At 58.0% G+C, this 57,304-nt stretch carries 52 protein-coding genes (2 of these 52 cut by a window edge); 23 read left to right on the forward strand and 29 right to left on the reverse strand.

The window, feature by feature from the left end:
• Positions 1-129 carry the 3' end of a putative RNA methyltransferase gene (locus tag Q674_RS26140; protein ID WP_023008265.1) on the forward strand. Its footprint begins 723 nt before the window's first position, so the window shows 129 of its 852 coding nt (coding positions 724-852); the start codon falls outside the window, past its left edge; it ends in the stop codon at positions 127-129.
• Here the strand turns inward: Q674_RS26140 and Q674_RS26145 are convergent.
• From Q674_RS26145 to Q674_RS26155, 3 genes are all read right to left on the reverse strand, one after another.
• On the reverse strand, positions 111-857 hold the full coding sequence (locus Q674_RS26145; RefSeq protein ID WP_023008266.1) for a DUF3581 family protein: 747 nt from the start codon (positions 855-857) through the stop codon (positions 111-113). The genes Q674_RS26140 and Q674_RS26145 overlap by 19 nt on opposite strands.
• A 193-nt stretch (positions 858-1,050) precedes the next feature.
• Positions 1,051-1,257, reverse strand: a complete 207-nt coding sequence (locus Q674_RS26150) for a cold-shock protein (RefSeq protein ID WP_011784828.1) — start codon at positions 1,255-1,257, stop codon at positions 1,051-1,053.
• 246 nt (positions 1,258-1,503) lie between these two features.
• The gene (locus tag Q674_RS26155) at positions 1,504-2,376 is read right to left on the reverse strand and encodes a LysR family transcriptional regulator ArgP (protein ID WP_023008267.1); all 873 of its coding nucleotides are present in this window, start codon (positions 2,374-2,376) and stop codon (positions 1,504-1,506) included.
• Positions 2,377-2,465: 89 nt separating this feature from the next.
• Between Q674_RS26155 and Q674_RS26160 the strand changes: the two genes are divergently transcribed.
• From Q674_RS26160 to Q674_RS26175, 4 genes are all read left to right on the forward strand, one after another.
• Positions 2,466-3,071: a LysE/ArgO family amino acid transporter gene (locus Q674_RS26160; RefSeq protein ID WP_023008268.1), complete on the forward strand. Its 606-nt coding sequence runs from the start codon at positions 2,466-2,468 to the stop codon at positions 3,069-3,071.
• A gap of 122 nt (positions 3,072-3,193) precedes the next feature.
• A complete protein-coding gene (locus Q674_RS26165) occupies positions 3,194-4,348 on the forward strand; it encodes an efflux RND transporter periplasmic adaptor subunit (protein WP_023008269.1) in 1,155 nt (384 codons plus the stop codon).
• Positions 4,345-6,279, forward strand: coding sequence for a MacB family efflux pump subunit (locus Q674_RS26170; RefSeq protein ID WP_023008270.1), 1,935 nt, complete (start codon positions 4,345-4,347; stop codon positions 6,277-6,279). Before Q674_RS26165 ends, Q674_RS26170 begins: the two co-directional genes overlap by 4 nt.
• 4 nt (positions 6,280-6,283) lie before the next feature.
• Complete coding sequence (locus Q674_RS26175) at positions 6,284-7,729, forward strand: efflux transporter outer membrane subunit (protein WP_023008271.1); 1,446 nt, start codon at positions 6,284-6,286, stop codon at positions 7,727-7,729.
• On the opposite strand, the gene Q674_RS26180 is transcribed toward Q674_RS26175, so the two are convergent.
• The 7 genes from Q674_RS26180 to Q674_RS26210 form a co-directional block, all read right to left on the reverse strand.
• Positions 7,677-8,471: an RES family NAD+ phosphorylase gene (locus Q674_RS26180; RefSeq protein WP_023008272.1), complete on the reverse strand. Its 795-nt coding sequence runs from the start codon at positions 8,469-8,471 to the stop codon at positions 7,677-7,679. The two genes, Q674_RS26175 and Q674_RS26180, sit on opposite strands and share 53 nt — an antisense overlap.
• A complete protein-coding gene (locus Q674_RS26185; RefSeq protein ID WP_023008273.1) occupies positions 8,468-8,833 on the reverse strand; it encodes an MbcA/ParS/Xre antitoxin family protein in 366 nt (121 codons plus the stop codon). Before Q674_RS26185 ends, Q674_RS26180 begins: the two co-directional genes overlap by 4 nt.
• A gap of 66 nt (positions 8,834-8,899) precedes the next feature.
• Complete coding sequence (locus Q674_RS26190) at positions 8,900-10,459, reverse strand: FGGY-family carbohydrate kinase (protein ID WP_023008274.1); 1,560 nt, start codon at positions 10,457-10,459, stop codon at positions 8,900-8,902.
• Entirely contained in the window at positions 10,452-12,050 is a 1,599-nt protein-coding gene (locus Q674_RS26195) for a glycerol-3-phosphate dehydrogenase/oxidase (RefSeq protein WP_023008275.1), read from the reverse strand. The genes Q674_RS26190 and Q674_RS26195 overlap by 8 nt, the downstream gene beginning before the upstream one ends.
• A gap of 7 nt (positions 12,051-12,057) precedes the next feature.
• Entirely contained in the window at positions 12,058-13,662 is a 1,605-nt protein-coding gene (locus Q674_RS26200) for an FAD-binding oxidoreductase (RefSeq protein WP_023008276.1), read from the reverse strand.
• Positions 13,663-13,785: 123 nt separating this feature from the next.
• Entirely contained in the window at positions 13,786-14,445 is a 660-nt protein-coding gene (locus Q674_RS26205; protein WP_023008277.1) for a transglutaminase-like cysteine peptidase, read from the reverse strand.
• Positions 14,446-14,453: 8 nt separating this feature from the next.
• Positions 14,454-15,110 carry a type II secretion system protein N gene (locus Q674_RS26210; protein ID WP_023008278.1) on the reverse strand — a complete coding sequence of 219 codons (657 nt, stop codon included), beginning with the start codon at positions 15,108-15,110 and terminating at the stop codon, positions 14,454-14,456.
• Positions 15,111-15,316: 206 nt separating this feature from the next.
• Here Q674_RS26210 and gspE point away from each other — a divergent pair, with 206 nt between their 5' ends.
• The 11 genes from gspE (at position 15,317) to gorA (ending at position 25,176) form a co-directional block, all read left to right on the forward strand.
• Positions 15,317-16,825, forward strand: a complete 1,509-nt coding sequence (gene gspE, locus Q674_RS26215; protein WP_023008279.1) for a type II secretion system ATPase GspE — start codon at positions 15,317-15,319, stop codon at positions 16,823-16,825.
• A gap of 3 nt (positions 16,826-16,828) precedes the next feature.
• The gene (gene gspF / locus Q674_RS26220) at positions 16,829-18,040 is read left to right on the forward strand and encodes a type II secretion system inner membrane protein GspF (protein WP_023008280.1); all 1,212 of its coding nucleotides are present in this window, start codon (positions 16,829-16,831) and stop codon (positions 18,038-18,040) included.
• Positions 18,041-18,122: 82 nt separating this feature from the next.
• Positions 18,123-18,575 carry a type II secretion system major pseudopilin GspG gene (gspG, locus tag Q674_RS26225; protein ID WP_031209851.1) on the forward strand — a complete coding sequence of 151 codons (453 nt, stop codon included), beginning with the start codon at positions 18,123-18,125 and terminating at the stop codon, positions 18,573-18,575.
• Between the two features lie 6 nt (positions 18,576-18,581).
• Complete coding sequence (gspH, locus tag Q674_RS26230) at positions 18,582-19,109, forward strand: type II secretion system minor pseudopilin GspH (protein WP_031209852.1); 528 nt, start codon at positions 18,582-18,584, stop codon at positions 19,107-19,109.
• Complete coding sequence (gene gspI, locus Q674_RS26235) at positions 19,106-19,483, forward strand: type II secretion system minor pseudopilin GspI (protein WP_023008283.1); 378 nt, start codon at positions 19,106-19,108, stop codon at positions 19,481-19,483. The genes gspH and gspI overlap by 4 nt, the downstream gene beginning before the upstream one ends.
• A complete protein-coding gene (gspJ, locus tag Q674_RS26240; RefSeq protein ID WP_023008284.1) occupies positions 19,483-20,247 on the forward strand; it encodes a type II secretion system minor pseudopilin GspJ in 765 nt (254 codons plus the stop codon). The genes gspI and gspJ overlap by 1 nt, the downstream gene beginning before the upstream one ends.
• Positions 20,240-21,238, forward strand: a complete 999-nt coding sequence (gspK, locus tag Q674_RS26245) for a type II secretion system minor pseudopilin GspK (RefSeq protein ID WP_023008285.1) — start codon at positions 20,240-20,242, stop codon at positions 21,236-21,238. The genes gspJ and gspK overlap by 8 nt, the downstream gene beginning before the upstream one ends.
• A 2-nt stretch (positions 21,239-21,240) precedes the next feature.
• On the forward strand, positions 21,241-22,548 hold the full coding sequence (gspL, locus tag Q674_RS26250; RefSeq protein ID WP_023008286.1) for a type II secretion system protein GspL: 1,308 nt from the start codon (positions 21,241-21,243) through the stop codon (positions 22,546-22,548).
• Positions 22,549-22,552: 4 nt separating this feature from the next.
• Positions 22,553-23,086, forward strand: coding sequence for a type II secretion system protein GspM (gspM, locus tag Q674_RS26255; protein ID WP_023008287.1), 534 nt, complete (start codon positions 22,553-22,555; stop codon positions 23,084-23,086).
• Between the two features lie 39 nt (positions 23,087-23,125).
• Complete coding sequence (locus tag Q674_RS26260; RefSeq protein WP_023008288.1) at positions 23,126-23,797, forward strand: GNAT family N-acetyltransferase; 672 nt, start codon at positions 23,126-23,128, stop codon at positions 23,795-23,797.
• A gap of 17 nt (positions 23,798-23,814) precedes the next feature.
• Positions 23,815-25,176 carry a glutathione-disulfide reductase gene (gorA, locus tag Q674_RS26265; protein ID WP_023008289.1) on the forward strand — a complete coding sequence of 454 codons (1,362 nt, stop codon included), beginning with the start codon at positions 23,815-23,817 and terminating at the stop codon, positions 25,174-25,176.
• Between the two features lie 49 nt (positions 25,177-25,225).
• Here gorA and Q674_RS26270 read toward each other — a convergent pair whose 3' ends face one another.
• From Q674_RS26270 to Q674_RS26280, 3 genes are read right to left on the reverse strand one after another with little or no spacing between them, the layout of a single operon-like run.
• Positions 25,226-27,160, reverse strand: a complete 1,935-nt coding sequence (locus Q674_RS26270) for an ATP-binding protein (RefSeq protein ID WP_023008290.1) — start codon at positions 27,158-27,160, stop codon at positions 25,226-25,228.
• Positions 27,157-28,158, reverse strand: a complete 1,002-nt coding sequence (locus Q674_RS26275; RefSeq protein WP_023008291.1) for an ABC transporter substrate-binding protein — start codon at positions 28,156-28,158, stop codon at positions 27,157-27,159. The genes Q674_RS26270 and Q674_RS26275 overlap by 4 nt, the downstream gene beginning before the upstream one ends.
• A gap of 30 nt (positions 28,159-28,188) precedes the next feature.
• On the reverse strand, positions 28,189-30,402 hold the full coding sequence (locus Q674_RS26280; protein WP_031209856.1) for a TonB-dependent receptor plug domain-containing protein: 2,214 nt from the start codon (positions 30,400-30,402) through the stop codon (positions 28,189-28,191).
• A gap of 123 nt (positions 30,403-30,525) precedes the next feature.
• Between Q674_RS26280 and Q674_RS26285 the strand changes: the two genes are divergently transcribed.
• Positions 30,526-31,218: a J domain-containing protein gene (locus Q674_RS26285; RefSeq protein WP_023008293.1), complete on the forward strand. Its 693-nt coding sequence runs from the start codon at positions 30,526-30,528 to the stop codon at positions 31,216-31,218.
• On the opposite strand, the gene Q674_RS26290 is transcribed toward Q674_RS26285, so the two are convergent.
• From Q674_RS26290 to Q674_RS26305, 4 genes are all read right to left on the reverse strand, one after another.
• A complete protein-coding gene (locus Q674_RS26290; protein WP_023008294.1) occupies positions 31,174-32,196 on the reverse strand; it encodes a bile acid:sodium symporter family protein in 1,023 nt (340 codons plus the stop codon). The genes Q674_RS26285 and Q674_RS26290 overlap by 45 nt on opposite strands.
• A gap of 3 nt (positions 32,197-32,199) precedes the next feature.
• Positions 32,200-32,874 carry a FadR/GntR family transcriptional regulator gene (locus Q674_RS26295; protein ID WP_023008295.1) on the reverse strand — a complete coding sequence of 225 codons (675 nt, stop codon included), beginning with the start codon at positions 32,872-32,874 and terminating at the stop codon, positions 32,200-32,202.
• A 115-nt stretch (positions 32,875-32,989) separates the two neighbouring features.
• Positions 32,990-34,471 (reverse strand): flavin-containing monooxygenase, encoded by a 1,482-nt coding sequence (locus Q674_RS26300; protein WP_023008296.1) that lies wholly within the window; start codon positions 34,469-34,471, stop codon positions 32,990-32,992.
• Between the two features lie 67 nt (positions 34,472-34,538).
• Positions 34,539-35,447 carry a LysR family transcriptional regulator gene (locus Q674_RS26305; RefSeq protein ID WP_023008297.1) on the reverse strand — a complete coding sequence of 303 codons (909 nt, stop codon included), beginning with the start codon at positions 35,445-35,447 and terminating at the stop codon, positions 34,539-34,541.
• A 107-nt stretch (positions 35,448-35,554) separates the two neighbouring features.
• Here Q674_RS26305 and Q674_RS26310 point away from each other — a divergent pair, with 107 nt between their 5' ends.
• Both Q674_RS26310 and Q674_RS26315 read left to right on the forward strand, forming a co-directional pair.
• On the forward strand, positions 35,555-37,168 hold the full coding sequence (locus Q674_RS26310; protein WP_023008298.1) for an NADH-quinone oxidoreductase subunit L: 1,614 nt from the start codon (positions 35,555-35,557) through the stop codon (positions 37,166-37,168).
• A complete protein-coding gene (locus tag Q674_RS26315) occupies positions 37,165-39,570 on the forward strand; it encodes a YbcC family protein (protein ID WP_023008299.1) in 2,406 nt (801 codons plus the stop codon). The genes Q674_RS26310 and Q674_RS26315 overlap by 4 nt, the downstream gene beginning before the upstream one ends.
• 7 nt (positions 39,571-39,577) lie before the next feature.
• On the opposite strand, the gene Q674_RS26320 is transcribed toward Q674_RS26315, so the two are convergent.
• From Q674_RS26320 to Q674_RS26345, 6 genes are all read right to left on the reverse strand, one after another.
• A complete protein-coding gene (locus tag Q674_RS26320) occupies positions 39,578-40,699 on the reverse strand; it encodes a sulfate/molybdate ABC transporter ATP-binding protein (RefSeq protein ID WP_023008300.1) in 1,122 nt (373 codons plus the stop codon).
• 1 nt (position 40,700) lies between these two features.
• The gene (gene cysW / locus Q674_RS26325; RefSeq protein ID WP_023008301.1) at positions 40,701-41,558 is read right to left on the reverse strand and encodes a sulfate ABC transporter permease subunit CysW; all 858 of its coding nucleotides are present in this window, start codon (positions 41,556-41,558) and stop codon (positions 40,701-40,703) included.
• On the reverse strand, positions 41,559-42,431 hold the full coding sequence (gene cysT / locus Q674_RS26330) for a sulfate/thiosulfate ABC transporter permease CysT (RefSeq protein ID WP_011784864.1): 873 nt from the start codon (positions 42,429-42,431) through the stop codon (positions 41,559-41,561).
• Positions 42,432-42,440: 9 nt separating this feature from the next.
• Positions 42,441-43,445 (reverse strand): thiosulfate ABC transporter substrate-binding protein CysP, encoded by a 1,005-nt coding sequence (gene cysP / locus Q674_RS26335; RefSeq protein ID WP_023008302.1) that lies wholly within the window; start codon positions 43,443-43,445, stop codon positions 42,441-42,443.
• A 117-nt stretch (positions 43,446-43,562) separates the two neighbouring features.
• Complete coding sequence (locus tag Q674_RS26340) at positions 43,563-44,531, reverse strand: beta-ketoacyl-ACP synthase III (protein WP_023008303.1); 969 nt, start codon at positions 44,529-44,531, stop codon at positions 43,563-43,565.
• A gap of 128 nt (positions 44,532-44,659) precedes the next feature.
• A complete protein-coding gene (locus Q674_RS26345; RefSeq protein WP_023008304.1) occupies positions 44,660-45,715 on the reverse strand; it encodes an NAD(P)-dependent alcohol dehydrogenase in 1,056 nt (351 codons plus the stop codon).
• 123 nt (positions 45,716-45,838) lie between these two features.
• On the opposite strand from Q674_RS26345, the gene Q674_RS26350 reads away from it, so the two are divergent.
• Entirely contained in the window at positions 45,839-46,420 is a 582-nt protein-coding gene (locus Q674_RS26350) for a hypothetical protein (RefSeq protein ID WP_023008305.1), read from the forward strand.
• Between the two features lie 17 nt (positions 46,421-46,437).
• Here Q674_RS26350 and Q674_RS26355 read toward each other — a convergent pair whose 3' ends face one another.
• On the reverse strand, positions 46,438-47,394 hold the full coding sequence (locus tag Q674_RS26355; RefSeq protein WP_023008306.1) for a peptidoglycan-binding domain-containing protein: 957 nt from the start codon (positions 47,392-47,394) through the stop codon (positions 46,438-46,440).
• Positions 47,395-47,603: 209 nt separating this feature from the next.
• Between Q674_RS26355 and Q674_RS26360 the strand changes: the two genes are divergently transcribed.
• Positions 47,604-48,593 (forward strand): XdhC family protein, encoded by a 990-nt coding sequence (locus tag Q674_RS26360; RefSeq protein ID WP_023008307.1) that lies wholly within the window; start codon positions 47,604-47,606, stop codon positions 48,591-48,593.
• Between the two features lie 18 nt (positions 48,594-48,611).
• Here Q674_RS26360 and Q674_RS26365 read toward each other — a convergent pair whose 3' ends face one another.
• Genes Q674_RS26365 through Q674_RS26380 form a run of 4 tightly spaced genes read right to left on the reverse strand, consistent with a single transcriptional unit; the run spans position 48,612 to position 54,227 of the window.
• Positions 48,612-50,441: a protein kinase domain-containing protein gene (locus tag Q674_RS26365; protein WP_023008308.1), complete on the reverse strand. Its 1,830-nt coding sequence runs from the start codon at positions 50,439-50,441 to the stop codon at positions 48,612-48,614.
• A gap of 9 nt (positions 50,442-50,450) precedes the next feature.
• Positions 50,451-52,037, reverse strand: a complete 1,587-nt coding sequence (locus tag Q674_RS26370) for a dihydrolipoyllysine-residue acetyltransferase (RefSeq protein ID WP_023008309.1) — start codon at positions 52,035-52,037, stop codon at positions 50,451-50,453.
• 26 nt (positions 52,038-52,063) lie between these two features.
• The gene (locus Q674_RS26375; protein ID WP_023008310.1) at positions 52,064-53,041 is read right to left on the reverse strand and encodes an alpha-ketoacid dehydrogenase subunit beta; all 978 of its coding nucleotides are present in this window, start codon (positions 53,039-53,041) and stop codon (positions 52,064-52,066) included.
• A 1-nt stretch (position 53,042) separates the two neighbouring features.
• The gene (locus Q674_RS26380) at positions 53,043-54,227 is read right to left on the reverse strand and encodes a thiamine pyrophosphate-dependent dehydrogenase E1 component subunit alpha (RefSeq protein ID WP_023008311.1); all 1,185 of its coding nucleotides are present in this window, start codon (positions 54,225-54,227) and stop codon (positions 53,043-53,045) included.
• A gap of 276 nt (positions 54,228-54,503) precedes the next feature.
• Between Q674_RS26380 and Q674_RS26385 the strand changes: the two genes are divergently transcribed.
• A complete protein-coding gene (locus Q674_RS26385) occupies positions 54,504-55,967 on the forward strand; it encodes a malate:quinone oxidoreductase (protein WP_031209861.1) in 1,464 nt (487 codons plus the stop codon).
• Between the two features lie 29 nt (positions 55,968-55,996).
• Positions 55,997-56,458: a methyltransferase family protein gene (locus Q674_RS26390; protein ID WP_023008313.1), complete on the forward strand. Its 462-nt coding sequence runs from the start codon at positions 55,997-55,999 to the stop codon at positions 56,456-56,458.
• On the opposite strand, the gene Q674_RS26395 is transcribed toward Q674_RS26390, so the two are convergent.
• Positions 56,455-57,304, reverse strand: partial view of a pirin family protein gene (locus Q674_RS26395; protein WP_031209862.1) — the 3' portion only. It continues 65 nt past the right edge of the window; 850 of the gene's 915 nt are visible here — the last part of the coding sequence; its start codon lies beyond the right edge, outside the window; its stop codon occupies positions 56,455-56,457. The genes Q674_RS26390 and Q674_RS26395 overlap by 4 nt on opposite strands.

A 57,304-nucleotide genomic window follows, 5' to 3' on the forward strand; every position in this document is an offset into this window, starting at 1 on the left:
TTGGCAATGACTCCACACCTCTACCGGGCGAGTGCGGAAGGCAGGGCACGGGCTGCGGCGCTGAAAACGTTATCGGTAACTGTGGATGTCTGCCTGCAAACGTTTGAGCGTTATAATCCTGCCGGCTGATCAGCGCTTTCCATCCCCCAGCGGGTGCCTCTCGCCTTGAGCCGGTAAAATTCCTTGATGATGCCGGCCATGGCCTCAGGGCAGTACTCCCGAAGGCCGCCCAGTACCAGCCGCTTGGCAACCTCGCCTACGGTTTTGCCGGAAGACTGCAGGTTGTATTCAAGCGTTACGTTGCCGCGTTTACCCGCAACTTCCAGATCCGCGTTGTTCAGTTCGAGGTCTGGGTGAGGATTCTCCAGCTGTGTGAGAGCCAGGCTCATGCTCTCATACATCACCATTGGCCGGTCGGGATTGAACATCACCCCGTGTGATTCCATCAAGGGCTTGAGCGTGTGCGGAAAGTTTTTCCCGGACGCCGCAACATAGCACCGACTGAACTCTTCAATCACTTTTTCATCCCGGGTTACCGCGCCTTTACGGGTAACTTCCAGGTAGACCTTACCGGCTTCGTCGACAACTTGGATGGCTTCGCCATTGTCGCTTTCGCGGAACTCAAGAGGAACCTCGGCACCAAGCAGGTTACGGAACTTGAAGGTCATATTTTCTGAGAGCCCGAAACGGGACACCACAATGGTGAACAGCAGGTCGCCGGGCACGCAAAAACGACGGGCGTCCGGATCGTGGATCGGATTGAAGTCCCCGGCGATCTCTTTGGCAAAGTAGCTGGCCTGGGGTGCGGAAATCACAATACGTCCGTCCTGGACGGAATAGAACTGTTCAGAAAACATGGTGGGCCTTTTCTGGTTTGCTGAGCCTCGAGGGCCTGGGGAGTGAATTCACCCGAGCGGGCATTATAGGCCTTAGCGTGGCTCAAGGTGAGCCCGACCATGGTACTAATAAGGATGAATACGGACTAACACGGAAATTCAGGCAACAAAAAAGGCAGCCGAAGCTGCCTTTTTGATCGTACTGGGCTGTTATTTACAGACCAACTACGTTTTCCGCCTGAGGACCTTTCTGGCCCTGAGTCACGGTGAATTCAACCTGCTGGCCTTCTGCCAGAGTCTTGAAGCCGCCGCCCTGAATGGCGCTGTAGTGAACGAAAACGTCCGGGCCGCCTTCACGAGTGATAAAGCCGAAGCCTTTGGATTCGTTGAAGAACTTAACAGTACCGGTAACAGTAGACATATTTTACTATCCTGAATTCAATCATTTAATGTGCTGCCTGGTCTCGTTGTGAGGGCAGGTCAGCGGTGTGCGGAAACATAAAAACTGGCGTGATCAAAAACAGGACGAACACTACTTATAACAACAGGGATGCGTCTTATTGATGAATGCTTTGCTAAATCTTTCCAACGACGGCCACTGTACTCCTGTCTCGATGGTTTGCATAGCTATTTTTTCTAGGCAGATACCCTGATCACCGGAAACCACTCAAACCAACTCGCTCGAATCCTGCAGTTTGCGCGTTAACCGGGACATCAGCTCCCCACCGTGACGCCAGAAGTGCCAGTAAAGAGGAACTTCCAGGCCGCTGCCCGGGGAGATACTAACCAGTCGATTTGCCTCGATATGCTCCCGGGCCTGAATTTCTGGAATCATTCCATAACCCATGCCGGTCAGCGCAAGCTTTACGAAGCCCTCGGATGAAGGGCACAGGTGGTGCGGAAATTTGCCCTGATAGCCCACCTGGGCCAGGAACCGATGCTGGAGTTGATCGTTGGGCCCAAACACAATGGCGGGCGCGGATTGCAGGCTCGCGTTGTTCAGCCCGTCCGGAAAAAAGCGGCGGCTATAGTCCGGTGTGGCCAATGGCTGATACGTCATCACTCCCAGCGGTATGCACCGGGCGCCGGCAACCGGCTGAGGGCTGCTGCAAAGGCAGGCGGCTACATCGCCCTCGCGCATGCGCCGCAATCCGACGTCCTGGTCTTCTACCACCATGTCCAGAAGTATTCCCTCTTCGGTACAGAAGTCGCCGACGGCAGAGGCCCACCAGGTTGCGAGGCTGTCCGCATTGAGCGCGACGCGGAATCGAGTGGCTGGTTCGGCCAGGGAGGGAATGGAACTGGTCAGGTCGCGTTCCAGCAGGCGCACCTGATGAACATGATTGAGTAATCTCTGGCCTGCGGGCGTTGCTCTTGGGTTTTGGCTTCGCACCAGCACAGGCTGGCCAAGCCTGACTTCAAGTGTACGAATTCGCTGAGAAATGGCGGACTGGCTGATGCCCAGCATGTCGCCGGCTTTGTCAAAACCGCCGGCGTCGACCACGGCCGCAAGGGCTTCCAGCAATTTGTAGTCAAGCATAAGAAAAACTTATCAGGTATTAACAGGATGAATTTCAAGTATAGCGGTAACGGGGTAGGCTTTCGCCATTAATCATAAGGAGTGCCGTGGTGTTTGAGAGTTATCTGACAGGCCTGGTTGTGTGTGGCGGCATCATCGTGGCTATTGGTGCCCAGAATGCCTACGTTCTCAGTCAGGCCATTCGTCGCGAACACCATTGGTGGTCGGCCGGTTTGTGTATGACCTCGGATATCCTGCTGTTCACTCTGGGCATGTTTGGTGTGAGTGCGGCACTGATGGCCATGCCCGAGGCGCTGGACGTGCTCAGATGGCTGGGCGTTGGGTTCCTCGGTTTGCTGGCAGGACAGGCGTTCTATCGGGTTCTGAAGGGGAGGGCGTCACTGGCGGCAGGGGAAGCTCGGCGCAGCACCGTCAAAGGCGTGATCCTGACAACCTTGGCTGTCACCTTGCTGAATCCCCAGGTTTACCTGGATACGTTACTGTTAATTCCAGCAGTGGGAGCCCAGCAATCGGATCCGGCCACGTTTGTGGCGGGTGCCAGCAGCGCGTCGGTGCTCTGGTTCGGCGCGCTGGCCTGGGCCGGTTCCCGGCTGGCGCCCTGGTTGGCCAGGCCTGCGGCGTGGCGTGTGATTGACGGTGTTATCGGCCTGATGATGGCTGCGATTGCTATTCAGCTCGCTGCAGGAGGGCTGTAATATATCCTCTTTGCGCCTGAGATCGTTCGTGTAAAGGTTTCGCAAAACCCTGGTCCCCGGCTTCTTTTTCCCGTATCAGTTCTCTATGGTTCGGTCTGATTTGAACTCGTGGAGATATCTGAATGGCCTCTGCTACCCGTGCCGGGCATCGCTGGCTGAAGTGGGTTGGATTTCTGGTTGTACTGTGCGCTTTGGCTTTCGCTGCCTATTGGTATGCCCGCAACGGTAACGGCAATGAGCCGGCGTTGAATACCGTGGCGGTGAGCCGAGGGGACATCCAGAATCTGGTTTCGGCCACCGGCGTGCTTGAACCGAGTAATTATGTGGATGTGGGTGCACAGGTTTCCGGTCAGCTGGAGCTGATTCACGTAAGAGTGGGCCAACCCGTTAGCACTGGCGATCTGCTGGCGGAAATCGACCCTACCGTGTATGTGGCGAAAGTGGATGCCACCCGCGCCCTGCTGAAGAACCAGCAGGCCCAGTTAGCCGATCGCAAGGCCCAGCTGCGGCTGGCGGAGATCCAGTTCCAGCGCCAGCAGAACCTCTCGCGCGAAGACGCGACCACACGGGAATCCCTGCAGACTGCCGAAGCATCGTTAGCGTCCGCCCGGGCGCAGTTGGCCATGCTTGAAGCCCAGATTGAACAGACCTCCTCTACACTGCGGGCCGAAGAAGCCAATCTGGGTTATGCACGAATCTATGCGCCGATGGACGGGGCCGTGGTGTCCATTGAAGCCCGCCAGGGACAAACCCTGAACGCCAGTCAGACCGCGCCGTTGCTTATGCGCATTGCCAACCTGAGCACCATGCGGGTGCGTGCCCAGGTGTCCGAGGCCGACGTGGGCAAGCTGCAACCGGGCATGCGGGTGTACTTCACCACACTCGGCGATGCCGAGCATAAGCTCTACGGAGAGTTGCAGTACATTGAGCCAACTCCCGAAGTAACCAACAACGTGGTGCTCTACAACGCCCTGTTTACGGTCGATAACCAGGAGGGACGGTTGCTGCCCCAGATGACCGCCCAGGTGTTCTTTATTCAGGACGAAGCGCTGGACGTATTGCGGGTGCCAGTCAGTGCGGTGGCGAGAAACCAGGTCAAGGTCCTGGATGCAAAGGGGCAGCCACAGATTCGGGACATCGAAACCGGCATCAGCAACCGGGTATACGTGGAGGTGCGGTCCGGGGTGAGCGAGGGCGATCAGGTGGTGCTCGCAAACCGTGATCCACGGGCCGCTCAGGGTGAGGGCAGATCTGCCTTTCGGGGTATGCTGAGATGAGCCCCCGGCCGTTGATTGAGCTTCAAGGCATTACCCGATCCTTTGGTGAGGGTGAACTGGCGGTTCCGGTACTCAAGGGCATTGACCTGAAGATCTGGCCCGGTGAGTTTGTGGCCATTATGGGGCCATCGGGCTCCGGCAAGTCTACCCTGATGAACATCCTTGGCTGTCTGGATCAGCCAAGCGCTGGCCAGTACCGATTCAATGGCAGGGACGTATCCGCCCTGGACCGGGACGAACTGGCACTGCTTCGGCGTGACGCCTTTGGTTTTGTATTCCAGAGTTACAACCTGCTGCCCGGGATGACTGCCCGTGAGAATGTGGAGATCCCCGCCATTTACGCCGGAATGGCGCCGGCCGAGCGGCACGCAAGGGCAGAACGGTTACTCACCGGGCTTGGGCTGGGCGAGCGTCTGTCGCACAGGCCGGCACAGTTGTCGGGTGGTCAGCAACAGCGAGTGTCTATTGCTCGGGCCCTGATGAACGGCGGCCAGTTGATCTTCGCAGACGAACCGACCGGTGCTCTGGACAGCAAGAGCAGCCAGGAGGTGATCCGGCTGTTAACCGATCTTTCTGAGCAGGGCCACACCATTATCCTGATCACCCACGACCCCGATGTGGCAACCGTGGCTCGTCGGCAAATTCGCATTGCCGATGGTGAGATTGTTGAGGACACCGGCGCAGAAGTACCCTCGGTCCCGATGCCAGCAACCGACCAGAATGGCCGTCGCCGTTCCCGCCTTGGCGACTGGCAGGAAGCGCTGAAAAGCGCGGTGCGTTCCCTGCACAGTAACCTGTTTCGGACGGCGTTGACCCTGCTTGGCATCGTAATCGGGGTTGCCTCAGTGATCACCATGCTGGCGATCGGGGAGGGGGCCCGAAAGGATGTGGTCGACCGAATCAGCACCATGGGCAGTGATCTGCTGCTGGTGCGCCCCGGTGGGCCCGATCAGCGGGGTGGGCGCTGGAGCGTGACCACGCTGGTACCATCTGACTTCAAAGCAATCAATGAGATAGAGGGTGTTCTTGCAGCAATACCTGAACTGACTGGCGGCCAGACGCTGCGCTATTCCAACCGGGATCACTCGGCCGAGATCAATGCCACCTCCTTCCGCTTCCCGGTTGCCCGCCAGTGGCCTGTCGTTGAAGGCACCTTCTTCAGCGCCGAGGATGAAGCCAGCTATGCAGCTGTGGCGGTACTCGGCAAAACCACCGCCAACGCCCTGTTTCCCGACGAAAGCTCCCTCGGCAAACACCTGATGGTTAACAACGTGCTGTTTCAGGTGATCGGGGTTATGGATGAAAAGGGCGCGTCGCCCATGGGGCAGGATCAGGACGATGTGGTGTTTGTTCCCTACACCACGGGTAGCCTGCGCATCTTCGGGCAGACGCACCTGCGCAACATCACCGTGGCTGTGGCCGATATCGATCGTATGGATGAGATCGAAGCCCTCATCCACGACACTCTGATGGCCCGACACGGTATTGAGGACTTCACCATCCGCAACATGGCCTCACTGATTGAAACCATTTCGGAAACCCAGAATACGCTCACCTGGCTGCTGGGTTCCATTGCGGCTATTTCCCTGCTTGTGGGTGGCATCGGGGTGATGAATATCATGTTGGTAAGTGTCACCGAGCGTACTCGTGAGATTGGTATTCGCATGGCCACCGGTGCCCGGGCGTGGAATATCCTGCAGCAATTTCTGACTGAGGCCTGGCTGGTATCTGCCATTGGCGGGTTGATTGGCGTTGTCATCGGAATTGCCGCAACCCAGGTTATCGGCTCCCTGGGAACACCCATACATATGACGCTGCTACCCATGGCTCTGGCCTTCGGTTGCGCTTTCGCCACTGGCCTGCTGTTCGGGTTTCTGCCCGCCCGCAAGGCCGCCCATCTGGACCCGGTTCATGCCCTGGCCTCGGAGTAATGTTATGAGCGTTCGCCATATTGCACTGTTGTCGGTGTTGTTGACTGGGTGCGCGAGCTTTCAGCCGCAACCTATTGAGCAGCCGTTGAATCCGCCAGCCCAATGGCACACCGGGACTGACTCCAGCGAAGCTGTCAGCGACCGCTGGTGGAATACCTTCGATGATGAAGAGCTGAACCGTTTGGTAGACCGGGCACTCTTGAATAATCCGGACCTGGCAGCCACCGCACAGGCAGTGATTCAGGCAGACTTGCAGTTGCGCAATGCCGGAGCTGCCTTGTTGCCGTCTCTGGGTACCTCTGGAAGTACGGGAAAGCAGGCAAGCGAGGTCTCCGGTCAGGACCGTGTCACCAGTGGTTCGACCAGCCTGGGGCTGTCGTTTGACTACGAGCTGGATCTCTGGGGGCGCTTGTCTACCGCGGAAGCCGGGGCTCTTGCCGATTTCCAGGCTACAGGGTATGACTACGATACCGCGCGAATGACGCTGGTGGCCTCGGTAGCCACCACCTGGTTTGAGTGGCAGGAGTTGCAGCAGCGCGTGGATATTGCGCGCCGGAATCTGGAACTGGGGGAAAAGACACTGGCCCTGGTCGAGGCCCGGTATCGCAACGGTGTGGCCGATCGTTCGGAACTGTCCCGCCAGCAAACCTCGGTTCTGAACCTGAAGAATGCGGTGCCGCCACTGGAGTATCAGGCCCGGCAACGGTTAGCGGCCTTGCGGCTACTGACCGGGGATTATCCGTTTACGGAAGAGATTCCGGAGGCTGGGCTACTGGGGCTTCAAGTGCCGGAGATTAACCCGGAAACCCCGGCCAGCCTGGTGACCCGAAGACCCGACCTGGCGGCAGAGGAAGCGCGTCTGATGGCCGCCAGTGCTGACGTCGAGCAGGCCAGGGCGGCCTTGATGCCATCGGTGTCGCTCAGTGGCGCGGTTCGCCTCTCTACCAATAGCTTTGTAAGCCTGGCGGACCCACTGCAAACCGCCAATGGCCTGATTGCCCTCAGCCAGACTCTGTTTGATGGAGGCCAGCGTCGCAACAATGTTGCCATTTCGGAATCCCGGCGGGTGGCGTTGTTGGAGAATTACCGTGCCAGCCTGCTCTCGGCATTCCAGGAAGTCGGGGATGCACTCGACAGAGAAGCGCTGTACCTGGACCAGGAGCAGCGGTTACAGAGTATTTTGACTCAGGCGGAAGAGACTTTGCGGTTGACCGAAGTGCGTTACCGGGAAGGGGCAGATGACTTGCTCACCTTGCTGGAAAGCCAGCGAACCGTGTTTGACGCCCGCCAGCAGCTGAGCCGGGTGCGGTTGAATCGGCTGATTGCAGCGGTGGATCTGTACAAGGCGCTGGGAGGCGGCTGGCAGGCCGATCATCAGGAGAGAGAAACGGCAGAAGCTACGGCGCCGGCTGAGGCAGTTCCCCTTCGATCAGAAACTGGTTCAGGCTGAATTCGTAAACCTGTTTGCTGCCATCCGGTTCCGACAGGCTCATGGACACCTGGTTGGGCGACGTCACGGCAATCAGTTTTTGATAACTTCTGGGTGCGGCGTCCCGGAACACGCTGGCATTAAACAAGGCCACATTGACGCCCTCAACGCCGTTGTCCGAATGGAATGGAAGCTCATAGAGGCCTGCCTGCAGAGCGCGGGCTGAGAGAAACTGGAAGGCGCCGACTTGCAGGCTACGCATGTCGGTACCCATGGCCTGGCTTTCCCGGTAGCTGACTGGATCTGCCAGCGTAAGGTGCAGATCCTGCCAGTGTTCAGACTGTAGCCGGACACCTCGTTCCGTGCGGAATCGGGCGCTGAAAACCGTATGCAAGGTGGTTAACGGGCGCTTGAACGGGATTTTCAGGTGGCTCATGAACACAAACCGGTAAAACGCGGTTTCCGCCAGGGCGGTGGGAATGGCCATGGCTCCGTAGAACAGGCTTGGTTCGAAACTGCGGCCAAAACGTGAGCCGTATTTCAGGGGCGGGTAGCGGAACGGGGTGGTCAGCAGGTAATGGCGTTTTCGGGCCGTGCCGGGCACCGGTGGTTTGTTGCTTTCCAGCAATTCCTCCAGTCGATTCTGTTCCTGCATACTGTCTACGATGCGGGCCGTCGCGATGTCTTCCTGACTTTCCACCACCCGGAACAGGCTGCCTTGCAGCGGTGCGATGGATTGGGCAATCCGTTCCCGATAATTCAAATCCGCCCCCGCATGGCATCCAGGTAGTGAACCACCCGAACCAGGCCTTCCGTGCTCTGGATCATCTGTCTGGGTGTATCATCAAAATAGTGGTTGGGAGTGTTCAGCCAATGGGTCATGGCCTCCCGTTCACCGCCGGTCAGTGCATAGACGCTACGGTATAGCCGGATAAACAACAGTGCCAGTTCACCGGACTTACTGGCCGGGTCAATGCCGTCACGGGTCAAACCTGTGCGGTTGCGGCCAACCACGGCCGCGATTTCCGCTTGTGGCAAACCAAAGGCTTTGGCTGCGTTCAGCAGGGCTTTGGACAGCAGAGCTTTATCGCTGGTTTCCGGTGCTGCGCTAACCGCTTCTGACATGCCCTGACCTCCCGTGATGAATTTTCATCAGTATAGGCTCTATTGAATAAAATGTCACCATTGGGGTTAGCGCGGGTAGCCAGTAATCTCCCGGATCTTTTTGTACAGTGGTTGCAGGCGGGGATACATATCCTGATAAACCTCCCGGTAGAGACGTTGATAAAGCGCAGATGCTTCCGGGTTGGGCTCGAATACCCGGCCGGTTCTGGTCATAGCCCGTACCGCCGTGTCGAAATCCGGGTGTAATCCCAGCCCCACGGCGGCATCAATGGCTGCTCCCAGCCCGGAGGTTTCATAGGTATGCGGGCGTTCCGCCGGCAGGCCAAATATATCCGCCGTCAACTGCATGGCAGCATCACTCTGGGAGCCGCCGCCTGCTACTCGCAGCCGCTTGATAGCCTGGCCGCTGCGTTTCTCGATGCGTTCCTTGCCTTCCTTCAAGGCGTAGGCCAGCCCCTCCAGTATGGCCCGATAGACGTGAGCTCGTGTGTGCACGTCGCCAAAGCCGATAATGGAACCCTTGGCCTCCGGGCCAGGTTGACGCACGCCGGGGCTCCAGTAGGGCTGTAGCATCAAACCCATGGAGCCTGGCGGCACCGCAGTCACCAGTTCGTCAAACAGGGCTTCGGGTTCAATGCCTTTCTGTTCTGCCAGCTTTTGCTCACGCAGCCCGAATTCCCGTTTGAACCAGCTCACCATCCAGAAACCCCGATAGATCATGACTTCAGTGGAGTAGTGTCCGGGCAGGGCAGACGGATAAGGCGGCATGAACCGGGTGGGTTCCACGTAGCGGGCGTTGGTGGTGTTGATGGTGGCTGTGGTGCCATAGCTCATGCAGCCAGTCTCCGGAGACAGACCGCCGGAGCCGAGAATTTCGCAGGCTTTGTCCGATGCCGCGGCGATGACTGGCAAACCGGCGGGCAGGCCAAGGTGCGCTGCAGCCTCAGGCAACAGGGTTCCGATCTGCTCACCAGGTGGTATCAGTTCAGGCAGCATGCCCGGGGTCACCGGCATCACCTGCCATTTGAAATCCCGGGGGCCGGCCCAACGCTGGCGTTTATAATCAAAGGGCAGGTAGCCCACCTGGCTGCCGGTGGAATCCCGGAATTCACCGGTCAATCGATAGTTCAGATAGCCTGATAACAGAAGGTACTTGTGGGTTTTCGCCCAGATGTCCGGCTGATTCTGCGCAATCCAGTTCGCCTGGGTTTTTTCCCGGAAGCGGCTAATGGTGTCCTCCAGGCGGGCAAGCTTGAACAGCCAGCCCCAGGGGCCTTTCACCGGCCCATCCACCCGGGCATGCCGCTGATCCAGCCAGATAATGGCGGGCCGCAGGGGCTTGCCCTCACGATCAAGGTTGACCACCGTGCCGCGTTGCGTGGTGACGGTCACGCCCATCACCTGCTCCGGGCGGGCACTGGTGGTTTGCCAGAGTTGCTGGCAAGCAATGCCAAGGTTGTCCCAGAAATACTCCGGATGCTGTTCTGCCCAGCCGGGTTGCTCGGAAAAGTAAGGTTCGATTTCCTGTTTACCTTTGCCTAACAGGTTGCCCTGGGGGTCGAAAAGCAGGGCGCGGATGCTCTGGGTGCCGTTATCGATCGCCAGAATTAGTGGAGTCTCAGGCATCCCGGGCGTCCTCGCCCAGCGGGAGCTGGTATGCCTTACGGTAGGTCGTCAGGTACCGCTCTTGCTCCTGTTGCCAGCGGGCATCATCCCAGCCAAGCAGGCTCTGGCACCGTTTCCGGATGTCGGAAAGTAAACTGGCAGCCCCGTCAGGCAGGATCAGCCCCAGGCGGGTTCGCCGCAGCATCAAGTCATCCAGATGCAGAACCTGCTCTTTCTCACAAGCCCACTCCAGTTCGGCCCAGAGCAAACCGGTACCCGGGATTTCGGTGGCGTCACCGTTGTTCAACATAGCCTGGCGAGCCGGGCCGTAATAGCCGCCCAGGCGATGCCAGGTCAGTGCCGGCATGTCATCGGGCTTATGGTCTTTCGGTGTGGTCGCGAATACCGGTTGCTCGTCGCTCCGAAGCCGATCTTCATGTTGATCACCGAGGGCCACGGCCAACGCCTGTCGTGCCATCTGGCGGAAGGTTGTGAGCTTTCCGCCGGCGATGCTGATCAGGCCCTTGTCGTGTCGGATGGCGTGTTCCCGGTTTTCCCGGGACGGAGCTTTGTCTTCGCCGTCAGTGACCACAGGTCGAACGCCCGCCCAGGTGGACAGCACGTCGGCCCGTTCAATGGTCGCACCTGGGAATAAACGGGTAGCAATTTTCAGCAGATAATCGACTTCCCCACCGGTGATGCCCGGCTCCTGGTTCAGATCTTCGGCATGTTCGAGATCGGTCGTGCCCAGAACTGTGGCACCTGCCCACGGGAAGGCAAAAACTGGTCTTCGGTCATCCGGGTGCATCAGGGACACCGCGCAGGTCACCGGCAGCTTCTGCCAGGGGATTACCAGATGGCTGCCTCTGAGCGGTCGGATGGTGAGCGGGTTATCCGTCGCTGATTGTTTCTGTAACCGATCGGCCCAGGCGCCGGTGGCATTAATGACGCACCGGGTAAGGATTGTGATCTCGCCCTGTTCTGAGGCTTCCTCTGGGTTCAGGCGCAATCCGGAAACCTCACCATCACTGTCCCGGTTGATGGCGGTTGCGGTTACGTAGTTCAGGCACACGGCGCCATCGCGCGTGGCTTCGGCAATCAGCCTTTGAACCAGACGGGCATCGTCCGTCACCGCGTCGGTAAAGCGGCTGGAGGCGCGCAGGTTGTTGATGTTAAGGCCCGGCACCCAGTTCAGGGTTTCTGCCGGCGTATATTTCTGGTGGCTGCGGGTACCAGCCAGGCGGTCGTACATGGCCAGCAGCACCTGGAACAGGCCTGGGCCCGGGAAACTGCCTTTGTAGTGCGGCATCAGAAACGGGAGCGGGTCGACCAGTCCGGGTGCTTCCTGCATCATCCGTTCACGTTCGCGCACAGCATCTCGGGTTAGCCCAATGTGTCCGCTGGCCAGATAGCGAAGTCCACCATGGACCATCTTGGAGGAGCGGCTGGAGGTGCCCCAGGCGAAATCCTTCTGTTCCACCAGCAACGTCTTCAAGCCGCTGCCCGCGGCTTCCCGGGCAACGCCGGCGCCGGTAATACCGCCGCCGACCACTACCACATCGAAGGTCTGCGTTTCGCCTTTCAGGTTTTCCAGTGTCTGTTGTCGATCCATGAGCACCTCAATCCAGCAGAGTTTTGGGGTTCAGGCGCTGATCCGGGTCAAAGCTCTGGGTGAGCGAACGAATGGCGCGCATACCCAATTCGCCCTTTTCGATGGGGAGGAAGGGCGCATGATCCTTGCCTACGCCATGCTGGTGGCTGATCGTGCCCCGGTTGCGCACGATCAGGTCTGAGGTGGAGTTTTTCAGATGTTGCCAGCGGCTAAGGGTCTCGTCATAGCTATCCGCAACCCGGAAAACATAGGTTGTGTAGATGGAACAACCCTGGCCGTAAAAGTGGGACAGATGGGTAAAAACGTGGGTTCGCTCGTTCCTGCCTGCCAGCCCTTCCCGGAGGTTGGTTTCGATCCGGCTCATCAGGTGATCAACGTTGTCCCAGTCGGTTGCGGTTTCCAGGGTGTCCACGGCGTAGCCCATTTGCCACAGGGCTTCCCGCAGGTAGGGCATGGTGAAGCGTTTCTCCGCCCACTTGGCGCCGAGTTTGGTGCCGGTATAGACCCCTTTATGGTCGCTGCAGAATTTGCGGGCCTCCGTCAACGCTGAGCGGCATTGGGCTTTGCTGCCCGTTACGCCAAAGGTCATCATGCATTTGCCATTATCGGCGCCGCGGAAGGCCAGGAAACGCTCCAGCAGCCCGATCAGTTTCGGATGTCCGGCTAGCGCCAGCTGGGTTTCGGTTTCAATGGCATTGCTCAGCCGCAGCATGGAGAGCTGAACCCGGCTCTGAACCAGCTTGCGAGCGGCGGTTCTGGCCTGATCCCAGGTGGGAAAGAACACCACATGAAAGCTTTCCTGTTCCGGCAGGCGGCTGATGCGGGCTTTGACTTCGGTGATCAGCCCCAGACGGCCTTCAGAACCCAGGATCATTTCCCGCACATCCGGGCCGGCGCTGGAAGCCGGAATGGTGGGAATGGTCAGGGTACCTTGCAGGGTTTCAATCCGTCCGCCGGCGAACAGTTGCTCTATGCGGCCGTACCGCAGCGACTGCTGGCCACTGGAACGGGACGCCACCCAGCCGCCAATCGTGGAGAGTTCGAACGACTGGGGGAAGTGCCCCAGGGTGTAGCCATGGGCTCGCAGCTGGGATTCCACCAGCGGGCCGGGGGTGCCTGCTCCGAATGTGGCAATCTGGCTTTCCCGATCCAGATCCATCAGCCGGTTAAGATTCGCAAGGCTGACAGTCAGAACCGGCTTTCCCTGATTCACCGGGTTGATGTGGCCGGCCACGCTGGTACCGCCACCGTAGGGGATCAGGTGAATATCCTTGTCCTTCGCGTAACGGAGCAGGGCACGTACATCGGTGCTGGTATTCGGGAAAGCAACGCCATCAGGGAACTCGCCAATATCACCGCTACGCATGGCCAGCCAGTCTGGCAGGCTTTGGCCCCGGGCGTGTCGGACCCGGGTCTCCGGGCTGCGGTCGATCAGATCGTCAACCCGGGTATCGGAGGGCAACCGGGATTCCGGAACCTGCTCACAGGCTGCATCCAGTGTGATATCCGCCAGCGGCGAGCCGCTGCCTACACGGTCTGCCAGAAATGCCTGACCTTGCTCCGGTAATTCCAGTGAGAACTGATCGTCACCCCATCCATTCCAGCGTCGCATTCTGTACTGCTCCATCTTTTATCGAATTGCGGGCATTCTAACGGCTGGCCGGCCGTTACCAATGTCAGAGAGCGACAAGCGCACTGTCATTTACCGACAATCGGTATTCAGAGGGCGATCACCTTATGGGCGCAGGGCGTCGGTCAGCCTTTCGTTGAGATCCCGCCAGTGGTCGAGCTTCTGGGCATCGCCGATTCTGGCGTTATCGCCGGATGTGCGATTCAGCCACAGGCCTTCACCGTTGAAGCTGTACACCGGTTCAAGATCGCTTCTTTGGGAAGCAGGTTTAATGTCATTGATCAGGTTGTCGAGAATCAACGGGTCGGAGCCGGGCGTTTCATACCAGGCCAGGACCATATGGGCCTGGTTCAGCTCCAGTGCCTTGACGTAGATAATTCGCAGTTGGTCATCCGGCACACCCATGGACTTCAGGGTGAGATACTTGGCGATCGAGAAGTCTTCACAGTCCCCGCCGTTGGTGGTGAGCAATTCAACGGGCGTGGCCCAGTAATCTTCCTGACCCCAGTGGCGGATGTCGCTGACGAAGGACACCCTGTTGAAAAAGGAGTTGACCAACCGAAGCTGGCGATCTATCGGTGCGTTGCCGGCCAGTGCATGCAGGCGCTGCCAGTTCTCAAGCCGCTGGTGTGCAGCCTCGCCAAATTCTTCCAGCACATAGGTCATCAGGCGGTTGCTCAATTCAAGCGCGCTGACAACAGACACCGCAAGGATAAGGGGAAGCAACAGGGACTGGCGACGTGTGAACCTGCTTGCCGCTTCCATGGCGGGCCTCAGTTATTGTTCTGAAGCCGCTGGCGTAACTGTTCCAGCCGTTGACGGATTTCCTCACGCCGTTGTTGCTGGTCGGCCGATGAGGCGCTGGATTGGGCGCGCGCTCTTTGAACCTGCACCTCTTCCTGTGGGCGGGCTTCGTAAGCAGGCTCGTCATTGCTGGCGAAGTCGACTCCGGAGCGATCTTCGGTTTCCGGGAAGTAGAGGTTTTCCAGTTTGCCGGATCGTTCAATGATGACCCGATTGGCAAATACAGTGCGAAGTGTGGCATTTCCGGGCAGTTCATCACCCACCAGAAAGGCCTCGGTTTTGCCTTTGTCATCCTCGATCAGGGCGCTGCCGGGGAAATCCCCGTCTGCCGCCAATACTCCCCGCAAGGACAGGCGCAGATTGGTTTCCGGCAGGTTCTCCGTGTTGGTATCTTCAGCCTGGGGCGTGGCCGTTGCGGAACCGAAGACCTCGAGATCCGACAATTGAACATCGGGTACTGTTCTGGCCCGATCTGCACCGTCGGCGGCTTCCCGGGCCGGCTGGGGCAGGGTACGGTGGGTTTCATTTTGCCAGAACTGATAGCCTTGCCAGCCGGTCAGCGCCAGCATGGCCACTGCTGCGGCTACCGCCAGTAGCAGTGGAGTCCTTCGATCGATTGCAAGCATTGGCGTTCCTGAATGCATTGGGAAATCGTAAAAAGCTCACAGGTTATCAGACTGCAATGAATTAGTGGCAGTATAGTGTATAGAGTTGTTCAGTGGTTCCCATTCCTGTGGTAGCCTTTTTGCTTACGCTGACAACGTTGAGGGCCGCCGCAAATGGTGGCCCCATAAGAACAATCAGTGATCAGACGGATTTAACGAGGACGAGCTTGACCACCCAAACCGACATTCAGCCGCAGGATGCGCCGCTGGGCAGACTTCCCTTTACTTTCGCCAAGCGTAACGGAGTCATCCTTACCCGCAACGAAGAGGGCGAACCGGTCATTCTCGTGCGCCCGGGGGCTTCCCATGCCGCACTGGCCGAGGCGAACCGCGTTAGCGGTGGCCGGGCGAAGTTCTCTACCGTTGAGTCAGACCGCTTCGACCAGGCCCTGAATGCCGCCTATCAGAACGATTCGGCGGAAGCCATGCAGATGGTGGAGGGGATCGGTGACGACATGGATCTGGCCTCTCTGGCCGATTCGGTTCCGGAAACGGAGGATCTGCTGGAGCAAGAGGACGACGCTCCCATTATCCGCCTGATCAACGCCATTCTTACTGAGGCCGTTAAGACCAACGCCTCGGACGTTCATATCGAAACCTATGAAAAACAGCTGATTGTCCGATTCCGGATTGACGGTGTGTTGCGGGAAGTGGTCCAGCCTAAACGGGCGTTGGCACCGTTGCTGGTTTCGCGGATCAAGGTTATGGCGAAACTGGACATTGCAGAGAAGCGGGTGCCCCAGGATGGCCGCATTGCCTTGCGTGTAGCAGGACGAGAAGTCGACATCCGGGTGTCGACCATGCCGTCGTCCAGTGGTGAGCGGGTGGTACTGCGTCTGCTCGACAAACAGGCGGGCACCATTCGCCTGGAATCTCTGGGTATGGCCGGCCAGGACCTGAAAACCCTGCGCAAGCTGATATACCGCCCTTACGGCATACTGCTGGTGACCGGCCCAACCGGCTCCGGTAAATCCACCACGCTTTACGCCTCGCTGCAGGAAATCAATGACCGCAGCCGCAACATCCTGACGGTCGAGGATCCCATCGAATATAACCTGCCGGGCATTGGCCAGACCCAGGTAAACCCGAAGGTGGATATGACCTTCGCCCGGGGATTGCGAGCCATTCTGCGTCAGGACCCGGACGTGGTGATGATCGGTGAAATCCGGGATCTGGAAACCGCAGAGATCGCCGTTCAGGCCAGTTTGACCGGTCACCTGGTGCTGTCCACGCTGCACACCAATACTGCCGTGGGTGCCATTACCCGTTTGATGGACATGGGCATCGAGCCTTTCCTGATTTCCTCCAGTCTTGTCGGCATTGTGGCGCAACGGCTGGTTCGGGTGCTCTGTAGCCACTGTCGCGAGCCCTATATTCCTACCGAAGAGCATTGTGAGTTCCTGCAGCAGGATCCGGCCAACCCGCCCACCATTTTCCGCGCCAAAGGCTGTGAACATTGTAACCAGCTGGGCTATCGGGGCCGGATTGGTATCTACGAAGTGGTCGAGATCACGGAAGAAATCAGCACCCTCATTCATAAACGGGCAGGGGAGCTGGATCTGGAGCGGGAGGCTCGCCTGCACAGCCCGAGTATTCATGCCGATGGCGTTCAGAAGATTCTGGATGGCGTAACCACGGTGGAAGAAGTACTGCGTGTGACCCACCGGAGCCAGTAATCCATGCCGGCCTACGAATACAAAGCACTGGATGCCAGAGGCAAGCAGAAACAGGGCGTGCTGGAAGCCGACGCGCCCAGGGCGGTGCGCCAGCAACTCCGGGAAAAGGGTCTGACCCCACTGGCGGTGGAAGCTGCCGTTGAAAAACAGGCCCGCAGCAACCCACTGAGCAGTCGCGGTTCTCTGGGCGCGGCTGATCTTGCCCTGGTCACCCGGCAGCTGGCCACGCTCATCCAGTCCGGGATTCCGGTCGAGCAGGCACTGAGCGCGGCCGCCCAGCAGTCCACCAAACCCCGAATTCGCAGCATGCTGATCGCCATCCGCGCCAAAGTGATGGAAGGCTACACACTGGCGGACAGCTTCGGTGAATTCCCCAAGGCGTTTCCCCGGCTTTACCGCTCCACGGTCGCGGCTGGTGAGCACGCAGGGCATCTGGACCTGGTACTGAACCGGCTGGCGGACTATACAGAAAGCCGCCAGGAAGCCCGCCAGAAAATCCAGTTGGCTGCCATTTACCCGATTATCCTGAGTGTCGTGGCCATTGCCATCGTGGTGTTTCTGCTCACCTATGTGGTGCCCGACATTATTGAAGTCTTTCTGAAACAGGGGCAGGAACTGCCTGGCCTGACCGTAGCCATGCTCTCGGTGTCGGAATTTCTCGGCAGTTTCGGGGTCTACCTTCTTGTGTTGCTGGTGGTGGCGGTCATCGGATTCCGGTTCGCGTTAACCAAGCCGGCTGTGCGCCTGAAATTCCACAAACGGCTGCTGCACCTGCCACTCTTTGCAGGCATGGTGCGGGGCGTGAATACGGCCCGCTACGCCAGTACCCTGAGCATTCTGACCACCAGTGGCGTACCGCTGGTTGAAGCCATGCGCATTGCCGGGGAGGTGCTTTCCAATGATTTTCTCCGGCAGGAACTACGGGAGGCTGCCCGAAAGGTGAGTGAAGGCGGGTCGTTGCACCGCTCACTGGACCAGACCGGTTACTTCCCGCCGATGATGTTGCATATGATTGCCAGTGGCGAGGCCAGTGGCGAGCTGGACAGCATGCTGGAACGCACGGCCAGGATGCAGGAAAACACCCTGCAATCCAAGATCGCCGCTATCGTGGGGCTGTTTGAACCCATGATGCTGCTGTTCATGGGGGCGGTGGTGCTGATTATCGTTCTGGCGATCATGCTGCCGATTCTCAACATGAGTAACCTGGTGGGATAAAGGCCCGCCGCCTGGCCAGCAAGGAAGCCAGAAAACCTTTCTGAAAGCGACGAGAAACAACGGATCCAAGATGAGTGAAACTATGAGCATGAAACAACCTAAAGCGCTGGCCCGCAGCAAAGGCTTCACCCTGATCGAAATCATGGTTGTGATGGTCATTCTCGGCCTGTTGGTGGCGATTGTGGCGCCGAACATCATGGGGCGCAGCGACCAGGCTAAAGTCACAGTTGCTGAAACCCAGATCAGCAACATCGCCAACGCACTGGACCTGTATCGGCTGGACAACAGCCACTATCCCTCTACCCAGCAAGGCCTGGAAGCGCTGGTGAACAAGCCCAGTGGCAGCCCCGAGCCGAAAAACTGGAATCCGGACGGCTATCTGAAAAACGTTCCGGAAGACCCCTGGGGTAACAACTACCAGTACGTCAGCCCCGGTGTAGACGGGCCCTACGATCTGTATTCCTACGGTTCTGACGGCCAGGAAGGCGGTGATGGCGATGCGGCTGATATCAGTGTCTGGGAAAGCGGGAACTGATTGATTGTGGGCCGCAGGGCTGACCAAAACGGCTTTACGCTGATCGAGATACTGGTAGTCCTGATTATTGTCGGACTGCTGGCGGCGCTGGCGGTGTTCAATATGGCCGGCAGTTCCCAGCAGCGTGAACTGGAAAACCAGGTGCGGGAACTCTACCTGCTGATGCAAACGGCACAGGAACAGGCGGTTCTCAATAACCTGGAAATGGGCTTGCTACTGGAAGAGGACGGCTATCGGTTTGTGGCGTTTCAGGATGCGACGGGCGAGTGGAAATCCTCAGGTGAGCGTATATTCCACAAGCGAACCCTGCCGGAATGGCTGACCGTCACACAGTACATTGAAAGTGACGCCCCGCGTCTGGCCTCAGCCGAGGATCGGCTCAGGCCAGACGTGGTGTTCTTCTCCAGCGGTGAAACCACACCGTTTGAAATCGAGTTCACCCTGGGCCGAGATACCGACCTCATGCACGTGGTTGCTTCAGATGGCGTCTCGCCATTGGAATGGCGAAAGCCCGGTTCCGGGGATGAGTCATGAATAAGCGCCAGCGTGGTTTCACCCTGATTGAAGTGCTCGTTGCGCTGCTCGTGTTCGGGCTGATTGCAACGGCTGCTGCTGAAGTAGGCGGGAATTACATCACCAGCTTCGAGCGCATACGGGACAAGACGCTGGCAGGCTGGGTCGCCGAAAACCGGATTAACGAACTGCGGCTTCAGGATGAATTGCCGGGGATTTCGGAAAACTCTGAAGACACTGATTTCGGCAATTTCCGCTGGCGGGTCACCACCGTTGTTGAAGCCACGGCAGAGCCCACCATGCGCCGGGTTGAGGTAACCGTGGCCAAATACTCCGGGGCGCAATCAGAACCATTTGCCGTTCATACCCTGGCCGCCTTCCTGGGGGAAACCTGATGGGCTTGCCAGCGCGCCAGCTTAAGATATCCGGGGAGTCTGGCTTCACGCTGATGGAGGTACTGATTGCTGTCACCATCACAGCGGTGATCGGGCTGGGTGTGTGGCAGGTGGTGAGCAGTGTGATGAACTCCAGGGACCGGGTGGATGAGGTTGCCCAGGCATTCGACGGCTTGCAGAAAACCATGCTGCTGCTGGAGCGGGATATCACCCAGATCATCAACCGGCCTGCCCGGGATGTGTATGGTGACTATTCTCCGTCCTTAACCTCCCGGGACGATGCGTTTGTGTTGATGTTGACCCGCCAGGGCTGGCGCAATCCGCTCGGTCTCCGGCGCAGCGGTCTGCAGCGCGTGGGCTGGGAATACACAGGGACGGAACTGCGCCGTCGGTACTGGCCTGTGGTGGATCAGGGGCAGGAAGACGAGAGCCTGGATATCCTGATGCTGGAGCAGGTTCTGGAGTTTGAAATCCGGTTTCTGGATGAGAATGGTAACTGGCAGGAGCAATGGCCCGAAGAGGATACTCTGGCCCAGATGACGCCCGGAACCCGGCCCGATATCTCTCTGCCCCGGGGGATTGAGATCACGCTGGAACATGAACGATTTGGTGAGTTGATCCGTACATTCAGTCTACCGGATTTTGAACCGTCGCAAGCCCAGGCGGTGATCAATCAGCAACAGGAAACTCAGACCGAGTCGGAAGAAGAAGCGGCTGAGGAAGGCACTGGCCAGGCCGAGGGCGGGGTGTCCGGTAATGATTAGGTTTGCCAGGAACCGGCAGCAGGGCGTTGCCCTGATCATGGTGCTGCTGGCGATGGCCCTGGTGGTTCTGATGGCATCGGGCATGACCCGCCAGCAGAGCCTGCGAGTGTTCAAGGCCGGCCACTATCTGGCGCAACAACAGGGCCAGAGTATTGCCCTGGGGGCTGAAGAATTTGCCAAGCGCATTTTGGTTCGGGACTACGAAGAGGACAAGGAAGACAGTGTGATGGTCGATAGCCCGGATGAGTTCTGGGCCATGCACGCTGCCATTCTGCCTCTGGACGACAATGGCGTTGCCGAGGTTCAGATCGATGATCTGGGAGGAAGAATCAACCTCAATGATCTGGTGACTGCCAGCGGAGAAGTGGACCCCATCACCAAAGACCGGCTAACCCGGTTATTTCGTGCCCTCGGTATTACCGGCCTGACCGTAGACCCGCTCATTGACTGGATGGACGCCGACGACCAGACCGTCAGCGCTTATGGCGCAGAAGACGGCCAGTATCTGATGGCAGACCCGCCGTATCGCACTGGCAACCAGCCCTTTGTTTCAATTACCGAGTTGCGGCTGATTGAAGGCATGACCGAGGAAATCTACGCCGCGCTGCGGCCTCATCTGGTGGCGTTGCCAGTCTCCGGTGTCGGCATTAACGTGAATACGGCGACGGCGCCGGTATTGATGACTCTGCACGAGGATATGAACGAGGCTCAGGCGGAATCGATTATTGCCAAGCGCGAAGAAGAACGATTTGAAAACCTTCAGGATTTCCTGGCTCTGCCGGAGTTCTCAGGGATGGGGCTGAAAGCCAACGGGTTAACGCTTCAGACCCGTTTTTTTGAAGTTGTCTCGCGGATTACCTACGATAATCGTGTCGTTAATATGGTCAGCACCGTGTATAGAAACCCGGAGGGCGAAGTCCGGACGGTTCACAGGGATACCGGGCAGAAGAATCGCATCACCAAGGAACCTTACACTTTCTCAGAAGGATAACCATGTCTTACCGCCTTTTTGTCCGGCCGGTGCCTCCGTATGCGGACCCGGACCAGAGCCCCGATGCCCAGCTGTTCAGCTGGGTGCTTCAGGATGCCAGTGGCGATGCCCAGGCCAGAGGCACGGCTGATACACGGGAGCATATCGAGCAAACGCTGGCACAGAATGCGCTGGAGAAAGTGCTGCTGATTGGGCTGATTCCCGGTGATGAGGCGGTTTTCTGTCTGGCAGATATACCGGCGAAACAGACCCGTTTTATTCAGCAGGCCCTGCCGTATGCCGTTGAGGAGCAGTTAGCCCAGGACATTGACTCGGTTCATCTCGCGCTGGGGCCGCACACGCCTGAGGGCTACCGGGTTGCTGCCATCGATCGCGAGCAGATGGCCCGCTGGCGGCAACTGTTTTCTGGCTGGTATCACGCGCGCTTGGAGGCCATTTATCCCGATGCTTCGCTGTTGCCTGCGGCGGAATCCGGATGGGTGATCTGCCTGGATGCGGATTCAGCCCTTCTGCAGAGCCAGCGGGGAGAGTGGCTGCGCATGCAGGCGGACAATCTTCCGCTGCTTGCAGTTACACTTGCCGCGCCATCGTCTGACGAAGTGGTGGCGGAAATTCCGGTGCAGCTCTACGGTGCAGAGGCGGATCTGGACGCGAGGCAGACCCTGGTCAGCGAGCTTTCGGGAAGCACTGGCCACATGCGTATCGAAAAGAAGCCGTTGGAGTTCTCGGTAACCGAGTTCCTGGCCTGGTCGTATCACCATCACCTGAGCCAGCCCGTTAATCTGTGCCAGGGGGCGTTCTCGCTCAAGGCCGAGGGCAGTAGCCCCCTTAAACCCTGGAAACCTCTCATTGCCGTGGCTTCTCTCTGGTTTGTGATCCAGATGGGGCTGGAGATCGGTATGGGAGTCTATCACCAGCAGCAGGCGGAGCAGCTTGAAAGCCAGGCCATGTCGGTTTACCGGAATGCGTTTCCCTCGGACCGCCGAACCCATGCCGGAAACGTACGACGTGTTATCGAAGGCCAGTTACGGGTTGCTGGCTCCCAGGGCCCGGAAGTGGATTTTATCACCCTGATGAAATACACCGGCGACCAGTACGGCCGGTTACAGAATCCCGGAGCGGTTACCTTTAACTCCATTAACTACAGCCGGAGCCGGGGTGAACTCGTGGTCGATATCCGGGCTGACAGTTATGATCGGTTAAGCCGTCTGCGTAATGGATTGGCGAGTGAGGGGCTGCAGGCCCAGATCGGTTCGGTGGTCAACGAATCCAGCGGCGCCCGTGGCCGCCTGACGGTTTCAGGAGGATAAGCCCATGTGGTCACGTATCAAGGATCAACCGGCCGTCGGCAAACTGATTGCCCGCTATGATCAGTTACCCACCCGAGACCGTCAGGCATTGACCGTTCTGGGCATTGCCCTGTTGCTGGCATTGATTTATCTGCTGATCTGGCAGCCGATTACTCAGTTTCATGATCGGGCGGCCTCAAGCCGTGAGAATGCCGCAGAGCTGCTGGCCTGGATGCAGGCCAATGAGACGACCATTCAGCGTCTGGGCACGGCCGGTGGCGCAGCCACAACCGCCGCAGGAGCTGATAAACCGGAAGACGGACGGGCTCTGATGGCCCTGGTGACTCGTTCAGCCGGGGAAGCCGGGCTTTCCTTGCAACGGTTCGAGCCCAGCGGAGAGGATGCCATCCGGGTCTGGCTTGAAAACGCCTCCTACGCTGACGTGGCAGCCTGGCTTGAGCGTTTGCACAGTAATCATGGCGTGGTGATTGACCAGGCCGCACTGGATCGGGGCAATGGGCCCGGGCAGGTATCCGTGAGGCTTACGCTGGCAATCTGACAGGCAAGCGTAGACCCACACTAGTGAGGGAGCAACACAATGGCAGACAACAACAATAATGCTGAAGCTGTTCTGGTACGCCTGGACGAGACCGCACGAAACGAGGCCCAATCGGTGCTGTTTCATGCCTACCGGGAAGAACCTACATTCCAGTATCTGTTCGATCACCGGAAAGCCGGTTATAGCCAGCGGGTGAGGGCGACCATCCGGGAACTGATCGACCTGTATCTGGAGCTGAATCAGGATGCCATCGGTGTGATGGTGGACGAAACCCTGGTCGCGGTTGCGTTTGTGGGTGAGCCGGAACTCAGGCTGAACCTGGCAGACCAGCTCGGCTGGCGGGTGCGTATGGTACTGACGGCGGGCTTCTCATCCACGCGCCGGTATCTTGAGTATCATCGCAGGATTCGCGACCTTTTGCCGCAGAGGCAGGCGCATCAGTTGCCGTTGATGGGGGTCAACCCAAAATACCAGCACAAGGGGTATGGTCGGATGTTGCTGCAGGCGGTCGAGCGCCTGTGTGAGGAAAATCCCCGGGGCAGCGGGCTGGTACTCGATACCGGGAACAGCCGCTACCTGCCGTTTTATGAATCCGAGGGATTCCGCAGCCTGGGCAAGATCCGGCTTGGTGATTTTGAAGATCACGTGTTGTTCCGGGAAGTTCTTGCGGCCGATGATCATTCGAGCGAGCCGCTGCAACAGCAATCTTGAGGTAGACAGGAGAAACAGTGTCTGAGAGCCATGATTTTGATCTGATCGTTATCGGCGCCGGGTCCGGCGGTGTTCGGCTTGCCCGCATGTCGGCCCAGCGCGGTGCCCGGGTGGCGGTGGTGGAATCCCGTTATCTGGGGGGCACCTGCGTTAACGTGGGATGTGTTCCGAAAAAACTCTTTGTCTACGGAGCGCACGTCAGGGAAGAGCTCGAAGATGCACATGGATACGGCTGGTCTGTGCCAACAGGCGATGTGACGTTTGACTGGCCAACACTGGTGGCCAACAAGAATGCCGAGATTGAACGTCTGAATGGCATCTATGGCCGATTGCTCGAGAACGCCGGTGTTACCATCATTGAGGGTACGGCCAGTATCCGCGACCCGCATACCGTGATGGTTGGCGAGAAAGCCTATTCGGCCGCGCACATCACGGTCGCCACCGGCAGCTGGCCGGTGGTTCCGGATATTCCCGGCAAGGAGCTTCTGCTCACCTCCAATGAGATGTTTTACCTGCCACAGTTACCGCGCCACGCCGTGGTCTGGGGCGGTGGCTATATTGCCGTCGAATTTGCCGGCATTCTCGCAGGCCTCGGTGTGGAGACTACACTGCTGTATCGCGGCGAACTGTTCCTGCGGGGGTTTGACGAGGATATCCGCAAGTTCACGGAACAGGAGATGCGCAAGAAAGGCGTGGATCTCAGGTTCAATGTCACCATTGAATCCGTCGAACAGCTCAATGCTCACTACCAGGTCAACCTGAGTGACGGCAGCAGCCTGGAGACCGGGCTGGTTATGGCGGCGACAGGTCGCCGAGCTCTGGTGGACGGATTGGGGCTGACGGATCTGGGGGTGGAGCTCAATGCCTCCGGCCATATTGAGGTGAACGATCATTTCCAGACGGCGATACCGTCCATCTCAGCCCTCGGTGATGTCATCGGAACGCCACAGCTAACGCCGGTTGCGCTGGCGCAGGCCATGGTGCTGTCCCGGCGGCTGTTTGGTGATGGCCAGGGTGATATGGACTACAGCGCCATACCCACGGCTGTCTTCTGTCAGCCTAATATCGGAACGGTCGGGTTAACCGAGAAAGAAGCGCAAGACGCGGGGCATTCGCTGCGGATTTACCGTTCGGAGTTTCGCCCCATGAAGTACACCCTGAGCGGCCGTGATGAGCGTTGTCTGATGAAGCTGATTGTGGACGATAGCTCAGACAAGGTACTGGGTGCCCATATGGTTGGGCCCGATGCCGGTGAAATCATCCAGGGACTGGCGGTGGCTATTAAAGCCGGTGCCACCAAGGCCCAGTTTGACGCCACGATGGGCATTCACCCGACATCCGCTGAAGAGTTCGTCACCATGCGAGAGCCGGTGGCCTGATACTTCGATTAGCGCCGGAGGGTAAACTTGCCAGCTCCGGCGCTTGAGGTTACACGCGAATCCAGCGAGAGAGCACGTCCCGGAGCGTATCCCTGCGCACGGGCTTGGTCAGATAGTCGTTCATCCCGGCCTCTTTGCAGGCTTTCTCGGTTTCTTCCGACACGTCTGCGGTCAGCGCGATAATGGGTATACCGCTCTGACCATTTCCCTGTTCCCAGTCCCGGATCATTCGGGTGGCGTCATAGCCATCCATGACTGGCATCTGGCAGTCCATCAGAATGACATCGTAACCTTCGTGGTCATTTTTAATCCGGCTAACCGCATCGGTGCCGTTGCTAACGCACTCGGTCTGGAACCCGAACTTGCGCAACAGGGCTTCCGTTACTTTCTGGTTGACCAGGTTGTCTTCAACCACCAGGGCCCGCGCAGTACCAGCAACCTGTTCCCGTGGCTCATCGATTGGGGGATTCTGATAGGCCATTTCGAACGGCAATTCAAACCGGAACGAGGAACCCTGGCCGATGTCGGACTCCACTTGTACGTGCCCGCCCATCAGTTCGACCAGGCGCTGAACCAGCGACAGCCCGAGTCCGGTGCCACCGTGAGCCCGGGTGTCACCGGCGTCCAGCTGCTCAAAGCTGTTAAAGACACTTTGCAGGCGCTCCGCCGGAATACCGGAGCCTGAATCTTTAACTGAACACTGGACGAGCACGCAATGATTTTCCAGCTCAAGCCAGTTCACCCGAATGCCGACAAAACCTTCGCTGGTAAACTTCAGGGAGTTGTCGATAAGCCCGGCAAGGATCTGTCTCACCCGCGGCGCATCGCCAATGACGGTAGGGTGCCGTGGCCATTCACCCAGGAACTGGAGATCCAGGCTCAGGCCCTGCTTTTCTGCAGCGTGACGGTAGGAGGCAACGCAGTTGGTAAATAGACTGTGAAGGTCAAAGGGCTGCTGATCCAGTACCAGGTTGCCATTGTCCATTCTTGCGTAATCCAGAATATCGGAGATCACGGTCAGCAGGTCTTCCGTGGATTGGCGCGCTGTGGTCAGGTAGTCGCTCTGACGTTTGGTCAGCGGCTCTTCATGAATCAGGTCAACCATGCCGAGCACCCCGTTCAGGGGCGTGCGAAGTTCGTGGCTCATCGTGGCGAGAAATTCTGACTTGGCCTGGCTGGCGTGTTCCGCTTTCTCCCGGGCAGTCTCGGAAATTGCCAGGGTCTGGTCTCGGGCCGACCGAAGCTGCTCGAGGTGCGCCGCGAGCTCGTTCAATTGTTGCTCTATCTCCGAAATTTCCCGCGCACTGCCCTTGCTGGAAACCGGTTGCGTGGTGTAATCACCAACAATCAGCTTGCCAACGCGGTTCGACAGCTGTTGCATGGGTTGAAGAATATTGCTCAGGAAATGGTTCGCCAGCAGCAGGCTGAACAGCAGCAAGGCAAAGCCCACGGTCAGGGAGCTCCAGAGAATATCCTGTTGTCGGGTTTCCAGAACGTCGGGGTTCACCCCGACTTGCACCAGTCCGACCCGAAGCGATCCGGAGTTCAAGTTCCAGCCGCCCGTAAACCAGTCACCGGCGCCAGCGGAGCCGAGCTCAAGGGGTTCTTGCAGAATCTCGGCTTCATAGATGTCGAAGGTCCCCGATGTCGTGTCAGAAGCCTCAATACCACGGCTGACAAAACCTAGCTCCTCGCCGACCACGTCGGTTACGCGAATCCAGTCCACCTTGCTGCGCTTCAGTGACTGCTCGAGGACCTGTTCCAGAGCGGTCGAGTTACCCGCTACCACGGCATACTCCAACGCCGGGGCGAGGCTATCGGCGAGCATCTGGCTGCTGTCGGTCAGGTCGCGGCGGGCATCTTCGAGGCGGGCTGACGTAAAGAAAACCATCAACGCCACAAAAATCACAACCGCTGGCAGGGCGCCAAGCAGGAGCAGGCGACGCGACAGTGACATGCCGGGAGTGCTGGCTGTGTTGCTCATTGGCCTGCCTCCTGGTCGTTCTCGTTAATCATGTTCTGTACCGCCTCGGCAATCCACTCTCTTTTTGGCAGTGGGATATTCAGGGATCGAGCGACCTGCTGGTTTACTTCAACCCGATATTCTTCCGAATAGGTCGGCGCCGGGAAGGATCCGTTTTCGAAATATGCTATCAAGTGGCTGGCTGCAAGCTCAGCCATCTCATTGAACGGCGCATAGCTGGAGGCGAGGGCGCCGGCCTTCACATAGGCCTGGCTCGGGCCGATAAGGATCTTGTTCCTACGATAGGCTGTCAGCAGAATGTGTTTGATATTCCGGGGGTTATAGATGGCATCATCCGGGCCGGCAAGCAGGAAGTCGCCGAAGCTGAGAGCTCGAATCAGGCTTGGAATAAGCTGATCCTCAGTATCGGCAATAAACACCTTGGCTTCCAGGCCATAGGGGGCCAGTTGATCAATCAGGGGCTCATAAAGCTCTACGCTTTCGGTCGTGGCAAGCATGGCCACGCGGGTTGCCTGAGGCAAAATGACCTTGCCGGTCAGTGCTTGACGCAACAAAGGTACGTCGTAATACACCGCAGAAACCTGGCCGGCAGAGCGCGTGGCATAGCCTTCGATAAACTCCCTTTCAACCAGTAATGCCATTATAGGCAGATCCCTGTTGGCTTGGCGTACCCGTGAGAATACCGCAGGCCCGATCGCGATAACCGGTACATCTTTCAGGATAGCGATCTGGCTCTCAACCAATGGCTCCAATGCTATTTGGTCGCCCAGCTGTTCTGATAGAAGCCGGGCAACATGATCATCCAGCGCAGCGTTTCCCGAACCCGCGATATAGGCTGATTTTGTGTCCGTCTCCTGGGCCAGAGCGAGGCCTGGATTAACGAACAACAAAGCCGCTAGCCAGGCCAGCGTATAGGTTATTATGGCTACACTGGTTGAACGGCCTGTTGCACCGTTACGGTTGGAGTTGAGCATCGTCAGACAGCTGGTCCATTCCATTGACTGTTTAGTTTCCCGTCCTGCAGACCGTCAGAAGCGAATACCGGCTTCAACAAAAAACTGATTATGATCTTCGATGTTGTTGTCTGAGCTTAGCTCAGGATCCCGGTTCAGGTAGTGCTGCATGGATAGCGCGATTTCAGCTGTATACCGTGGCTGAAAGACCTGTTTTACCAGCCGTGTGTCAAAGCGTTCAAACTGGGTATTAAATTCGTCAGCCCAATAAAATGCGCCAGACCATTTAAAGCCTGCGGGTAGATCCTGAATGACGGCCAGGCTGCCGGAATGCCGGACAGACATGCGCTCCAGTAGTTCGGTCATGTAGCGCTGCTCGTTTTCATTTATCGTACCGTCGGATTCCAGAATCGGCGCGCCCGTATACCAGGTCTCCTGATCGAGATAACCGTAGCTTGCGCGAAGCAGGGTTCCGGGGAAATCAAGACTGGCTTCAACCTCGAAACCCTTCTGATCAACCGCAACGTTGTTTTCGAGCGTCCATTCTTTGAGCTGGATTACGCCACTGATCATGTCTCTGAGCTCATCGCGAAAGCCTCTGACTTCCAGCGAGAACAGCGCTTGATCCAGAGGAAACTGCCCGAAGTAGCTGATTTCGTGAGAGGTAATGGTCTCCTCCTCAAGATCGTTGCCAAGCGTCAGGATACCTGTTTCCTGGGCGGCATCCTCAATGGTGACACGACGGCCTTCGAGGTCAGAATAGATTGCCGGTCTGACATTACGCAGGGTGTATCCCCAGTCAGGGCTTTGCTCAAATCCATCAGGGGTTCTGACAGCCTGAGAGAACACAAACCTCAGAGCGTGGTTATTGTTCACCACGAAGTTTGCCGCTGCCCTGGGAGAAAAGTAGCTATCACCCGTGGTACTGGTTCGCTCCCAGTTACCTCCGGCATTAAAGGTCACCCACTGCCATGGGCTGAACTCGACATTGCCGAACAGACGGGACTGGTAATTGTTTCCCCGTCCGTTGAAGTAGGTTTCTGAACGGAAGATATCCTTGCGGAAACCCGCGCCAGAAACCAATTTCAGGCTGTCGCTGACAATAAGCGTATCCTGCGCTTCCAGTTCAATCCGGGTATCTTCAGAATCCGCATCCACTTCTGCAAAAGCCTCTGGACCGCCTTGGGATATGAAGCAGCGCCGTTCCCGCCCGTCGGCCGTGTAAGTGTACTCGTACAGTGGGGTGTTGTTGCGCAGGCATTCCACCGTGCTGTCTGGAAAGCTGATGGCATATTCCTGGCGCCGGTCAAAGTTCTCAACGCTGGCCTGCAGGTGGATAAAATGCTGACTTGAGAAACTGTGGTTGAGCTTGCTCTGCAGATAGTAGTCCCGGACGTCGATGTCTGGGTGATCCAGCGGATTGAGTTCGCCGCTTTTGTCCTTGTCCTGGTATTTGGTGCCATCGACCACACCGGCGTGAAGTTGCAGATTGCTCCTTGATGTAAATGTCAAACGAGAATCATAGATAAAGGAATTGATATCGTGGCCATCATTGAACGGGAAACGTTCATCGTCATCGACCTGATAATCAAATCCGTCGAACTTGCGTTTCTCGAAACTCAGGCGCCAGTCGTAATTCGAATCCGCATTGCCGGTGGAAGCAAACGTGCGAAGGTAGCCCCGAGACCCACTGGTCACTGTGGTCTCGAGATTGGCGCTGTCAGCAGGGTCCCGGGTAATGATATTGATGGTGCCAAGAAAGGCGTTGATGCCATAGGCCGCTGAGTTTGGCCCGCGGGCCACCTCTATGCGTTCGATCAACTCCAGAGGCACGGGCATGGTTTCCCAGTCCATGTCGGACAGGGTTGCCCGGTGAGCCGTCCGGCCGTCCACCAGCACCTGCATTCTGCGCTGTTCGTAGTGGACTGTGCCGTGGTAGGTGGTCACCGGTTGATGACTGCCGACAAAATTCACCACCATGCCGGGCACCAGACGGAATACTTCGTACAGGTTCCGTATACCCAGGTCCCGAATCAGGTCTCCGTCAATCACCGTGGTACTGCCGGGCACACGGGTTTTGGGCTGACGTAGGCGGGTGGTGGTCAATACCTCGGGGATGGTGCCATTGAGCCCGGGTATGTCATCATCAAAACTGGATTCCAGGGTCTGGGCGGTGCCGGGTATTGCCACCCCAATCAGGGCCGCAGAGAGGGAAACCGACAACCACAAGCGTCCTTGCAAGCGATGAAGAGAGCGTTGCTTTGCAAACAGGTAATTCGTAATGGCCATGTGTGTCGTTCTATAATTTGCCGAGATGAAAATATTGTTATGGTTCTCAACTAATCCTAAGTGAGAGAGCCCGATTTGTCTCCATAAAGAATACAGATTTTCCATCATCGGAGTTGCTGTTGTATGAATTGTTGGGATCTTCTCGGAATCGAGCCGACCGGCGATCAGGATCAGATACGCCAGGCCTACGAGCGTCAGTTGAAGTTTGCCTCCGGTGACGAGGCCCGGGCACTGGAGCAGGCCTACCGTGAAGCAACCGGTGGCGCCGAGCCCCAATTGACTGCCAATGCGCCGGACGGAGCCCCGTCATCTGGCCTGGCCGACAAGGATTCCGGGCAACTCCGCTATGAGGACGCTAATTCCCGGGCGCTGACGTCCGAAGAAGCCCAGGTTACTCGGGAAGTCATTATCCAGATCAAGGCGTTGATGAACGATAATTACCGTCAGCAGGACGTTGGTATCTGGAAGGCCATCCTGTGTGAACCCCCGGCAGATCGTGTTGATGTTCGCCGGGAGATCGGTCGCCAGCTGGAGCCCCAGGTTCGCCCGCTGGCAGAAAATGGCGCGCTTCCGGCCCCGGTCGCTCGCTTTCTGGGTGACTGGTTTGAATGGTTCAGCCTGAAAGACGTTGCTGCCGAACCGGATCCCCGCGCTTACCCGGAATCGGACATGATGTCTGGCCGAGGCATGGGGGAGGGCGAAAGCGATTCCGCCGACCAGCCCCCACAAATGGTGAATTTCTGGCCGGCGGTTATTGGCTGGATTGTCGGTTTAGCGATTCTGGCAACCATTTTCGGAGGCATGGGCGGCGGCTGAATTCGCCTGTTCAATTTTTTCTCGATACTTCTGGGCAAGAATGGCCCCGACAATCACCTGGATCTGGTTGTAGCACATGATTGGCAACACGATCATGCCAAACCCGGGATGGCCAGAGAACAGCACTTTGGCCATCGGCAAGCCGGATGCCAGGCTCTTCTTGGAGCCGCAGAACACCACCGCGGCCTCATCCTCCAGGCTGAACCCCAGCTTTCGCACCATCAATCGTGCTATCAGCATAAACAGCCCCAGCAAGCCAAAGCAGATCAGAATGGCCAGGACAATGGCCTGGATCGGAAGGTTCTGCCACAGGCCACTGACCACGGAATGAGAGAAGGCCGAGTACACGATGATCCAGATCACGCACTGGTCATAGCGCGCCATCAGTGACTCATTGCGGGACAGATAGCCGCCGAGCCAGGGACGCAGGGCATGGCCAACCGCAAATGGCAGCAGCAGCTGAAGCACGATGTCTTTCAATGCCTCGGCAACAGAGAATTCTCTGGCGCCCGAGGTGGATACCAGAAGCAGCAACAGGAACGGTGTCAGCATCATGCCGAACACGTTGGATGCTGCCGCACTGCAGATGGCAGCCGGTACGTTGCCCCGGGCCATGGCGGTGTAGGCAATCGAAGAAGATACTGCGGATGGAAGCACTCCCAGGTAAAGAAAACCCAGCCCCAGGTCTTTGGGCATCCACTCGGGTGCAATAGAGCTCAGACCATTGACCGGCAGGACAGCAAGGGGAAAAAACACGAAGGTGAGGGCGGTGATCAGAATATGTAACCGCCAGTGGGTGGCGCCATCGATGATTTGTTGCCTGGACAGGGCTGCCCCATGAAAGAAAAACAGCAAAGCCACCGCGATGGTTCCCGCGGTTGCGAGCGCTTCCGCTGCCTGTCCCGTTACCGGCAGGAACGAGGCAAGAACAATGGCGCCGAGTAACAGCAGGGTAAAGGTGTCTATCCGAAAATTCACAGCTTACTCCTTGCCACTGAGGGCATTCAGACTCGGCGTCAAAAGCGCTCTGGAAAGCGCCTCCGCTTTGTCCGTGTCTTTACGGCGAATGGCCGCCAGCAGCAGTTCGTGATCTTCCTGGCTGGGTTCCGGAAGGTCTGAATCCATTTCAGTGCGCTCGATGGTCTGGCTGACCGCGTGAGAGAAGTAATCGTAGAGTTCGATCAGGGCAGAGTTGTGGGAGGCACGTACCAGCGAGTGATGAAACCACTCATCGTGTCGGATACGCTCTTCAATGGCCTCTCCGGCCGCCGCTCGCGCATCCAGGGCCTCGGTCATGGCCTTGAGATCCGCATCGGTGCGGCGCCTCGCCGCCAGGCGGGCCGCTTCTGTCTCCAGCATAATCCGTACTTCAATCTGTTCGGCCAGCTGGCTTCGGGCAATGCGCCGGAGTGTTTCTCCGGCATCCCGATTGGCGCGCACGTAAGTGCCGTCTCCCTGCCGGGTTTCCAGCATGCCAACGTGCACCAGAACCCGCACGGCTTCCCTGATTGTATTGCGACTGATGCCCAAAGCCTCCGAAAGCTCTGCCTCGACGGGTAAGCGAGTACCTACCGGCCATTCTCCGCTCTCAATCGTTTTTCGGAGACTTTCAATAGCGGTTTCGACCAGCGAACCTTTACGGATTGGTGTCAGCATAACGGATCATCCTTCGATATGGTGATCCAATCATCCTATGTTTAATTGTTGAATTCAACTCCTCTAGAAAACAATGTGCAAGAGACCTTGGCTGGGTGGTTCCGCGCTGCGGGATTCAGGCTTTTACCGGATCAAGGAACTGGTAGTCCGCGGTATCCACCGATCGGGTAGCGAACCGGTAGCTGAAGGTAAATCCAGGCCAGTTCACGGTGTTACGGCCATGCTCGTCCAGGTACCAGGAGCTACAGCCAGCATCCCACACACTGCCTTCCAGTCCGCGCTGAACCAACTGGCAGTATCGGCTCTGGCGATCTTCCCGCACATCCATAGCCGCACCGGGATAGCGTGAAAGCGCGTCCAGGGCGCTTAGCACGTATCGGTATTGGGATTCGAGCATGAACAGAATTGAATTGTGGGCCAGGTTGGTATTCGGGCCATAGAGCATGAAAAGATTGGGGAATCCGCTGACCGAGATGCCCTTGAAGGCTTTGCTGCCGTTGGCCCACGCCTCATTCAGTGCCAAACCATCGCGGCCGGTAATGTGGATGGGCGAGAGAAACTCGCTGGCCCGGAAGCCAGTACCGAAGATGATTACGTCTGCAGGCCGGTGCTCGCCGGTTCCAGACACAATTCCGGTCTCGTCTATGCGGGCGATGCCGTCCGTCAGCAGGTTGACGTGGGGCTGATTTACCGCCCGGTACCAGTCGTTGGAGATAAGGATTCGCTTGCAGCCAATGCGGTAATCCGGGATCAAATGTTCGAGTTTATCCGGGTCCGTCACCCAGCGGCGGGCTTCTTTTCGGGCCTGATTGGCGAACAGATCCAGAATCCAGGAGAAACGAGTAAATGCCAGTGCCCGGGATTCGTTTTTCCAGTAGATCAGGCCCCGGTAGAGACGATCCCACAGCGGCAACTTCTGAAACAGTGTTTGTTCAAGCCGGGTAAACGGCCGGTCCGGCTTGGGTAATACCCAGGCGGCTGAACGCTGGTAAAGGTCAAGCTGCCCGGCCAGCGGCGTAATTTCCGGCACGAACTGGATCGCGCTGGCTCCGGTTCCTATCACCGCAACGCGTTTGTTGCGAAGCTCGGTATCGTGGTTCCAGCGGGCGGAATGAAAGCAGGTGCCCTGAAACGTCTCGAGCCCCGGAAGGTCCGGCATGGCTGGCCTGTTCAGCTGGCCAGTGGCGGTAATCAGCACATCGGCGCCAAACGTGTCGCCGGTTTCGGTCACCACGCGCCACTGGTTACATTGATCGTCAAATGTTGCGGATGCTACCGCCTGATTGAACCGGATGTGAGGCTCCAGGCGGTATTTTTGCACACAGGATTCCATGTATTTGAGGATTTCCGGCTGGGCTCCGAATTTCCGGCTCCAGTCGTGTTTGGGCTCGAATGAGTAGGAGTAGAGATGGGACTGAACATCGCAGGCCGCGCCGGGGTATGTGTTGTCACGCCAGGTCCCACCCACACCGCTCGCCTTTTCCAGCAGGGTCAGTTCCGTGAATCCCGCCTCCTTGAGCTTGATGGCCATACCGATTCCGCCGAATCCGGTACCGATAATCAGAACAGAGGGTTTTCGGGTGCGAGCGTGGGCCATGGATAATCCTTGTTATTGTTGTACACCAACGACTATAACGGCCTGTTTGCGTAATACATAGGCCGAATCAACCAGATTGATTGTCCGAAAAGGTCAGTAACTCCTCCGCTTTCTGCGCCATCAGCTCCCGTAATACCGGCGACTCAAACTGGCGCCGGATACGAATGGCGTAGAACTCTTCGAATACGCCAGGCAGGGCGCCGTAATCCTTCAACTCGCCGTTTCTCAGCTCATCCCGGACCACCACCGGAGGCAGAATGGCGTAGTGCCCGCTGTCGCGGGTCAGCAAACGCATCATGGCCATATCGTCGACTTCAGCGATCACCACGGGATGAATGTGGTGGTGCTCACAGAGCTGATCGAAGGCCTGACGGATGTTGTTGTCGGGCCCGGGCAGAATCAGAGGGCGGTCGCGCAGGATATCGGGAAAGCTGGGGGCATCCTGACTGCCCGGAGGCCCAATTACGCCGACCGACTGGCGGGCTATACGGCGTGAGCGCCAGGGCGTTTCTTCGTCACCTTGTACTGGCTGATTCGACAGAATCAGATCGAGTCGGTGCGCTGATAAACGGCGAAGAAGGTCGTCAAGGCTCCCGCTTTGCAGCTTGAGCTCCAGATCTTTTCGTCCCAACAGGGGCCGGAGGAAGCCTTCCTGAAAATTTCTGGAGAGGGTTGCGACCGCACCGACTTTCAGAGTTTCCCGGTTGGCCTGACGCCCGGTACGAAACAGCGCCTCCAGCTCCTCGCCCTGGCGAAATATCTCTTCGGCGTAGGTAAAAGCTACCCGCCCGGCTTCGGACAGGCGCAGTCTCCGGCCCTCCCGGACGAAAAGATCGTAGCCAAGGCTTTCCTCCAGCTTTCGTATCTGGCCGGACAGTGCGGACTGAGAGATATGCAGTGATTCTGCCGCGCGGGTCAGGTGCCCGGTCCTCGCAACGGTCCAGAAATAGTAAAGGTGATGGTAGTTCAGGCGCATGGCGGGCCCTTATCTGTTCTTTAAAAGTGAACGGTTTGATCTTTATAAACCATTTTATGTATGAGTGCATTAACGGCAAAGTAGAGGCGAACCTGAAGGAGCCCAACATGACAACACTAACCACGACTGCTTCGCTCGTGCTGTTGATGGCCTGGCTGGCCCTGCCTGTTGCCCTGCTGGCGCTGGCTGGTTTTGCCAACTGGACGAAAAACTCTCTCAAACTCGCCCATTGCTGGCGCCTGGCCGAAACCGGCTTCCGGCTGTTGCTGCTGGCAACCGCGGTTATTGGTGCGACCCTATTGTTTGACCGTTTGGTGTTTGATACCGGTCTACCGGAGCTCGGCATTCGACTGGGGCTTTACCCGGACGGATTGGCGGTGTGGATGGCGCTGATGGTCAGTTTTATCGCCTGGGTCATCCTTCGCTACACCCGGGATTACCTCCGTGGTGACCCTGCCTACAATGCTTTTTTGCCCTGGTTCCTCACAACGGTGGTCAGTGTACTGGTGCTGGTGTTTACCGATCACTTGCTGGTCCTGGCCGGGGCCTGGGTTGGCGTAAGCCTGTCATTGCACCAGTTGTTGACGCTGTACGCCGAACGACCTCAGGCTCGGCTGGCGGCGGCCCAGAAGTTTATTGCCAGCCGGCTTGGCGATACCGCCATTCTGGCCGCGGTGCTGCTGATCTGGAATCACTACGGCAGCTTCCGTATTCCCGAAATCTACGCGTTGGGTGACCAGCTCGGCCGTGAATCCCAGTCGCTGACCATCGCTTCGATATTGCTGGCGGTGGCTGCCGCGCTCAAGTGTGCTCAGCTTCCGTTCCACGGCTGGCTGATACGCGTGATGGAAGCGCCCACCCCTGTATCGGCGCTTCTGCATGCGGGTGTAGTTAACCTGGGCGGCTTCCTGTGGCTGCGCCTGTTCCCGGTGTTTGAGGGCTTCACGGCCGGCCACATGGCATTGCTGATTGTTGGCGGCGGCACCGCCATCGTCGCCGTGTTCACCATGATGACCCAGAATTCCGCAAAACATGGTCTGGTCTGGTCAACCAATGCCCAGATGGGGTTCATGCTGTTCGAGATTGCACTGGGCGCCTACACTCTGGCCCTGCTGCACCTGCTGGCCCACTCCCTGTACAAGGCGCACTCGTTCCTGGCCGTTGGCCGTACCGTCAAGGTTTCCCGGATCGCGTTTTCGGAGCATATCAGCAAGGCTCAGGTAGTTCTCGCGCTGGTGGCTTCTGGCCTGGCCGCCGGGCTGCTGTGGCAGGCCCCGCAACTGGTTGCCCACAAGCCGGTGCTGGCGGCCTTGCTGGTCTTCGCGGTTGGCGCTGCCGTTCTGGGTACGCCGGGCGCCAGCCAAAAAGGCGCCCGCGTAACCGTGTTGTTGTTGGCCGTTGCCCTGGTACCCCTGTACGGGGTACTGAACTGGCTGCTGAGCACCGCGTTGCCCCAGACCGCTCACGTGGCATTGCCGGTGACTGCGGAATGGTTCGCCTGGCTGGTTCTGGCCGTGCTGTTTGTGCTGTCACTGTTGCTCTTCACGCGCCCGCAGGGAATGCTGGCACAGAAACTCCATTGGCACTTCAGCCAGGGGCTGTATCTCGACAAGCCCTTTGAAAGCCTGACCCGAAGCTGGGCGCAAAGTTGGCTTAACGCCCACAGTAAACCGGCCGATATCCGGCTCCGGCACAGGGTTCTGACTGGAGAGAAATCATGAACGCACCTGTTACGAATCCCGTTTCCCATGAACAGGCTATTCCTGCGGTGGTCACTGGAGCGTGCGAACGAATAGCGCCCATCTGGCCTCTGGATCGCTGGATTGCCGTCAACCCCTGGTGGGGCAGCAGGAATAAGCCCGTCGAACAGGTTTCCCGTGAGCTGGACAATCTGTTCGGGGCCGGGCTGTTGATGCCTCCGGCTTTCTATCGCGAAGCCTGGGATGGCGGCCGCATCCAGCTTCCCCACTTGAAGCAAGCTGCCCGAGAAGCGGGTTTGAAAGATGATGGCCAGGCGCTCCTGGCCCAACTTTCTGGAGCCACACCAACCCAGCCTGGATTTGTGTCCGCTCTTGGTTACGCCCACCGGGGTCAACAGGATGCGGCCCTGGTGTCAGTCCGGGATGAGATTGGGCGAACCTGTGCACGCTACTTCGACACGCGCCAGAATCGCTGGCGGGTTTCCGGCACATCGCAGGATCTGTATCAGTTCTGGTATAGCCAGTCTGGCCGCTCACTGGCCGCAAAAGCGGGCGCAGAAGTATTACTGAAGCCTACGTGGCAGGAAGCTGCGGCAGCTGCGGCAAGGAACCTGCCTTACAGTAGCCGGCAGCTCCCACTGGTGATTCACCACCTGCTCGGCCAGCTGCTGGGCTGGGCATCCTGGTGCCGGGGTGTGGACTGGCGTGCAGCACTGGGTGACTCGCACGAAAGCGGTAACGAGCAGTTTTGCGCCCAACTGGCGACCATCTGGCTCATTCATGAGGCCGATGCGCTGGCCCGCATGGCTGAGAGGGAGCGTGATAGCTGGCAGAATCGCTATGTGAACGCGTTCGAGCTGGCGCCGGCCTCCGGTAATGAACAGGCACTCTGGGTCTGGCACCGGGCCTATGAGCTGGCCTGGCAGTCCCGGTTCCTCGACAACATCCGCTCCGGTGAACGGAACCCGCCGTCGGAACCGGATACCGTGGCGGAAGTTCAGGCTGCTTTCTGTATCGACGTCAGATCTGAGGTAATCCGTCGACAGCTGGAGCAGGTTTACCCCGAAGTAAGAACACTGGGGGTTGCCGGCTTTTTCGGCATGCCCATCGTTCACCACCGGCATGGCCCAACCGATGATGAAGCCCGGCTGCCCGGACTGCTGGCGCCGGCGTATAGATACTCGGAAACCCTGGGCAGCCCGTCAGAGGATCGGGAGCTGGACCGGAAACTGGACAGCCGCGAACAGGTTCGGGAGTCCGTACGCCGGGCCAAGTACTCCAGTCTTTCTACATTCACATTGGTGGAAACCACCGGCCTTGCCTGGGCATGGAAACTGGTTCGCGACAGTCTGAACAGAAACTCTGCCAAAGCAGAAGTAGTGGAACCTGGCAGGCTCCATCATTGTGTGGACGGTTATCCGTTGTCAGATCCGGAGCGGGTAAACCTGGCAGAAGGTCTTCTAAGGGCGATGTCTCTGACCAAGGGCTTCGCTAGCGTATTGTTGCTGGTGGGCCATGGTGCCCATACGGACAACAACCCCAACGAAGCCGGCCTGGCCTGCGGAGCCTGTGGCGGCAAAAATGGAGGGGTAAATGCCAGAGTGGCTGCCGAGTTGCTGAATGACCGGCAGGTGAGGGCGGGCCTGGCAGAGCGCGGCATCATTATGCCCGAAAGCACCATTGCTCTGGCGGCTGAGCATTGCACGGTCACAGACCGGGTAACCATTTACGGGCAGGACCAGGTGCCCGACAGCCACCAGCGGGTACTGAACACACTGGCTGAGAAGCTTGAGACGGCGGGGCGCGCCTGTCGCAGAGAGCGAGCCACCAGTCTTGGGCTTAATGGCAAGAGCGATGACGACCTGCTCGCCGAACTCAAGCGCCGGACACGCAACTGGGCGGAGGTGCGGCCGGAGTGGGGCCTGGCCAACAATGCCGGGATGGTGATCGGCCCGCGCTCACTTACTCGCTCTCTGGATCTCGGGGGGCGCTGCTTCCTGCACGACTATGATCCGTCGCAGGACCCATCCGGAGAGGTTCTGACTCTGCTGATGTCTGCGCCCATGGTGGTGGCAAACTGGATCAACCTGCAGTATTTCGGTTCCGTTGCGAGGCCGGATATCTTCGGTGCTGGCAACAAATTGCTGCACTCGGTCGTTGGCGGCAACCTGGGCGTGATCGAAGGAAATGGAGTCGATCTCAAGATCGGGCTGCCGCTGCAGTCGGTGTTCGACGGTGAGCACTGGCGCCACGAGCCGATGCGCCTTGCGGTGGTAGTTGACGCTCCGGCGGAACGCATTGAAGCGGTGATCCGGGGTAACGCGGATGTCCGGGCTCTGGTGGAGAATCGATGGCTCTGGCTGCACCGAGTGGATGGCGACCAGACTCTGCGTTACGACGACGGCAGGTGGGTAGCCACCTGACCGCCCGTCACATATTGCTGGCGTTGGCCGCCTCGGTGTATTGCCAGTCGATCGTTCTCGGTTGAACGCTGTCGGCGACAAAGAGGTGGCCAACGTCTGGTACCGCGTACCAGAGCTCACCACGGGTGGGGTTCTGGCGCGCAAACTCCGCATGGCTCATGCCGATTTCCCAGATTTCATCGCTCTGCCAGCCTTCCGGGGCAAGTTCAATACGCACTTCCGAGCCGATCAGGCTGATGGCCTCAATGCGCAACGGCAGGCGGGCCTTGGCCGCGGGGGATCGGGACAGCTGAACCTCGTGGGGGCGCAGGTAGAGCTGGGCTTCCTGATCCTGGCGAATCCCCGGCAAGGATACCCAGGCATCGCCCTGAACCAGCTTCTGACCTTTCACCAAACCCGACAACACGTTGACGTGGCCCAGGAAGTCGAAGACGAAACGGCTTTCAGGTCGGGCATACAGTCCGGTCGGTGAATTCACTTGCTCCACCTGACCCTGACTCATAACCACCACCTGGTCTGACAGCTCCAGCGCCTCTTCCTGATCGTGGGTCACGAAAATGCTGGTGAAATGGTATTCGTCGTGCAAGGCACGCAGCCAGCGGCGCAAGTCCTTTCGGACTTTGGCGTCCAGGGCGCCAAAGGGCTCATCCAGCAGCAGAATACGAGGCTGGGTTGCCAGTGCCCGGGCCAGCGCAACACGCTGTTTCTGACCACCAGACAACTGCGCCGGATAACGTTTGGCCAGTTCCGGCAATTGAATCATTTCCAGCAGCTTGGCCACCCGTTGGCGGATTTCCGGTTTCGAGGGGCGCTGCTTTTTGGGGAGCGACTCCAGGCCGAACGCGATGTTCTCGGCAACGGTCAGGTGCCGGAACAGTGCATAATGCTGAAACACAAACCCGATGTTGCGGTCGCGAACGTGTAACTGGCTGACATCGTCACCACCGAACAGGATGCGGCCGGAATCCGACGACTCCAGCCCGGCAATAATCCGAAGCAAAGTGGTTTTGCCGGAACCAGAGGGGCCGAGAAGGGCAGTGAGCTGGCCTTCGGGGATATCCAGAGACACATTCTTCAGTGCCTGAAATCCTCCGAAGTTCTTGTTGATCTGGTCAATGGTGATACTCATGTCACGCACCTCCTTCTTCGGGCGTCGCGTGTTCAGCTCGGGACTGACGCCATTCGACAAATGCTTTTGCAATCAGTGTCAGGATGGCGATACCGGCCAGCAGCGAAGCGCTGGCAAAAGCCCCGACAATGTTGTAATCCTGATAAAGCAGTTCAACATGCAGCGGTAAGGTATTGGTTTCTCCGCGAACATTCCCAGATACCACTGAGACCGCACCGAATTCGCCCACTGCGCGGGCGTTGGTCAGCACCACCCCGTAGATCAGGGCCCACTTGATATTAGGCAGTGTGATCTTGCGAAAGATCCGCCAGCCGGAAGCACCCAGCACCACGCCGGCTTCCTCTTCCTCGCTGCCTTGCTGCTGCATCAGCGGGATCAGTTCTCTGGCCACAAACGGGCAGGTTACGAACACGGTTACCATCACGATGCCGGGCCATGAAAACATCAACTGAACGTCGTAATTGCTTAACCAGCTGCCCAGCCAGCCGTTGCGGCCATAGAGCAACAGATACAGCAGACCGGCAACGACCGGTGACACCGCAAATGGAATATCGATCAAGGTGATCAACAGCTTGCGCCCTGGAAAACGGAACCGAGTGACAGACCAGGCGAGGGCTGTCCCGAAGACAAGGTTGAGCGGCACCGTGAGTGCGGCCACAAACAGAGTCAGGCCGATGGCATCCAGGGTGTACTCATCCAGGACATTGCCGGCAAATGCGCTCCAGCCTGTGCTCAGCGCCTGCGTAAAGATCACCACGACCGGGATGACCAGCATGATCAGGGTGATCGAGAGGGCTAGCCCGATCAGGCTGCGGCGCACCCAGGGTTGGTCACCAATACGGCGGTTTTGCGCAGCCATTTATCGACCCTCCAGCCTGCGCAGGTAGCGACCCTGCCAGAGGTTGATGGAGAACAGCAGAATCAGCGAGGCCAGCAACACCAGCGATGCGATAGCACTGGCGGCCGCGTAGTCATACTCCTGAAGACGGATGAAGATCATCAGGCTGGTGACTTCGCTGACATAGGGCGTGTTGCCGGCGATAAAGATAATCGCACCAAATTCTCCCAGGCTCCGCGTGAAGGACAATGCGATTCCGGTCACCAGGGCGGGCCAGAGTGATGGGAATATAACCTTGCGGAACACGCGCCCGTCAGACGCCCCCAGGCTAACGGCGGCTTCTTCATCGGCTGGCGACAGCTCCTCAAGCACCGGCTGCACCGTACGCACCACAAACGGGATACTGGTGAAAGCCATGGCCACCACGATGCCCAGCGGCGTAAACGCAACCTCCACACCGATTTTGGCCAGCCATTGGCCGTACCAGCCATTCTGGGAAAACAGTGTTGCCAGGGTGATGCCGGCGACGGCAGTCGGCAAGGCAAAGGGCAGGTCCACCACAGCGTCAACGATCCGCTTGCCCGGAAATTCATAACGAACCAGGACCCAGGCCAGCAGCAGCCCAAAAAGGCCATTGAACAGAGAGGCCGCGAGGGCCGTCCATAACGTGACCTTGTAGGACTCCACCACGCGCGGATCGGTGATGGTGAACCAGAACTGGTCCCAGGTCATGCCTGAGGTTTCGACGACCAGTCCTGTCATCGGAAGCAGTAACACCAGGCTGACAAAAAACAGCGAAATGCCGAGGCTCAGACCGAACCCCGGCAATACCCGTTTGTTACGACGACCAAGGCGCCGCACTGGGGCGACGCCTGCTTGAGCGGAGGTGGGCATGGCTTGCTCTTACCGGCGCCGCTGCAACTGGTCCAGCTTGCCGCCACTGCTGAAATGGGTACTCATGGCGTTTTCCCAGCCACCGGCAATCTCTTCAATGGACAGTAGTTTCAGTTCCGGGAAGCGATCGGCATTCTCGGCTTTCACGGCGTCGTTGTGAACACGGTAGTTGAAGCCTGCCAGCAGGCGCTGGGAGTCTTCGGTATAGAGGTGCTCCAGGTACTCCTTGGCCAGCTCGGCGGTGCCATTCTGTTCAACGTAGTCGTCAATCCAGGTCACCGGGAATTCGGCCAGGAAGCTTACCTTCGGCGTAACTGCCACGTATTCACCGTTTTCGAAACGGTCTGCAATGTTAAGAACCTCAGATTCGAAAGTCAGCAGTACATCGCCAATGCCGCGCTCAACGAATGTGGTAGTAGCACCACGGCCGCCGCTGTCAAAAACGCGTACCTGACCAAGCAGGTCCGCCATGAACTGATCAATTTTTTCCTGATCGTCGCCAAACTGATCCTGGGCGTAGCCCAGAGCGGCAAGGTAGGTGTAACGGCCGTTACCGGAGGTCTTCGGGTTCGGCATCACCAGTTGAACGTCTTCGCGAACAAGGTCGTCCCAGTTCTTGATATTCTTTGGGTTACCCTCGCGTACCAGGAACGCCATGGTTGAGTAGTAGGGCGAGCTGTTGTTCGGCAGGCGATCGGCCCAGTCTTCAGGAATCAGGCGACCGCGCTGGTGCAGGATGTCGATGTCGGTTACCTGATTGAACGTCGCAACATCCGCTTTCAGGCCCTGGATAATGGCCTGCGCCTGCTTGGATGAACCTGCGTGGGACTGTTTGATTTCGACCGTTTCGCCGGTTTTTTCCTGCCAGTGCTTTTTGAACTCTTCGTTGTAGGCAGCGAACAGTTCGCGAGCGATGTCGTAAGAGGTGTTGAGCAGCTCCCGGTCTGCAGCCAGTACCGGTTGGGCGGAGAGCAGGGCGGCGCCGAGCGCGATTCCCTTGAACAGTTGCTTCATAACGAGCTCCTCAGAATGATGGTTCTAATCTGAGGAGCAATCTAACAAAAGGTTTTAAGAACGAAAAATATTAAAAATAAATATTAAAAGGCTTGCTTGGCATATAGGGGCCAGTAATTAGTAGCGTAGCAGTGCCGACCCCCAGGTGAAGCCGCCGCCAAAGGCTTCCAGCAGAACTACCTGTCCACGCTGGATTCGACCATCGCGGACGGCTTCATCCAGCGCCAACGGGATGGATGCCGCCGACGTATTGCCATGACGATTGACGGTCACCACCACCTGATCCATAGGCATATCCAGCTTTCGGGCCGTGGCAGCGATAATCCGCAAGTTGGCCTGGTGCGGAACCAGCCAGTCGATCTCGGATTTCTGCATCTGGTTGGCTTCCAGGGTTTCATCGACAATCCGGCCGAGCGTGTTCACCGCCACCTTGAAGACTTCGTTGCCTTTCATTTCCACAAACGCCTGGCCGGCTTTTACCGCATCAAAATCGTTAGCGATACCGCAGGGTACGTGCAGTAACTCCTCATACCGGCCATCGGCGTGCAGATGAGTAGACAGAATGCCGGTCTCCTCACTGGCCTCGAGCACAACCGCACCGGCGCCGTCACCAAAAAGCACGCAGGTGGTGCGGTCTTCCCAGTTCAGAATCCTGGAAAACACCTCGGCGCCAATCACCAGCGCCTTCTTGCTTGAACCGGTACGGATGAACTTCTCTGCGGTGGCCAGGGCATAGACAAAACCGCTGCATACTGCCTGGATATCAAAGGCAGGGCAGCCCTGAATGCCGAGCCGGGCCTGCAGGATACAGGCGCAACTGGGGAATACCTTGTCTGGCGTGGTGGTGGCAAAAACAATCAGATCAATATCGGTAGTTTCAATACCGGCGGCTTCAATGGCCTTCAGGGCCGCTTGCTCAGCAAGATCCACCGTGCTTTGTCCGGGCAGGGCAATATGCCGTTGCTCGATACCGGTGCGTTCGCGAATCCACTGGTCAGAGGTTTCCACCTTCTGTTCCAGGTCGCGATTGGTAACGATGTTGTCCGGCAGATAGGAACCGGTTCCGGCAATGCGTGCAAAGGTCATGGACAATTTCCAGGGGTTTATAGGGTAACGATAGACCCATGCTAAACCTTTGCAACCGGATTGGTTATTAGCGGATTGTCAAAGACTGCCCGGGCGACACATTGGTCACCCGGGCAAGGGGAGGGAGACTAGCCTTCTTTCAACGTTTTCATATCAATGACGAAGCGGTACTTTACATCGCCTTTCTTCATGCGAACGTAGGCTTCGTTGATGTTTCGGATATCCAGCATCTCGATATCGCAGGTAATGTCGTGCTCAGCGCAGAAATCCAGAACTTCCTGGGTTTCCGGCATACCACCAATGAGAGAACCAGCCACCACACGGCGCTTGGTCACCAGCAGGCCGGCCTGAAGGGCGGGCTCAATTGGTGTGAGCAAACCCACGAGGATATGCGTGCCGTCGTACTTGAGGCATTTCAGGTACGGATTGAGATCGTGGGCCACCGGAATGGTGTCGAGCAGAAAATCGAAAGAATCGGCGGCGGCTTTCATCTGCTCCTTGTCGGTGGAGATGATGACGTGGTCCGCGCCCTGCTTCTTCGCTTCCGCCACCTTGGCTTCGGAACGGGTAAAGATAGTGACTTCGGCACCCAGCGCTTTGGCGAATTTCACGCCCATGTGGCCCAGACCACCCATGCCCAGCACGCCAACCTTGTGGCCTTTGCTGACCTTGAAGTGCTTGAGGGGGGAATAGGTCGTGATGCCTGCGCACAGAATGGGAGCCGCACTGGCCGGGTCGAGCTTTTCCGGCACCCGGACGACAAAGCGTTCGCTGACAACAATCCGCTCGGAATAGCCGCCGTGAGTGACCGAGCCATCGTGGCGGTCCAGGCTGCCGTAGGTCATGGTGGAGCCTTCAATACAGTACTGCTCCAGGCCGGAGTCGCAGGCGGAACAACTGCGACAGCTGTCTACCATGCAGCCCACGCCCACTAGGTCGCCGGTTTTGAAGTGACCGACCTCCGGCCCAACGGCGGTGACCCGGCCAACGATTTCGTGGCCCGGAATGACCGGATATTTTGAGCCACCCCAATCATTTTCAACGGTGTGGAGGTCACTGTGGCAGACACCGCAGTAGTCGATCTCGATCGCAACGTCGTCTGCACGGAGCTCCCGGCGATCAATGGCGTAGGGGGCCAGGCCGGAATCCGGTGCAGTGGCGGCGTATGCTTTGGTATTGGCCATTCGTTCACTCCTTTTCAGTTTTAGAACAAGGATCACGGTTCTGCCGCGGCAGGACAGTTACCTTGTGTAACTCAGCACATTTCAATTGTAACCTACGTATTCCACTCCATCAGGGATGACCAGATGACAAACACGCAATCTCTCAAAGCTGTGTGGCTGGTGAGCGCAATCGCGCTGGGCTCGGGCCTGGTCAGCGGTTGTATGCCGGGCACCATTGCCACCGGCGTGGGCACCGGCTTTGTGTATGAACAGAAGCAGGACCATAAGCATCGCCATGAAGTAGAGCGGGCGGTGGATCAATACGTTGAGGACCACGCCAATTCTCCGTGCAGGCACGGTGAGGACCGGGTAATGGAGTCTGCGGCGGAGATTCTCAAAGAATACCGGTTAACCGGTTTGAAGGAAGTGCTGGGCCGACTGGATAAGATCTATCAGGATGAAAGCCAGCCGGATCGCATCCGGGCCGGTGCCCTGTACAACATGGCAGTCCTGCAGTCGCGCCGCAAGGAACCCAACAAGGTGCTCGCGCGGGAGTACTTCAAGCGCCTGTATGTGGAATTTCCCAACGAGTATCGCTGCATCTTTGAAGAATCAGACTGGCGGGATTCGATGATCGAACAGCAATTACTGCTGCCCGGAGAGACGGTTGAATCCTTCCTGAGAGATGCGAAAGCTGATGTGGAACGCATGAAGCGGCAGGACTGAGCCTGCCGCCTTCAAAATCAGGCTATCCAGCCGAAAAAGAAATCAAATAGCCAGGAGAAGAAACCGCCGCTGCTCTGAGGGCGCGGTTCTGTTTTCGTTTCCTGGTTTGCAACCGGTTCGCTGGCGTTCGCCGCTGGTGCATCGACAATCACGGGTTCTGGCTCGGTCGTTTTTGCGACAACAACCTCTTGTGCCGGCTCCGTTTCCGAAAGCTCGGACTCTTCCTCAACGGCGAGCGGCTCGTCCGGGCCCGCTGCGGTGGGCTCGGTAGGCAATTGGGCGATCAGCTCTTCGTTATCACCAGCGACCACCTCGACAACTTCTGCCGACTCTTGAACTGTGGTGGCTGGCGCTTGACTACTTTCGGAAACGGATGAAGAAGTTTCAGTAACACGCTGTTCTGTTTGGCTTTCAACCAGGTTTGGTTCAGGGTTTTCTGCTGGGGCCGATTGCTCTGCCAGCTCCAGGGCCGCCACCTGATTTTCTTGCGGTTCCGCAGTATCCACGACCTCCGGCTCGACTGTTTCCGGTTCAGGATCCTGAACTTCGGGGGCTGGTTCCGGCTTGGGCTCTGGTGCGACAGCGGCAACGGAACGGGCGGGAGAGCGGGCATTTGTCGTAAGCCCAAGTTGGTCACGTGCAGCAGACCGGGAAGCCACAGAGTTGCTCTGGATCGTCAGGGCCGGAGCCGCCTCCACACCAAGGGATTTGAGCGTGGCTGAATCCAGATTTCCGCTTGCTGAGAGCTCTGGGCGATCGGACTGATACTGACGAATGGCAGTTCGCAGCTTGGCGTCTATCCAGCCGTCGGCCGTGCCGATATCGTAACCGGACCCATAAAGCGCATTTTCCGCAGCAAAGACGGTATGGGTGGGAGAGGCTGCCTGGGCCCAGCCACAGATGGCAATGCTTGAGACAACGGCCAGACTTTGCGCGGCGGTTTTGCGGCGTCCCTGCAACGGTGAGCGTTTCATGGCGAATCCCTCCAGAGGCTCTTTGGTATTGTTGTTTACATATTGTTACCGAGTGTCTTCACGGTATCAGGGATTAATAGTTGCGCCTATGAAGTGGTTAACAAGTTGGCGCAAGGTGCCCGTAGGATGTTGCGGAGGTTGCTGGTATTGTCACAACCCATCATGCACAGAACGGGCAGAGCACCCCCGGCAGTTTTGGCAGACCAAGCATGCAAAATCTCGATTATCGCGTTATACAGCAGGCCATTGACTGGCTGGAGCAGGGGCACACGATCTGGCTATGCACTGTGCTGTCCACGTTCGGCTCTTCACCCCGGGAACCTGGAGCGATGATGGTGGCTAAAGCCGACGGGGCGCATTTTGGTTCACTGTCGGGCGGCTGTGTGGAAGAGGATTTTCTGCATCGGCTGGTGAGCGGGGAATATACCCTACCAACCGTTGTCCTTCGCTATGGCGGCCCCAGCCAGGATAGCGGGAATCCGTGGGTGAAGCTGCCCTGCGGGGGGGTGCTGGAAGTGCTAGTGGAAAAGCGGTCTCCGGGGACTTATTTTATCGATCAGCTGCGGACACTGCTGCAAGGGCTTTCAAATGGTGAAGCCCTGGAGCGGGAGGTAAGCCTGGCTCATGGCCACACAAGTCTGCACCCCGCCCATGATCACGGTAGCCGGGTGATATGGGAGCAGGGAAGCGAGACCATAAAGATTGTCGTCGCACCTGTGGCTCGATTGATCCTGGCCGGATATTCAACCGTAGCGGACGCCTGCGCCCGGTTTGCTCTGAGCCTGGGTTATGAGGTGGTGATTTGCGACCCACGGGAAGACATTACAAGCACCCTCAATTTGCCCGAAGGTGTCGAGTTTATTCCCCAGCTGCCCTCGGTATACCTCGGCAAAGACGGTGCCTGCACACCCTCGACAGCCGTGGTGGCCACCACGCACGATCCACGGATTGATGACCTGGCGATGATGGCCGCGGTCAAAACACCAGCGGGCTATATCGGCGTCATGGGCTCAATGAGCACGTCGAAAGCCCGGGCGGAACGGTTGAAGCGCAGTGGTGGGCTCACCGAGGCCGAGATTCAACGCATCCATATGCCGGTGGGGCTGGATATCGGCAGCAAGACACCGGCCGAGATTGCCCTGTCGATTATGGCCGACGTGGTTCGCGCCCGGCGCCAGCATTTCGGGGCGATCAGCTAACGTTCTCGGTTCTAGGTTCTAGGTTCTCGGGTTTCGGGGGTAGTACCGGTCGGGTAGCCGCTCGATGTGGGGGAAAAAACGGGTGTCCTTGTAGGGCATCTTCATATATCCCGACACGCCAAGCCCGGTGATCTGCTCCACCGCAGACAGGATCTCGCCCAGCAGCGCCCGGAATTCCGCCTCCCGTTCGGGGTCCAGCAACCGGTAATGGCTGTGGATCTTCAGGTGCCGGGGCAGAGCTTCGAAGATGATCATTCCGGTGTGGTGAATGTCGTTCAACCGTTCCAGTGCCCGGATAATCGTCTCGGGTAATACCAGGAATTCTTCCGGGTCGGGGCCATCCTCAAAATAGGAATGCACGCGGCTTTCATCTTCCACTTCCGGCGCTGCGCTCACTTCGTAGTGTAGATTCATGCCGGGGGAGACCAGAAACGGCTGGCCCGGATCTTCACGATCAATGTGCAGGGTGTTACGGGCGTTGAACAGGCAGCTTTTGAATATCCCTTTGCGGTAGATGGCCTGGGCCAGGTACACCATATTGTTGACAGCCTGGACAAAGGCCGATTTCAACGTCGGATCATGCAGGTTCAGAGAGGTATCGATATAGATGCCGTCGGTTTCCCAGCGTACCGCCAGGCCACCTTCTACGGGGTAGCGCCCGAGCCGACTGACCGCCGCCAGAAACGCTTTCTCGGTTTCCCCCATGCCCTGCATGAAGTTCTTGTAGTAGCGGTCGAGCTGGACATCGTTGACATCATTCAGGGTCTCCGGCGCGCCTTCCTCCCGCAAAAACGACTTCCGGGAACTGTATACCACGGTATCAATTTCCTGCCCGGATGCCCGAACCCACACCGGTACCTGCGGAGTGGTTGGCCGTTCCGGCAGGTCAATCATGACCGTGCGGGCCATTCGGGGCATTTCCCGCAAGTAGTAATCACCAGCCTTGCGGCGAGTCTCCGGGTCGGGCGCCAACATGCCATCGAGCATACGGGCAAATTCCATGGGCAGCCCCAGAGACGTGGCCGGAATAGCCCGGTGGCCGAATCGACAGGATTGTGCAGAGGCGAGGGCGTACAGGGTTCCGGCGGCGCCCTGTTCATCAAAGCGGGGCGAGGAGAGCCCGCCATTCAGCTGCTCCTCGCCGATGAAATAGACATCACCCAGTCTGGCATTGGTCTGCTGAAGGTTATCCGACATCAGCTCCATCACATTCGCCGTGACGAACTGTTGATTGGCATCCAGCTGGGCGAACACCGAAGACCCCCAGTCAATCAGCGCAATATTTTCAGTGCGGGCGTCAAACACCAGGTTGGACGGTTTGATGTCACCGTGAACAATGGGGCGGCCGGCGGGCCCGTTTTCCCGGCGCAGGCAGCGCAGAATATCTGCCAGTTGGTCCGCAATTCTAATAACAAGTCGGGGCTTCAGGCGGCCTTCCTGCAGGGAGACTTCTTCCAGATTGAGCCCCGCGGCTCGCTCCATGACCAGGATAGGTTGGTTGTTGGCGCGCTGGAAGGCGATCAGTCGCGGCACTCTGGGGTGATGCACCTGCTCCAGAATGAAGGCTTCGTCTTCCAGGCGATCCTGCAGGTGCTGGGGCAGGTTGATGCGGGTGAATTTGAACACATGCTCCGGGCCCGGTGTATCCAGGCCGGGAAAGCGGCCGGCAAACACAAACCCATAGGCGCCCTTGCCAATCAGTTCAACATCCCGGTAACCCAGTTGGCGGAGCTGGGCAACGCAAAGCGCCACCCAGTCCTTGAGCTTCTTGGCATCATCGTGACTGAGCAGGTAGATCGACTGCTCTTCCGGTATATAGAATTGCTGAAGATGCTTTTCCTGCTCCATCACAGCCCGTTAGCCCATATGTAACAGCATGGTCTGGGGCGACTCCAGATAGCTCTTCCAGAGATTGCAGAACCGCGCGATGGTGCCGCCATCAATAATGCGGTGATCGCCGGCCCAGCTGATCGTCATGATCGCTCGCTCAACCACCTGACCATTGGCATCGAAACGCGGTAGTTTCTGGGTGCGGCCCAGCGCCACAATCGCCACTTCCGGTGCGTTGATGATGGGCGCCGCGTAGGTGCCGCCCAATGCGCCGATATTGGAAATGGTGATCGTGCCGCCTTTGAGGTCATCCTGGCTCACGCGGCCGGAACGGGCGGCTTCAGTCAACCGTGCGATTTCCTCGGCAATACCCAGCAGGGTGAGCTGTTCAACGTGTTTGACGTTGGGCACCACCAGGCCAGCCTTGCCATCTACCGCCATGCCGATGTTGCAGTGGGGCAGGTAGCGGATTTCGGTCACATCCTCGTTCAACTGACTGTTCAGTACCGGGTATTCCTGAACAGCCAGGGCCATGGCTTTCATAAAGAATGGCATGAGCGTGAGCCGGGTGCCTTTGGCTTCGGCCTCCGGCTTCAGCTGCTCCCGAAGCTTGAGCAAGTCGGTTACATCAATATCCTCACTGTAGATAAAGTGAGGAATGGTGGTTGCCGACTGAACCATAGTCCGGGCCATGGCCGCTTTCATGCCCTTGATCGGTTCCACTCGAACTTGCTGATCGCCGTCTGCGTGGCGGCGTGGCGCCGCGCTGTGTTCAACCTGGCGGTCATTGGCGCTGGAATCTGATTTGGGCTGCTCCAGGTGTGCCAGAACATCTGACTTGAGTACCCGACCATCCTTACCGGAACCCGCGATATCGCTCAGGTTCAGCTCGTGCTCGCGCACCAGCCGACGTACCGCAGGGCTTGCCGGAATCCGGGCCCGATTGCCGGTTGCCACCGGTGTGGCTTTTGCAGGCGCGGCGTCCGCCGACGGCCTGGATTCAGTCTTTGGCTGAGGGGCGTCTTCGCGATCCCGCGGGATGAATGCAAACAGCGGTGAATGCACCCGCGCCATGGATTGCTGCTCATGGTAGAGCTTGGTGATTCGGCCGGCCTTGGGGGCGGTGATTTCAACCATGGCCTTGTCGGTCATGACGTCCACCACCGGCTGATCTTCTTCGATCTCATCGCCCTCGGCCACGCGCCATTCAACCACCTCGCACTCGACAATACCTTCGCCGATGTCCGGCAAAATAAAGTCTTCAGTCGCATTATCTTCCCCGCTTTGTGCGGGTTCCGGCTGGGCTTCAGTTTCTGGCGCGGCTTTTACCTGGGATGGTTCTGCAGTGCTAGCCTGTGCCTGCGCCCCGGCATCGTCACTTTCATCCACGAGCTCGAACAGTGGCGCATGCACCTTCGCGATATCGCCTTCCTTGTAATAGAGACGCGTAACCCGGCCCTTGTAGGGAGCGGGTATTTCCACCAGTGCCTTATCGGTCATTACTTCAGCCACCGGCTGGTCTTCCTCGATGACGTCGCCTTCGGCTACCAACCATTTGACCAGTTCACATTCCACGATACCTTCGCCGATATCGGGCAGAATAAAATCACTCATGCTTGTTCTCCTGTCCTGATATCCGCCTAGAATTCTACGCTTTCCCTGATGGCCTCGTAGACCTTCAGGTGATTCGGCAAGTGCTCTTTTTCCAGCACCAGCGGGAAGGGGGTGTCCATCCCGGTAACCCGCGCAATGGGAGATTCCAGGTACAGGAAGCAGCGCGCCTGAATGGTCGCTGCAATTTCGCCGGCAAAGCCGCCGGTGAGCGGCGCTTCGTGGGTGATCACCAGGCGCCCGGTTTTGAGCACCGAGTTGGCCACAGTTTCCACATCCCAGGGTAGGATGGAACGAAGGTCAATCACCTCACAGGAAATGCCTTCCTTCTCAGCGCGCTCAACCGCCTGGTCAATCACGTCCATCTGGGCGCCCCAGCCAAGAATGGTCACGTCGGTGCCTTCCTTGGTGATTTCCGCTTCACCCAGGGGCAGGCGGTAATCTTCATCTGGCACTTCGCCCACGGACGCCCGGTAGAGGCGCTTGGGCTCAAAGAACAGTACCGGGTTGGGATCGTGGATGGCAGCCAGCAGCAGCCCCTTGGCCTGGTGTGGGTTGCGCGGCACCACAATCTTGAGGCCCGGGGTGTGGGCGAAATAGGCTTCCGGGGACTGTGAGTGGTAGAGGCCGCCGGCAATGCCGCCGCCATAGGGCGCGCGAATGGTCAGTCCACCGACGTTGAAGAGGTTACCCGAGCGATAGCGGTATTTCGCCGATTCGTTCACGATCTGGTCGAAGGCCGGGAAAATGTAGTCGGCAAACTGAATTTCCGCCACCGGCACAGAGCCCTGGGCGGCCAGGCCGTTGGCAAAACCGATAATGCCCTGTTCCACCAGCGGTGTGTTGAAACAGCGGGACTTGCCGTATTTCTGTTGAAGATTACTGGTAGCGCGGAACACGCCGCCAAAAACGCCCACGTCCTCACCGAAACACAACACTTTCTCATCGGCCGCCATGGCGGTATCCAGGGCATTGTTGATGGCCTGGAGCATATTCATCTTGGTCATATCACGCTCCTCCCTTAACGTGTTCGGCGCTCTTTGGGTACTCATCCGGATATCGACGAATGTGGGCCTTCAGTTTTTCAAACTGCTCGGCCAGCATGGGAGGTACTTCGTCGTAGACATCGGTAACCAGGGTTTCGAGGGCTGGTGGCGGACGCTTCTGGGCCCGCTTCATGGTTTCCAGCACTTCCCGGCGCATATTTTCCTGAAATTGTTTTTCGTCGTCCTCACTCCACCATTTCTTGCTTTCCAGCCACAGGCGCATGCGCAGGATCGGGTCTTTCTCGCGCCATACCGCTTCCTCGTCTTTGCTGCGATAACCCGACGGGTCGTCGGAGGAGGAGTGGGCCGCAAGGCGGTAGCTCATGGCCTCGATCAATACCGGGCGATTGTGTTTAACCGCCAGTTCCCGGGCGGCACTGGTGGCTGCGTACATGGCCAGTACGTCGTTACCGTCTACCCGGATAACGTCCATCTTGTAGCCGTAGGCCCTTGGTGCCACGCCGTCGGCTGCAAACTGTTCGGCTGCTGGCGTGGAAATGGCATAACCGTTATTCCGGCACAGGAAAATAACCGGCACCCGATGGACCGCGGCCATGTTCAGGGCGGCATGAAAGTCACCCTCGGAAGCGGCGCCTTCGCCGAAATAGGTGATGGTGCAGTGGCCGTCTCCTGCCAGTTTCTGACCGTAGGCATAGCCGGTGGCCTGGGGAATCTGGGTGGCCAGGGGCGATGAGATGGTCATGTAGTTCAGCTTTTTCGAGCCATAGTGCACGGGCATCTGGCGGCCCTTGCCGTAATCAAGCTCGTTGCCGAAAAGCTGGTTCATGAATTCGTCGATGGAAAAACCGCGATAGGCGAGGGCGCCTTGTTCCCGGTACTGCGCCATGATCATGTCGTTATCATCCAGCGCGGCGGCGCTGCCAATCACAGCGGCTTCTTCACCGGTGCACTGCATGTAGAAGCTCAGACGACCCTGGCGCTGGGCTGCCAGCATTCGCTCATCGAGAATCCGGGTGGTGACCATGGCCCGGTAGATGCGAAGGGCTTTATCCTTATCGAGATCCGGCGCCTTGGCACTCTTATAGAGCTTGCCGTCCTGCTTCAGGAGCTTGAACGTGGGAATGCGGAATTCCGCACCATCGGTAAACGAGGGGGAATACACAACTTTCGGTTTTGTTGTTGTCATAGTCCTCTTCCTGGGGTATTGGCCTGAGGAAACAAAACACGCCTTGTGGGCGTGTCGTTAATGTCATTGTAGACAACCTGGGGGAATCTGGTGTGGATCATTTCAGGCTTGCCTTTACCTTAACGTAAACTGCATGTCTCGGGTAGACCCAAAACGTGGATTTTTATTTAACTGTGCCACACCGATGAATTTTCCGTGTTTGCCGCAAGCATGCTAACGTCAGTACAGGTACTCTATTGAATAGCTTCAGTAAACGGACTTGGGCGGGCAAGGCATATGAATGTGATTGTGATAGGTGCAGGAATTATGGGAACCACTTTTGCCACCCTGGCGAAAGAACTGGCGCCCGAGCTGGACATCACCATTCTGGAGCGACTGGACAGCCCAGGCGCGGGCAACTCCTGGTCTTTCAACAATGCCGGCACAGGCCACGAGGCCAACTGCGAGCTCAACTATACGCCGGTGGATGGCGAGGTGATCTCGGTGGAGAAGGCCTTGAAGATTCACGCCCAGTTCAACGTTGCCAAGCAGTTCTGGGCCTACCTGATACAAAAAGGGGCGATAAAAGACCCCACAAGCTTCATCAACCAGACCCGCCATTGCACTCTGGTCTCCGAGCCGTCCATCGAGGAACTCAAGCTACGCTTCAAGGAAATGTCCGCTCACCATTTTTTTGAGCGCATGCGCTTTTCCGAGGAGTTTGACGAGATCAAGAGCTGGATTCCCTACACCATGGACGGCCGGCCCCGGAATGAAAAAATGGCAGCGACCGTTGTGGAAACGGGAACCGATGTGAATTTTGGTGCCCTGACTGAACAGATGGCGGAATACGCGACGAAGCAGTTGGGCGTAAAAGTCGAGTATGGCGTCCATGTAAAGCGGGTGCACCGAAACCCAGCGGGGAGCTGGTTGGTAGAAACACAAACCCGGGGCGCTGCCGTTCAGCATCGAGCCGACATACTGTTTGTTGGCGCGGGCGGGGGTGCCTTCCCCATTCTCAAGAAAAGTCATTTGCCGTTTGCCCGGCGGTTTACTGGTTTTCCGGTGGGCGGGCGTTTTCTGCAGGCGGAAATCACCGAAGAGCAGGCTCGCCAGTATCGCGCAAAAACCTATGGCAAGGCGGAAGTTGGTGCACCCCCTATGTCCGTACCTCATCTGGACCTGCGGGTGGCTGACGGCCGGCATTATTTGCTGTTTGGCCCCTTTGCTTCGTTCAAGCCCGTTCTGGAAAAAGGGCGCGGATTCATTGATTACCTGAAGGCCATGCGCCTGCACGATATCCCCGGCCTGCTAAATGTGGCGATGGAGCATTTCCCGTTGGTGAAATACCTGGTTTCTGAAACCTTCAAAGGCGAGAAAAGTATGCTGGAGTCGCTGGAGAAGTTCGCCCCGGGCCTGAGCTCCAGGTTTGACTGGAAGCCCATAGAGGCTGGCCAGCGGGTTCAGATCATCAAGGATGGGGATCTCCAAATGGGCACAGAAATTATTGTGTCCAAGGACAAAACCTACGGCACTTTGCTCGGGGCGTCGCCGGGCGCCTCGGTGTCACCTGAGGTGATGTTGCGGGCCCTGGAGCAATTGTTCCCGACGGTATTTGCCGGAGAATCCGCAAGATCCAAACTGAAAGAGATGTTCCCTGAAGACAATCTGGATACACTGATCAACAATCCGGAGCGGTATCGTGAGATTCGGGACGCCGTGAACTCAACCTTGGGCATCCAATCAGAGATACCAGCGTAGCCGAGCGTTCTCAGGGACGAATACAAACAGTGAAAGCACTCGAACTCAAAGTTCCCCCCGTCGTTCTGGCCATCCTTTTCGGGGCGGCCATGTGGGCAATTTCGAGACTGTTGCCGTCGGGCTACTTTGCCGTCCCGGGCAGGCTCATCCTTTGCACAGCGGTGTTGCTGGCAGGCGCCGGCGTTGCCCTGGCAGGCGTTCTGGCGTTTCGCTCGGCAGGCACCACCGTGGATCCTCGTACACCCCACCAGTCGGCCAGCCTGGTGATTGATGGCGTTTATCGCTATACCAGAAACCCCATGTACCTGGGTTTTCTGCTGATGCTCATCGCCTGGAGCTTGTATCTGGGCAGTGTATTTGCCGCACTGTTACTGCCACTGTTCATGCTGTACATGAATCGCTTCCAGATCAAACCCGAGGAACGGCACATGCGGGCGTTATTCGGTGACGACTATACCCAGTACGCCTCACGGGTTGGGCGCTGGTTCTAGCCGGGTAAGGGAATAAAGTCTTCTTCATCACCGGGTACGGTGGGAAAACGTCGGTTCTGCCAGTCATCCTTGGCCTGTTCGATACGTTCCTTTCGGCTGGACACAAAATTCCATTCAATAAACCGTCGGCCCAGGGGTTCACCTCCGACAAGGGCGAGCCGGGTATCCTCAATCGCCTCAACAGTCACGCCTTCGTGAGCGGCCAAAACGGCCATGGAATATTCCGGCACCTCCGTTCCGCCTGCCAGCAGCTTTCCTTTGGCAACATACAGGCCGCGCTCCTCAGCGTCCGGCAGGGTAAGCTTCTGCCCCGGTTTCATCCACGCCTCTATGTACAAAGTGTCGGCAAACGTCTTGACTGGTGACGTGGCGCCGAAAGCGGTTCCCATCATTACCCGCACCTGAACGCCGTTCACGGAAACCGATGGCACTGTACCGCCGGGATAATGATAGAACGCAGGTTCGGTTTCTTCGTCTGCCTCCGGCAGCGCCAACCACAACTGCAAACCGTGGAGCGTGTGGTCGGCGGCTGTGATTTCCGGGCGTTCCCGCTCCGAATGGACAATCCCCCGCCCGGCCACCATCAGGTTGATGTCCCCGGGGCGAATCGGCTGCAGGCTGCCCAACGAATCACGGTGCAGGATTTCACCTTCAAACAGGTAGGTGACGGTCGCAATGCCAATATGGGGGTGAGGGCGCACGTTAATGCCATCCCCGGCCGCAAAATGGGCCGGCCCCATATGATCAAAAAAGATCCATGGTCCGATCATTTTCCGGCCAATTACCGGCAGAACCCGCCTTACCGAAAAGCCCCCGAGGTCACGGTTTCTGGGCTGAAGAAGCTGG

This window comes from Marinobacter sp. EVN1 (assembly GCF_000475375.1).
Taxonomy (GTDB): Bacteria; Pseudomonadota; Gammaproteobacteria; order Pseudomonadales; family Oleiphilaceae; genus Marinobacter; species Marinobacter nauticus.

What these genes read in the sequence shown, in the direction of transcription:
- Q674_RS26145 (WP_023008266.1), bottom strand. Translation starts at nt 857, where the DNA reads ATGTTTTCTGAACAGTTCTATTCCGTCCAGGACGGACGTATTGTGATT.
- Q674_RS26150 (WP_011784828.1), bottom strand. Translation starts at nt 1,257, where the DNA reads ATGTCTACTGTTACCGGTACTGTTAAGTTCTTCAACGAATCCAAAGGC.
- Q674_RS26155 (WP_023008267.1), bottom strand. Translation starts at nt 2,376, where the DNA reads ATGCTTGACTACAAATTGCTGGAAGCCCTTGCGGCCGTGGTCGACGCC.
- Q674_RS26165 (WP_023008269.1), top strand. Translation starts at nt 3,194, where the DNA reads ATGGCCTCTGCTACCCGTGCCGGGCATCGCTGGCTGAAGTGGGTTGGA.
- Q674_RS26170 (WP_023008270.1), top strand. Translation starts at nt 4,345, where the DNA reads ATGAGCCCCCGGCCGTTGATTGAGCTTCAAGGCATTACCCGATCCTTT.
- Q674_RS26175 (WP_023008271.1), top strand. Translation starts at nt 6,284, where the DNA reads ATGAGCGTTCGCCATATTGCACTGTTGTCGGTGTTGTTGACTGGGTGC.
- Q674_RS26185 (WP_023008273.1), bottom strand. Translation starts at nt 8,833, where the DNA reads ATGTCAGAAGCGGTTAGCGCAGCACCGGAAACCAGCGATAAAGCTCTG.
- Q674_RS26190 (WP_023008274.1), bottom strand. Translation starts at nt 10,459, where the DNA reads ATGCCTGAGACTCCACTAATTCTGGCGATCGATAACGGCACCCAGAGC.
- Q674_RS26195 (WP_023008275.1), bottom strand. Translation starts at nt 12,050, where the DNA reads ATGGATCGACAACAGACACTGGAAAACCTGAAAGGCGAAACGCAGACC.
- Q674_RS26200 (WP_023008276.1), bottom strand. Translation starts at nt 13,662, where the DNA reads ATGCGACGCTGGAATGGATGGGGTGACGATCAGTTCTCACTGGAATTA.
- Q674_RS26205 (WP_023008277.1), bottom strand. Translation starts at nt 14,445, where the DNA reads ATGGAAGCGGCAAGCAGGTTCACACGTCGCCAGTCCCTGTTGCTTCCC.
- Q674_RS26210 (WP_023008278.1), bottom strand. Translation starts at nt 15,110, where the DNA reads ATGCTTGCAATCGATCGAAGGACTCCACTGCTACTGGCGGTAGCCGCA.
- gspF (WP_023008280.1), top strand. Translation starts at nt 16,829, where the DNA reads ATGCCGGCCTACGAATACAAAGCACTGGATGCCAGAGGCAAGCAGAAA.
- gspG (WP_031209851.1), top strand. Translation starts at nt 18,123, where the DNA reads ATGAGCATGAAACAACCTAAAGCGCTGGCCCGCAGCAAAGGCTTCACC.
- gspI (WP_023008283.1), top strand. Translation starts at nt 19,106, where the DNA reads ATGAATAAGCGCCAGCGTGGTTTCACCCTGATTGAAGTGCTCGTTGCG.
- gspJ (WP_023008284.1), top strand. Translation starts at nt 19,483, where the DNA reads ATGGGCTTGCCAGCGCGCCAGCTTAAGATATCCGGGGAGTCTGGCTTC.
- gspK (WP_023008285.1), top strand. Translation starts at nt 20,240, where the DNA reads ATGATTAGGTTTGCCAGGAACCGGCAGCAGGGCGTTGCCCTGATCATG.
- gspL (WP_023008286.1), top strand. Translation starts at nt 21,241, where the DNA reads ATGTCTTACCGCCTTTTTGTCCGGCCGGTGCCTCCGTATGCGGACCCG.
- gspM (WP_023008287.1), top strand. Translation starts at nt 22,553, where the DNA reads ATGTGGTCACGTATCAAGGATCAACCGGCCGTCGGCAAACTGATTGCC.
- Q674_RS26260 (WP_023008288.1), top strand. Translation starts at nt 23,126, where the DNA reads ATGGCAGACAACAACAATAATGCTGAAGCTGTTCTGGTACGCCTGGAC.
- Q674_RS26270 (WP_023008290.1), bottom strand. Translation starts at nt 27,160, where the DNA reads ATGAGCAACACAGCCAGCACTCCCGGCATGTCACTGTCGCGTCGCCTG.
- Q674_RS26275 (WP_023008291.1), bottom strand. Translation starts at nt 28,158, where the DNA reads ATGGAATGGACCAGCTGTCTGACGATGCTCAACTCCAACCGTAACGGT.
- Q674_RS26280 (WP_031209856.1), bottom strand. Translation starts at nt 30,402, where the DNA reads ATGGCCATTACGAATTACCTGTTTGCAAAGCAACGCTCTCTTCATCGC.
- Q674_RS26285 (WP_023008293.1), top strand. Translation starts at nt 30,526, where the DNA reads ATGAATTGTTGGGATCTTCTCGGAATCGAGCCGACCGGCGATCAGGAT.
- Q674_RS26295 (WP_023008295.1), bottom strand. Translation starts at nt 32,874, where the DNA reads ATGCTGACACCAATCCGTAAAGGTTCGCTGGTCGAAACCGCTATTGAA.
- Q674_RS26300 (WP_023008296.1), bottom strand. Translation starts at nt 34,471, where the DNA reads ATGGCCCACGCTCGCACCCGAAAACCCTCTGTTCTGATTATCGGTACC.
- Q674_RS26305 (WP_023008297.1), bottom strand. Translation starts at nt 35,447, where the DNA reads ATGCGCCTGAACTACCATCACCTTTACTATTTCTGGACCGTTGCGAGG.
- Q674_RS26310 (WP_023008298.1), top strand. Translation starts at nt 35,555, where the DNA reads ATGACAACACTAACCACGACTGCTTCGCTCGTGCTGTTGATGGCCTGG.
- Q674_RS26315 (WP_023008299.1), top strand. Translation starts at nt 37,165, where the DNA reads ATGAACGCACCTGTTACGAATCCCGTTTCCCATGAACAGGCTATTCCT.
- Q674_RS26320 (WP_023008300.1), bottom strand. Translation starts at nt 40,699, where the DNA reads ATGAGTATCACCATTGACCAGATCAACAAGAACTTCGGAGGATTTCAG.
- cysW (WP_023008301.1), bottom strand. Translation starts at nt 41,558, where the DNA reads ATGGCTGCGCAAAACCGCCGTATTGGTGACCAACCCTGGGTGCGCCGC.
- cysT (WP_011784864.1), bottom strand. Translation starts at nt 42,431, where the DNA reads ATGCCCACCTCCGCTCAAGCAGGCGTCGCCCCAGTGCGGCGCCTTGGT.
- cysP (WP_023008302.1), bottom strand. Translation starts at nt 43,445, where the DNA reads ATGAAGCAACTGTTCAAGGGAATCGCGCTCGGCGCCGCCCTGCTCTCC.
- Q674_RS26340 (WP_023008303.1), bottom strand. Translation starts at nt 44,531, where the DNA reads ATGACCTTTGCACGCATTGCCGGAACCGGTTCCTATCTGCCGGACAAC.
- Q674_RS26345 (WP_023008304.1), bottom strand. Translation starts at nt 45,715, where the DNA reads ATGGCCAATACCAAAGCATACGCCGCCACTGCACCGGATTCCGGCCTG.
- Q674_RS26350 (WP_023008305.1), top strand. Translation starts at nt 45,839, where the DNA reads ATGACAAACACGCAATCTCTCAAAGCTGTGTGGCTGGTGAGCGCAATC.
- Q674_RS26355 (WP_023008306.1), bottom strand. Translation starts at nt 47,394, where the DNA reads ATGAAACGCTCACCGTTGCAGGGACGCCGCAAAACCGCCGCGCAAAGT.
- Q674_RS26360 (WP_023008307.1), top strand. Translation starts at nt 47,604, where the DNA reads ATGCAAAATCTCGATTATCGCGTTATACAGCAGGCCATTGACTGGCTG.
- Q674_RS26365 (WP_023008308.1), bottom strand. Translation starts at nt 50,441, where the DNA reads ATGGAGCAGGAAAAGCATCTTCAGCAATTCTATATACCGGAAGAGCAG.
- Q674_RS26370 (WP_023008309.1), bottom strand. Translation starts at nt 52,037, where the DNA reads ATGAGTGATTTTATTCTGCCCGATATCGGCGAAGGTATCGTGGAATGT.
- Q674_RS26375 (WP_023008310.1), bottom strand. Translation starts at nt 53,041, where the DNA reads ATGACCAAGATGAATATGCTCCAGGCCATCAACAATGCCCTGGATACC.
- Q674_RS26380 (WP_023008311.1), bottom strand. Translation starts at nt 54,227, where the DNA reads ATGACAACAACAAAACCGAAAGTTGTGTATTCCCCCTCGTTTACCGAT.
- Q674_RS26385 (WP_031209861.1), top strand. Translation starts at nt 54,504, where the DNA reads ATGAATGTGATTGTGATAGGTGCAGGAATTATGGGAACCACTTTTGCC.